46 protein-coding genes (1 of these 46 running past the window's edge) are annotated in these 57,671 nt (G+C 55.5%); 30 read left to right on the forward strand and 16 right to left on the reverse strand.

Annotated features, from left to right (window positions below; all coding sequences use genetic code 11):
- The first annotated feature begins 338 nt into the window (after window positions 1–338).
- From DQG13_RS25080 to DQG13_RS25090, 3 genes are all read left to right on the forward strand, one after another.
- The gene (locus DQG13_RS25080) at window positions 339–1,724 is read left to right on the forward strand and encodes an ABC transporter substrate-binding protein (protein WP_181592981.1); all 1,386 of its coding nucleotides are present in this window, start codon (window positions 339–341) and stop codon (window positions 1,722–1,724) included.
- A gap of 85 nt (window positions 1,725–1,809) precedes the next feature.
- A complete protein-coding gene (locus DQG13_RS25085) occupies window positions 1,810–2,691 on the forward strand; it encodes a carbohydrate ABC transporter permease (RefSeq protein ID WP_113022926.1) in 882 nt (293 codons plus the stop codon).
- Between the two features lie 13 nt (window positions 2,692–2,704).
- The gene (locus DQG13_RS25090) at window positions 2,705–3,535 is read left to right on the forward strand and encodes a carbohydrate ABC transporter permease (RefSeq protein WP_113022927.1); all 831 of its coding nucleotides are present in this window, start codon (window positions 2,705–2,707) and stop codon (window positions 3,533–3,535) included.
- Window positions 3,536–3,621: 86 nt separating this feature from the next.
- Here DQG13_RS25090 and DQG13_RS25095 read toward each other — a convergent pair whose 3' ends face one another.
- Together DQG13_RS25095 and DQG13_RS25100 are read right to left on the reverse strand one after the other, a co-directional pair.
- Entirely contained in the window at window positions 3,622–4,041 is a 420-nt protein-coding gene (locus DQG13_RS25095) for a VOC family protein (protein ID WP_113022928.1), read from the reverse strand.
- Between the two features lie 101 nt (window positions 4,042–4,142).
- Window positions 4,143–4,592, reverse strand: coding sequence for a VOC family protein (locus DQG13_RS25100; RefSeq protein WP_113022929.1), 450 nt, complete (start codon window positions 4,590–4,592; stop codon window positions 4,143–4,145).
- 199 nt (window positions 4,593–4,791) lie between these two features.
- Here DQG13_RS25100 and DQG13_RS25105 point away from each other — a divergent pair, with 199 nt between their 5' ends.
- Window positions 4,792–5,262, forward strand: a complete 471-nt coding sequence (locus DQG13_RS25105) for a pyridoxamine 5'-phosphate oxidase family protein (protein WP_113022930.1) — start codon at window positions 4,792–4,794, stop codon at window positions 5,260–5,262.
- Between the two features lie 166 nt (window positions 5,263–5,428).
- On the opposite strand, the gene DQG13_RS25110 is transcribed toward DQG13_RS25105, so the two are convergent.
- Window positions 5,429–6,439, reverse strand: coding sequence for a Gfo/Idh/MocA family protein (locus DQG13_RS25110; protein WP_113022931.1), 1,011 nt, complete (start codon window positions 6,437–6,439; stop codon window positions 5,429–5,431).
- Window positions 6,440–6,651: 212 nt separating this feature from the next.
- On the opposite strand from DQG13_RS25110, the gene DQG13_RS25115 reads away from it, so the two are divergent.
- From DQG13_RS25115 to DQG13_RS25135, 5 genes are all read left to right on the forward strand, one after another.
- Window positions 6,652–6,861 carry a YneF family protein gene (locus tag DQG13_RS25115; protein WP_113022932.1) on the forward strand — a complete coding sequence of 70 codons (210 nt, stop codon included), beginning with the start codon at window positions 6,652–6,654 and terminating at the stop codon, window positions 6,859–6,861.
- A gap of 53 nt (window positions 6,862–6,914) precedes the next feature.
- On the forward strand, window positions 6,915–7,502 hold the full coding sequence (gene folE, locus DQG13_RS25120) for a GTP cyclohydrolase I FolE (protein ID WP_113022933.1): 588 nt from the start codon (window positions 6,915–6,917) through the stop codon (window positions 7,500–7,502).
- A gap of 217 nt (window positions 7,503–7,719) precedes the next feature.
- Window positions 7,720–8,850 carry an acyltransferase gene (locus tag DQG13_RS25125; protein ID WP_181592982.1) on the forward strand — a complete coding sequence of 377 codons (1,131 nt, stop codon included), beginning with the start codon at window positions 7,720–7,722 and terminating at the stop codon, window positions 8,848–8,850.
- Between the two features lie 383 nt (window positions 8,851–9,233).
- Window positions 9,234–10,460 (forward strand): S-layer homology domain-containing protein, encoded by a 1,227-nt coding sequence (locus DQG13_RS25130; protein WP_113022935.1) that lies wholly within the window; start codon window positions 9,234–9,236, stop codon window positions 10,458–10,460.
- A gap of 67 nt (window positions 10,461–10,527) precedes the next feature.
- Complete coding sequence (locus tag DQG13_RS25135) at window positions 10,528–17,100, forward strand: PKD domain-containing protein (RefSeq protein WP_113022936.1); 6,573 nt, start codon at window positions 10,528–10,530, stop codon at window positions 17,098–17,100.
- Window positions 17,101–17,952: 852 nt separating this feature from the next.
- Here DQG13_RS25135 and DQG13_RS25140 read toward each other — a convergent pair.
- The 7 genes from DQG13_RS25140 to DQG13_RS25170 all read right to left on the reverse strand — a co-directional run bounded on the left by DQG13_RS25140 (window position 17,953) and on the right by DQG13_RS25170 (window position 23,693).
- Window positions 17,953–18,951 (reverse strand): multicopper oxidase domain-containing protein, encoded by a 999-nt coding sequence (locus DQG13_RS25140; protein ID WP_181592983.1) that lies wholly within the window; start codon window positions 18,949–18,951, stop codon window positions 17,953–17,955.
- A 143-nt stretch (window positions 18,952–19,094) separates the two neighbouring features.
- Window positions 19,095–19,793: a Crp/Fnr family transcriptional regulator gene (locus DQG13_RS25145; protein WP_113022937.1), complete on the reverse strand. Its 699-nt coding sequence runs from the start codon at window positions 19,791–19,793 to the stop codon at window positions 19,095–19,097.
- Window positions 19,794–19,809: 16 nt separating this feature from the next.
- Window positions 19,810–20,109 (reverse strand): metal-sulfur cluster assembly factor, encoded by a 300-nt coding sequence (locus tag DQG13_RS25150; protein WP_113022938.1) that lies wholly within the window; start codon window positions 20,107–20,109, stop codon window positions 19,810–19,812.
- A gap of 51 nt (window positions 20,110–20,160) precedes the next feature.
- Entirely contained in the window at window positions 20,161–21,420 is a 1,260-nt protein-coding gene (locus DQG13_RS25155; RefSeq protein ID WP_113022939.1) for a heme-copper oxidase family protein, read from the reverse strand.
- Window positions 21,421–21,447: 27 nt separating this feature from the next.
- Window positions 21,448–22,056, reverse strand: a complete 609-nt coding sequence (locus DQG13_RS25160; RefSeq protein WP_113022940.1) for a DUF2249 domain-containing protein — start codon at window positions 22,054–22,056, stop codon at window positions 21,448–21,450.
- Between the two features lie 13 nt (window positions 22,057–22,069).
- On the reverse strand, window positions 22,070–22,306 hold the full coding sequence (locus DQG13_RS25165; RefSeq protein WP_113022941.1) for a DUF2249 domain-containing protein: 237 nt from the start codon (window positions 22,304–22,306) through the stop codon (window positions 22,070–22,072).
- A gap of 199 nt (window positions 22,307–22,505) precedes the next feature.
- A complete protein-coding gene (locus tag DQG13_RS25170) occupies window positions 22,506–23,693 on the reverse strand; it encodes a superoxide dismutase (RefSeq protein WP_113022975.1) in 1,188 nt (395 codons plus the stop codon).
- Window positions 23,694–23,906: 213 nt separating this feature from the next.
- On the opposite strand from DQG13_RS25170, the gene DQG13_RS25175 reads away from it, so the two are divergent.
- On the forward strand, window positions 23,907–24,650 hold the full coding sequence (locus DQG13_RS25175) for an IclR family transcriptional regulator (RefSeq protein ID WP_113022942.1): 744 nt from the start codon (window positions 23,907–23,909) through the stop codon (window positions 24,648–24,650).
- Between the two features lie 602 nt (window positions 24,651–25,252).
- Here the strand turns inward: DQG13_RS25175 and DQG13_RS25180 are convergent.
- The 3 genes from DQG13_RS25180 to DQG13_RS25190 are packed head-to-tail and all read right to left on the reverse strand — an operon-like array spanning window position 25,253 to window position 28,228.
- Window positions 25,253–26,152, reverse strand: coding sequence for a glycine betaine ABC transporter substrate-binding protein (locus DQG13_RS25180; RefSeq protein WP_113022943.1), 900 nt, complete (start codon window positions 26,150–26,152; stop codon window positions 25,253–25,255).
- A gap of 29 nt (window positions 26,153–26,181) precedes the next feature.
- Window positions 26,182–27,030 (reverse strand): ABC transporter permease, encoded by an 849-nt coding sequence (locus DQG13_RS25185; RefSeq protein ID WP_181592984.1) that lies wholly within the window; start codon window positions 27,028–27,030, stop codon window positions 26,182–26,184.
- Window positions 27,008–28,228, reverse strand: a complete 1,221-nt coding sequence (locus DQG13_RS25190; protein WP_113022945.1) for a quaternary amine ABC transporter ATP-binding protein — start codon at window positions 28,226–28,228, stop codon at window positions 27,008–27,010. Before DQG13_RS25190 ends, DQG13_RS25185 begins: the two co-directional genes overlap by 23 nt.
- 245 nt (window positions 28,229–28,473) lie before the next feature.
- Between DQG13_RS25190 and DQG13_RS25195 the strand changes: the two genes are divergently transcribed.
- The 15 genes from DQG13_RS25195 (at window position 28,474) to DQG13_RS25265 (ending at window position 46,829) form a co-directional block, all read left to right on the forward strand.
- Window positions 28,474–29,043, forward strand: a complete 570-nt coding sequence (locus DQG13_RS25195; protein ID WP_113022946.1) for a GbsR/MarR family transcriptional regulator — start codon at window positions 28,474–28,476, stop codon at window positions 29,041–29,043.
- A 313-nt stretch (window positions 29,044–29,356) separates the two neighbouring features.
- Window positions 29,357–30,394, forward strand: a complete 1,038-nt coding sequence (locus tag DQG13_RS25200; protein ID WP_181592985.1) for a helix-turn-helix transcriptional regulator — start codon at window positions 29,357–29,359, stop codon at window positions 30,392–30,394.
- Window positions 30,337–31,674 (forward strand): ABC transporter ATP-binding protein, encoded by a 1,338-nt coding sequence (locus DQG13_RS25205; protein ID WP_258525857.1) that lies wholly within the window; start codon window positions 30,337–30,339, stop codon window positions 31,672–31,674. Before DQG13_RS25200 ends, DQG13_RS25205 begins: the two co-directional genes overlap by 58 nt.
- Window positions 31,675–31,679: 5 nt before the next feature.
- On the forward strand, window positions 31,680–32,204 hold the full coding sequence (locus DQG13_RS31630) for an ATP-binding cassette domain-containing protein (protein ID WP_258525858.1): 525 nt from the start codon (window positions 31,680–31,682) through the stop codon (window positions 32,202–32,204).
- A complete protein-coding gene (locus DQG13_RS25210; protein ID WP_113022948.1) occupies window positions 32,197–33,936 on the forward strand; it encodes an ABC transporter ATP-binding protein in 1,740 nt (579 codons plus the stop codon). The genes DQG13_RS31630 and DQG13_RS25210 overlap by 8 nt, the downstream gene beginning before the upstream one ends.
- Before the next feature lie 527 nt (window positions 33,937–34,463).
- On the forward strand, window positions 34,464–35,204 hold the full coding sequence (locus tag DQG13_RS25220; protein WP_113022950.1) for a nucleotide-binding protein: 741 nt from the start codon (window positions 34,464–34,466) through the stop codon (window positions 35,202–35,204).
- 58 nt (window positions 35,205–35,262) lie between these two features.
- The gene (locus tag DQG13_RS25225; RefSeq protein ID WP_258525859.1) at window positions 35,263–36,366 is read left to right on the forward strand and encodes a GerAB/ArcD/ProY family transporter; all 1,104 of its coding nucleotides are present in this window, start codon (window positions 35,263–35,265) and stop codon (window positions 36,364–36,366) included.
- Window positions 36,367–36,583: 217 nt separating this feature from the next.
- Entirely contained in the window at window positions 36,584–37,540 is a 957-nt protein-coding gene (locus tag DQG13_RS25230; RefSeq protein WP_113022952.1) for an ABC transporter permease, read from the forward strand.
- A 12-nt stretch (window positions 37,541–37,552) separates the two neighbouring features.
- Window positions 37,553–38,428: a carbohydrate ABC transporter permease gene (locus DQG13_RS25235; protein WP_113022953.1), complete on the forward strand. Its 876-nt coding sequence runs from the start codon at window positions 37,553–37,555 to the stop codon at window positions 38,426–38,428.
- A gap of 111 nt (window positions 38,429–38,539) precedes the next feature.
- Window positions 38,540–40,096 carry an extracellular solute-binding protein gene (locus tag DQG13_RS25240; RefSeq protein WP_113022954.1) on the forward strand — a complete coding sequence of 519 codons (1,557 nt, stop codon included), beginning with the start codon at window positions 38,540–38,542 and terminating at the stop codon, window positions 40,094–40,096.
- A 91-nt stretch (window positions 40,097–40,187) separates the two neighbouring features.
- Window positions 40,188–41,216 carry a response regulator transcription factor gene (locus DQG13_RS25245; protein ID WP_113022955.1) on the forward strand — a complete coding sequence of 343 codons (1,029 nt, stop codon included), beginning with the start codon at window positions 40,188–40,190 and terminating at the stop codon, window positions 41,214–41,216.
- Entirely contained in the window at window positions 41,216–43,006 is a 1,791-nt protein-coding gene (locus tag DQG13_RS25250; protein ID WP_113022956.1) for a cache domain-containing sensor histidine kinase, read from the forward strand. Before DQG13_RS25245 ends, DQG13_RS25250 begins: the two co-directional genes overlap by 1 nt.
- Before the next feature lie 32 nt (window positions 43,007–43,038).
- On the forward strand, window positions 43,039–44,832 hold the full coding sequence (locus DQG13_RS25255) for a hypothetical protein (RefSeq protein WP_113022957.1): 1,794 nt from the start codon (window positions 43,039–43,041) through the stop codon (window positions 44,830–44,832).
- Window positions 44,829–45,794: a glycoside hydrolase family protein gene (locus DQG13_RS25260; protein ID WP_113022958.1), complete on the forward strand. Its 966-nt coding sequence runs from the start codon at window positions 44,829–44,831 to the stop codon at window positions 45,792–45,794. The genes DQG13_RS25255 and DQG13_RS25260 overlap by 4 nt, the downstream gene beginning before the upstream one ends.
- Window positions 45,795–45,833: 39 nt before the next feature.
- Complete coding sequence (locus tag DQG13_RS25265) at window positions 45,834–46,829, forward strand: glycoside hydrolase family protein (RefSeq protein ID WP_113022959.1); 996 nt, start codon at window positions 45,834–45,836, stop codon at window positions 46,827–46,829.
- Window positions 46,830–46,832: 3 nt separating this feature from the next.
- Here DQG13_RS25265 and DQG13_RS25270 read toward each other — a convergent pair whose 3' ends face one another.
- Window positions 46,833–47,612: a helix-turn-helix transcriptional regulator gene (locus tag DQG13_RS25270; protein WP_181592987.1), complete on the reverse strand. Its 780-nt coding sequence runs from the start codon at window positions 47,610–47,612 to the stop codon at window positions 46,833–46,835.
- A 200-nt stretch (window positions 47,613–47,812) separates the two neighbouring features.
- Here DQG13_RS25270 and DQG13_RS25275 point away from each other — a divergent pair, with 200 nt between their 5' ends.
- The 4 genes from DQG13_RS25275 to DQG13_RS25290 all read left to right on the forward strand — a co-directional run bounded on the left by DQG13_RS25275 (window position 47,813) and on the right by DQG13_RS25290 (window position 54,866).
- Window positions 47,813–49,699, forward strand: coding sequence for a glycosyl hydrolase (locus tag DQG13_RS25275; RefSeq protein ID WP_113022961.1), 1,887 nt, complete (start codon window positions 47,813–47,815; stop codon window positions 49,697–49,699).
- A gap of 50 nt (window positions 49,700–49,749) precedes the next feature.
- Window positions 49,750–50,937 (forward strand): glycoside hydrolase family protein, encoded by a 1,188-nt coding sequence (locus DQG13_RS25280; RefSeq protein WP_113022962.1) that lies wholly within the window; start codon window positions 49,750–49,752, stop codon window positions 50,935–50,937.
- 19 nt (window positions 50,938–50,956) lie between these two features.
- Window positions 50,957–51,622: an RraA family protein gene (locus DQG13_RS25285; protein WP_113022963.1), complete on the forward strand. Its 666-nt coding sequence runs from the start codon at window positions 50,957–50,959 to the stop codon at window positions 51,620–51,622.
- 256 nt (window positions 51,623–51,878) lie between these two features.
- Window positions 51,879–54,866, forward strand: a complete 2,988-nt coding sequence (locus DQG13_RS25290; RefSeq protein ID WP_113022964.1) for a golvesin C-terminal-like domain-containing protein — start codon at window positions 51,879–51,881, stop codon at window positions 54,864–54,866.
- Between the two features lie 57 nt (window positions 54,867–54,923).
- Here DQG13_RS25290 and DQG13_RS25295 read toward each other — a convergent pair whose 3' ends face one another.
- Together DQG13_RS25295 and DQG13_RS25300 are read right to left on the reverse strand one after the other, a co-directional pair.
- Window positions 54,924–55,736, reverse strand: a complete 813-nt coding sequence (locus tag DQG13_RS25295; protein WP_113022965.1) for a sugar phosphate isomerase/epimerase family protein — start codon at window positions 55,734–55,736, stop codon at window positions 54,924–54,926.
- A gap of 3 nt (window positions 55,737–55,739) precedes the next feature.
- Window positions 55,740–56,786 carry a Gfo/Idh/MocA family protein gene (locus DQG13_RS25300; RefSeq protein ID WP_113022966.1) on the reverse strand — a complete coding sequence of 349 codons (1,047 nt, stop codon included), beginning with the start codon at window positions 56,784–56,786 and terminating at the stop codon, window positions 55,740–55,742.
- A 129-nt stretch (window positions 56,787–56,915) separates the two neighbouring features.
- Here DQG13_RS25300 and DQG13_RS25305 point away from each other — a divergent pair, with 129 nt between their 5' ends.
- On the forward strand, window positions 56,916–57,671 hold the 5' portion of the coding sequence (locus tag DQG13_RS25305; RefSeq protein ID WP_181592988.1) for an AraC family transcriptional regulator. Its footprint extends 132 nt past the window's final position; 756 of the gene's 888 nt are visible here — the first part of the coding sequence; it begins with the start codon at window positions 56,916–56,918; the stop codon falls past the right edge of the window.

Here is a 57,671-nt window from a genome sequence, read left to right on the forward strand (position 1 = left end):
CCCATTATTTCCAAATTAACCTACGTTGAAGCAAACTGGATGTCGGTTTCGTTCATTATAACTATTTCAGCTGCGGAATAGTTTGGCGGGAGATAGCGGAAGCTGTTTTCCGCTATTGTCGCACAGACAAACCTCAGTCGGGAAAAACCTGCCAATAACGGAAATTGCCTTCCGTTATTCTACGATTTTTCCGTTCCCGTAGGGAATAACGGAAAATACCTTCCTCTATTTTGCCGGCGCCACATCCAAATATCGTTGCATCAATCTCCAAACCCCGTATCTGCCCCGCTGCACGGACGGATGGTAAGATGAAATCAAGATGATCGAACCAAAAGGGGATGAGACAATTGAAAAAAGCAACATGGTTGGCAGGCGGTTTAAGTCTGATGATGGTGCTGGGCGTGACGGCGGGATGCGGCGGAAGCGGAAGTGGTGACAGCAACAGCGGCAATAACAGCAACGGCAACGGGAGCCAGGCGTCTCCAGCGGCAGGCGCCTCCCAAGCTCCGGCGGCGTCCACCGCCTCCGGCAAAACGATCAAGCTGAAGATGTGGGGCGGCGTGCCGGCGGAGTCCGGACCCCAAGCTGTGGTGGATGCCTGGAACAAGCAGAACCCGGACATCCAGGTGAGCTATGAGCGTTTTGTCAATGACGATGCGGGAAATCTGAAGCTGGATACAGCCCTTATGACCGGCCAGGATGCGGATTTGTTTGTCAGCTATTCCTACCCCAGATTGCAGAAGCGGAAGGATGCCGGGCTGGCGTTGGATTTAAGCGCTTACAAGGACTATAACGTGGATGAGAAAATGGGCCCCGACGCCAAGCTCTGGCAGATTGACGGCAAATATTACGGCATCCCCACCAAGAAGAACATGTCCTTCGTCTGGCTGAACAAGGACGCGCTGGATGCGGCCGGACTTCCCGTGCCGGCTCTGGACTGGACCTGGGACGACATGAAGGAGTACGCCGCCAAGCTCAAAACCGACAAACGCTGGGGTCTCCTCCAGCATGAGGCTGGCTACATGGAGCAGGTGGATTCCGGCACGGCGGCGATTGGCTTTGTGAAGCCGGACGGCACCTCCAACCTGAACAACCCGCTGGCTGCCAAGGGCTACGAGGTAGCCTACGAAATGCAAAAAGCCAAGTCCATGCCCACCTACGGCGAGCAAATGACCTCCAAGATGCCTACGGACACCATGTTCCTGAAGGGCGAAACCGCCATGCTGTATGCCGGGGAATTTATTTTCCGCAATGCCAACAACCTGAAGGATAACCCGCGCAGCTTCAAGATTGCCTTTGCCACCGTGCCGAAGCTGAGCAAAAACGCCGATGAGTTCAAATATCCCGCGGGTCTCGGGGATGTAGTGTCCATCAATGCCAAATCCGCCAACAAAGAAGCGGCCTGGAAATTCCTGAAGTGGTATGCCGACGGCGGAATGATGCCCATGGCCTCCGGCGGCCGAATTCCCTCCTCCAAGGCGGTCAATGCCGATGACGCCATCAAGCTTCTTTTAAGCGGCGTGGACAGCACCTATGATCTGGATTCGTTGAAAAAAGTCGTATTCGGCACCTTCCCCACCTACGTATCCAGCCTGGAGCAGCAGGTCATCGATCTGCGCAAGGAGGAGTACGAAAAGTATCTCTTGGGCAAGCAGGACCTGAAGACCACACTGGAGAACATGGCCAAACGGCATAACGATTTCCTCAAACAAAACAAAAAATAAACCGGTTTACGCGAAAGGGAGGGCGTTCCGAAGCGAACCCTCCCTTTCATTTACCCTAAAATTGGAAACGGAAGGAGTAATTTCCATGGGCGGAAATTGGATGAAGCGGCAGCGGATGATGGGATACCTGTTTATCCTGCCGAACATGCTGGGCATTATCGTATTTTTCCTGATTCCCGCGGTTTTTTCCCTGGGGCTGACCATGACCAATTACCAGTTTGCCAATCCCAACTACCGGTTTATCGGATTGGACAACTTTACCCGGCTGTTCCAGGATGAGAAGTTTATAATTGCCATCAAAAACACCCTGCTTTACCTGACGGCGGTGCCGGTTTCTCTCATCGGGGCTTTCCTGGTGGCGGTGGCCCTGAACCGGAGCGTCTTTCTGAAAAGCATGCTGCGCTCCATGTACTTTATGCCGTATATCACCAGCGGCGTGGCCGTGGGCTTCGTCTGGATGTTGCTGTTCCAGCCCAGCCAGGGGCCCATCAACGGGGTGCTGCGGGCTCTGGGCATGGACAATCCGCCCGGCTGGTTCGCCTCCACGGATACGGCCATGCTGGCGTTGAATATTATCGCCGTGTGGGCCAGCCTGGGCTATAACATGATCATTTATATGGCGGCGCTCCAGGAAATTTCCCAGGAGCTTTTGGAGGCGGCCCGGATGGACGGAGCCCGCACCTGGACCCTGATCAGCCGGATCATCTGGCCCTTGGTCAGCCCTACTACCTTTCTTTTGCTCATCACCGGACTGATCGGCGCCATTAAATCCTTCGGCATCATCCAGGCCATTACCGGAGGGGGGCCGGGCAGCAGCACCACCGTCATGTCCCTGTTCATTTACAAAACCGCCTTCAGCTATTACGAAATGGGCTACGCCTCCGCCATCTCCTGGATGCTGTTTGCCTTCGTGCTTCTGATTACCTTAATTCAGTGGTACGGCCAAAAAAAATGGGTCCATTATTAGGAGGTGCGAGACCATGACATTACAGGCATCCTTGACCAAAAAACTGGTGTTCACGCTGCTGTTGGGCTTACTGGGCCTGGGCATGATTCTCCCTTTTTTGTGGATGATCAGCACCTCCTTCAAAACACCCAACGAGGTTTTCGACTACAGCCGCTGGCTGCCCTCCACACTGGAACTGAAGCATCATATTAAGGTATGGACCGGTGCGAACAGCTTCGGAACGTACTATCTGAATTCCATCAAGATCGCTTCCATCAATACGGCGGGAGCCACCTTCCTGTCGGCCCTGGCCGCCTACGGCTTTTCCCGGATCGAGTTCAAAGGGCGGGACGCGCTGTTTCTGCTCTACCTGTCCATGATGATGATCCCGCCTCAGGTGCTGTTTGTGCCCAAGTTTATCATGTTCGACTGGATGGGCATCTATAATACCCACCTGGCGCTGATCCTGCCCGGTCTGTTTACCATCTTCGGGGTGTTTATGCTGCGGCAGTTCTTCATGGGGATTCCCAAGGAAATTACCGAATCGGCCTTTATCGACGGGGCGGGGCACGGCAGAATCTTCTTCCGCCTGATGCTGCCTTTGGCCAAACCAGCGCTGGCGACTCTGGCCATTCTGGATTTCTCGTGGAACTGGAACGATTTTGAGAATGCCCTGGTTTTTCTCACGGACCGCAGGCTGTACACCGTTCCCTTGGGCCTGCAAAACTTCGTGCTGGAGTACAACGTAGACTACAACGGCATGATGGCCGCGGCCTCGGCGGGCATTCTGCCCATGCTGCTGGTGTTCCTGGCCGGGCAGCAGTTCATTATCCAAGGACTGTCGGGAACAGCGGTCAAAGGGTAGGGGTAGGGGCGTTAAATATGCAGCAACGCAAAAAAATGGACACTGGCCTTTAAAGCCGGTGCCCGTTTTGCTTTTTTCGATTTGCATCAGTTTGATTGCTGGGTCACAAGAATGAAGGTTACGCCAAACTTGTCTGTTACAGTGCCAAATGCAGGACTAAAAGGAACGCTTTCCAATGGAGCAATTACCTTTCCGCCAAGCTGCAAGGCTGCAAAAATACGCTTCGTTTTTTCCACGTCCCGTATTGAGAGATTTAGGGCTACAACTGCCTTAGCGGCAGGCTCAATACCGGAATCTTCCCCTGTATTTCCGTTTGGAACAGACTGGCTTGGCGCATCGAATAACATGAGCTCGCTTTCCCCAATTCTTAGGAGTGCATTCGACACACGCTCCTTTAAACCATCCGGGCAAGGCATTGGCATCTCACCGTACGTTTGGATATGCAGGACTTGGGCTTCAAGTTCATTTTGGTAAAAATGAATGGCTTCTCTCGCTTGTCCGCGCATCCGCGTTCACCTCCAAACTGAATCAAGCATAAAAGCCCAACCGAACTGGTTAGGCTTGTCAACTATTTGCATCACGATGCGGTTAGTCGGTGCGGATGTGTTTATATGACGAGTTGTTCCGCCAAACCGATTAGAAGCCCTTCAATTCCACGAATGTAGCAGAGCCGATACGAGTCCCCGTACTGAACCACTTCGCCAACCAACTGAGCACCATGCTTAGTGAGTCTGGATACCATTTCGTCAATGTCTTCAACGGCGAACATGACGCGTAGATAACCGAGGGCATTTACAGGAGCAGTCCGGTGATCAGATATAGCAGGTGGGGTGAGAAATCGCGAAAGTTCAAGCCTGCTGTGGCCATCTGGGGTAACCATCATAGCAATCTCTACACACTGTGAACCCAGCCCGGTTACCCGGCCAGCCCATTCACCTTCGACAGTAGCTCGCCCTTCAAGCTTCAAGCCAATCTCCTCGAAGAAAGAGATTGCGTCCTCAAGGGATTCTACAACGATGCCAACATTGTCCATTCTTAATAATCTGTTTTCTTTCATAATTTTATTTATCTCCTTATGAGTACGAATTTATTGCCTGATCACCTGTTAAGCAACGGAGGAAGAGAAACGTAAGCGACAGGGCTGGATTTACGTGGTAGAGTGAGTGAAAGTGCTCTAGCTCGATAAGGCCAACGTAGATAATGTGGATTTTGTTCGGGCAAAGGGAATTATAACACAATATTTGGAGGGTAAAAAAATGAACAAGTACGACGAAGCCATGAAGCTGCTGGACGAAAAAGTGGGCAACAAAGACGGCCTGATCTCTCTGTCCACCATCGCGCTGGAACCGGGGGCCGATGGCAAAAGCCGCCCCGCCTCCCGCATTGTGGATGCTTATTATGAGGACGGTGCGTTCTACACTGTCACCTACGCAACCTCAGGCAAGATGCGGCAGATTGCCCAAAATCCCGAAGTTGCCGTTTGCATCATCGTCGAAAACTTCACGGCCGACGGTATCGGTGAAAACCTGGGCTGGGTGTGTGACGAGAAAAACGCGGAGATGATGGCAAAGCTGCGCACAATATTTGCCGCGTGGTATAACGAAGCCAATAATGACGAAGATCCCAACACATGCCTGCTGCGCATCCGCCTGACTAAGGGTCTGTGGAATGACGCCCACAAAGGGATCAAAAATGAGATTGATTTTATCAATAAGACGGCAAATTAAGTGAGCTAGGCCCCGAATCGTCAAATCGACCAACGAAAACCACTTATTCCCATTATACATAAAAAAACTCGACCCACTAAATCTCCAAGTCGAGTTATTTCCAACCGAAGCCGTATCGAACTTCTGTTCAGTATTAACTGTCGATCCCGCGGGGGGAGCAAGTGGTTTACTCGGCGATGCTCACCGATTTGCCGGAGGCTGCGGAAAGATTGGCCGCCTCCATCAATTGGGTTAATGCCCGGCCCTGGTCGATGCTGATGGTGGTGGGGGTGCCATGGATAATGTGGTCGATCCATTGATCCATAGGGCGGGGCAGCGCCTCGGGCCGTTTGACCGGAGAAATCCAGCCTTCCTGCGCGCCAAGCTCCAGCTTGGTGGAGCGGAAGCGGAATTGGAAGTCGTCCATCATCAGGCAGCCTTCCGTACCGCATACCTCCAGGGTAAAAGGACTAAGACGGCTGGCGAAACCCGCCTCCACCACGGCCAAAGCGCCGTCTGCGTACCGCAGGGTAACCACCGCGTTGTCCTCCACATCCCGGCCGGTCACATAACCGAATTGGGCGCTGACCGCCTCCGGCATACCCAAATAAAAATGAGTCAGATACATAGGATGGCAGCCCAAGTCGATCAGCGCGCCGCCGCCGCATTGCTCCTTGCTATAGAAATGAGGCGGGAGCCAGCCTTCAGACGAGTTTTTGTTGGGCAATCCGCCGTCATGAGCCAGTCTCACCCGCAGATAGGTGATTTGGCCCAGCAGCCCTGCGTCGATGATCTCTTTCACCTGCAGGTTAACAGCGTGGGTCAGCCTTGGCAACGAGATCATAAAGGACTTGCCGGACTCCCGGACTGCCTGGATGATCCGGTCCGCAGCCTCCGTAGTAATGGCCAATACCTTTTCAGTAAAAATATGCTTGCCCGCCTTCGCGGCAGCGGTGATCACTTCTTCGTGCATGGAGGACGGGGCATCCACCACAACAGCGTCAATTTGGGGGTTGGCCAGAAGCGTTTCCAAGTTGTCGTAAAAAGGTACTCCCAGCTTCTCAGCTTGGGCTTTTCCCCGTTCCGGCAGCTCATCCCACACGGCCGCAATGCGGCATTCGGGGCGGGCCTGCACCTGGCGGGCATAGTCCTCGGCATGGACATGCCAGTAGGACAGCATAGCAACTTGAATGGTCATATTTATCGACTCCACCTTCCCTAGGGACTGTCTTAAAACCCACTAAAGGGGCATCCTTCATCCTTTAGCATGTGTCGCCTTCATCTTAACATGCGGCTTGCGGGCACACTATAACAGATGAAGTCTGATTTGTATGCGATCTTGCAACATGCTATGATATAGAGCGACAAAGCCGATAAACGTCGGACATTATCTGTAGGGAGTGTATACAAATGTGGAGTTGGATCATTCCAATCCTGACATTGATTGTGGGGGCAGCCGGCGGATTTGCCGGCGGCGTCTTTTATCTCAAGCGCCAAATGGAAAAAATGCAAAGCAACCCTGAAATGCTGGCCAAAATGGCCAAGCAAATGGGCTATAACCTGAACAAGCAGCAAATGAACAAGGTTCAGAACATGATGAAGAACCAAAAATTCAGATAAATGAAATTTTGACGGCACGCAAAATGCCGCCGGCAAGACGGGAGAGTAAGCCTATGTCCACTGAATACAGAAATAAGCAGGTTGAGGAAAACCGCGAGCAGCTGGAGTATCATGTCCGGGAAATCCTGCGCCTTATCGGGGAGGATGTGGACCGGGAAGGCTTGAGGGATACCCCGGCCCGGGTGGTGCGGATGTATGAGGAGATCTTCGCCGGCTATTCCGCCGATCCTGCGGAGGTATTGGGCGTAACCTTTGACGAGCGCCATGAAGAGCTGGTTATTGTAAAAGACATTGTATTCTACAGCCAATGCGAGCATCATATGGCGCCGTTTTTCGGCAAAATTCATATCGGTTATATCCCCAGCGGCAAAATTGCCGGCTTAAGCAAGTTCGCCCGTCTGGTGGAGGCGGTAGCCCGGAAGCTGCAGGTCCAGGAGCGGATCACCTCCGAAATCGCCGATGTCCTTAACCGGGAGCTGAAGCCCCACGGCGTTATGGTGGTGGTGGAGGCCGAGCATCTGTGCATGTGCGCCAGAGGGGTCAAAAAACCGGGCAGCAAAACCGTAACCTCCGCGGTCCGCGGCTATTTCCGCAACGATGCGCCTCTTCGGGCGGAGTTTATGGCACTGATCAAGGAGTAAATAATTGCGTCAGTCTGGACAAGCCCAGGGGAGGATAGATCTTCCTTCTGGGCTTTTCCTTGTTTCTTGCGGAAATCTGGGGAGAGGGCGCGGCATTTTCATTATGGGGGATTTTCCGGCAAATTCCGCCTTCCCTCGAGAAGAACCAGCCTGTATAATTAAACAATCATTTACGGTACTCAGAAAAAGAGAAAACCTGACGAAAGGCGGGAGATTAGTGACAAAATTGTCAAATCCTGCGGCGGGCAGAAACACTAAGCTGCTGGAGTTGGACATTGTAAGAGCGTTGGCGATCCTTGCTGTGGTGCTGATTCACGGCACCTCCAGCGCCACGGTGGAGCCAACGGAAGGCAGCGCCTCGCAGATCATGTTCTATATTCTGAATGTGGGAAGCTCCTTTGCTGTTCCCCTGTTTATCATGATCAGCGGAATCGTGCTGTTTTACAGCTATGACGGCAGATGGAACGCCAGGACGGCTGTGGTTTTTTACCGCAAACGGGCGGTCAGTCTGGTGATTCCGTATTTCATATGGGCCTTTTTCTATCATGTGTTCAATCAATGGGTCAATACAAGGGAGCTTGAAATGGATTGGCCGGGATTTTTCGGCAAGCTGGGCTGGGGGGAATGGTCGTATCATTCCTACTTCATGCTGATCATCTTCCAGATGTATCTTTTGTTCCCTCTGTTTATGACCCTGGTTAACCGTACCACGTGGTTCCGCAAGTGGCTCATTCCCTGTGGGCTGCTGATCCAGGAGGGTTTCTATGTGTACCGGCGATTCAGCGAGGGAGTTCCTTATTCCGACCGGCTGGCTCCCACGTATATGGCCTATTTTCTCATTGGGGGCGCCATCGGGCTTTATTACCCGGCGGTGAAGGCATGGGTGGAAAAGCACAAGCTCCTGACGGCGGCCGCGTGGCTGGTTGCCGGAGCGTCCTACGTGAGCTTGTTCCTTCTGAGCCGCTACAAGCATATTTATGCGGAAATTACATGGTATGAGGTGCTCTGGATACTTTACGTCACCGCGGCGGCGCTGTTCTTTATGCAGGCGGGCCGGTTTCTGCAGAGCCGGTTTCCGCGTTTGTCCAGGCCGTTGGTGTCCATCGGTGTTTGCTCCTTCGGCATTTATCTGATTCATCCCGCGTTCCTTACTCTCTATACAATTATGTGGAAAAATCCTACGACCATCCTGATGTATGATCTGTATACCTTTGGGCGGTATGCCGCCATTCTGGTAGCTTCCTGGCTGGTTGTGTACCTGTATGGCAAGATCGCCGGCCTGTTCAAGAGGAAGCCGGAGCAGCAGGCAAGCAAGACCTATGCAAGCGGCAGGACAACCGGCATGTAAGCAGATTCGTGAAATATGTAGGCAGCTTCACAAAATATGAAAAAAAGTGGTTGTCAAACGCTGGTGAAGTTTAGTATAGTAAAACAAGGAAATATGCGGAAGAACCGCTCCGACGCAGCAGCAGGCTGCCCGGGGCGGTTTTTTTACGTCAAAATGCGAATTATTCAGCCATGCCCGCCGCCTTTTGGACGGATTTGGCTTCGGAGTTTATGGCGGAATATTGTAGATTGGCGGATAAAATTGGCTACTATTTCAAAACCAGGTATACTTTAGTTGAATGGCCGCGGCGGCAAGATTGCGACGCAGACAGAAAATAAAGTCCGTCCAATGCTGATTCCACAGCAGCATTAATTTCTAATCATTTTACAAGGAGCGTAATTACTATGATGAAAAAAATGATTTTACCTGTAGCACTGGCTGCTGTATTTAGCGGCGCCATCATGTTTGGCGATAGTGGCCAAGCAGCCTCTAATTTTACTGATATTAACGGACATTGGGCAGAAAGCTACTTGCAAGAAGGAGTATCAAAAGGCTATTTGAATGGTTATGAGGACGGCACCATTAGACCGGACAATACGATTACCCGCGCAGAGTATATTTCCTTGCTCACCCGAGTAACATCCAGAGAGGCATCGGAAGGCTCGGGTTACAGATTCGCAGATACAGCAGGGCACTGGTCCAGAGAAAATGCCTATAAGGGAATAAACCTGGGCTTCTTGCAGGTTGACGATTTCCCTGACGGATTCCACCCTGACCAAAATATCAATCGGTGGGAACTTATAAAGTGGGCTGTCAATGGCTTGCTGAAAACCAACGATACCTACGTAAAGGCATATAATGACTCCAAAAGTACGCTGATTCCTTCGCCCGAAGGGTTTAAGGGGGAGTTGTCCGAGGAGCAAGTTCCCTATATAGCAGTGGCGATGGGAACCGAGCTGATAGACGGTTACGAGGACGGCACCCTAAGACTCGACGGTACGGCCACTCGCGCTGAAGTCATGAAAATTCTGACTTGGTACCAGGGCCTGGAGAAGAAAAACGCCACTGACTTCTTGGGTATGAGAGAACTGATGGCTGTGGGCACAGAAGGGACAAATTTGTTTGAGTTGACTGATTTCAGGCCTTCAATTGATCCCAACACAAAAGAGAAGGATAGGTTTAGTAATATTGTTAATAGGCGATTGGAGACAAAAACAGATATTGGAGATATTAGGATTAATCGCATGATAGCCGTGGACGCTAAAAACGTTGCCGAGTATACGGGTATTTACGGTAAAGTGTTTATGCCTGCCACGTATTATGCATCAGGAATAGTGGTTTTTGCACAATATACTCTAATTCCCTCATCCGACGAGTTTCAGATTAATACCTTTTCTGGGGCATCTGAAGACGGATTTTCTACGTCATTTGTAGGAAAGTTGAATAAGGGTGATGGCATTCTGGAATACGGCATAAAAACTATTCCCCATAAATTAAACCCATTCAAGAAAGGACAGACCGAAGTTTTTTGGTCCTACAAGTCTTTAAGTAGTAATTTTGTTTACAGTATTTCGTGTGAGGGGGGAGTATGGATGACAATTGCTGTTCCTTCTAGTGTGTTGAAAGACTAAGTTAGGTAAATGAAAATCTTAATAGAGCTGGCATATAGAATATAGGCCAGGCAGTCGAGGAGGCTTTATGAAGAAATTTTGGTCTGTATTTCTCATATTTAGCATACTTTATCCTACACTTTTTGAGATTGCTTCCTATGCTGCAACTATTATAAGTCCAAGCGGTCCAGCTAATATACAAACCATAACAAAAGATGTGAAAGGGTATGAAGTTGCAAACCCGGGTGTGTATTGGTATCAATCTGGAGGTAATCCTCCAGGATACAGATATTGGGTGGCGGACCTTACGGGTGGGGGTCATGTAAACTCAGATAATGTAGTAAGAAACGGAAAGTCCTACCCTAACAATGCAAAAGTATCAGACTCCATTGATCTTTATACCTGGAGAGCGGATGTATACACTGATCCTGAGACAAATGAAAAGTATAAAGATAGCTTGGGACAGTTGGCTAGTTCCCCAGTTATTGATGGTATGCCTACTAAGGTAGAAGATTCTTACGCTTATAAATTGGAATCTATAGGGCCAGTTGAAGGATCTAAAGTTCACCTTACTACAATTACTGGGGTAGATTATCAAGAAGACTACGACCCCGTTGAATATGAGATTGGATATGATGGCTACCCAATGTATAAGATTTTGTATACTACCCACTTAAACGTCAACTGGAAAGCCACTATCCAAGAGTCCAAGGAAATCGATGTCCTATCCAACAGCACCATAAACATAGGCGGAGCCTATCAAGCAACTGCCCAGGTAAAAACCAAGAATTTTGGTTCTTCCAATTGGAGCGAATGGGTAGATGTTAGCTCCCGTACAGCTGAAATTGTTTGGTCCAGTAACAATACGTCAGTTGCTACTGTAAATAATGTAGGTAAAGTAACGGGAGTCGCTACCGGTAATGCAGTCATTGCCGCAACGTGGAAAAAGGGCTTGTACGAGCTGAGGGATACCATAACCATCACGGTGGGTTCTGCCACTCCGTCTCCCGGCACACCCACCCCAACGCCTACACCCACACCCCCAGCTGGGGGTGATTTAACTGGCGATATAAAAGTTCAAAAGGACCCGTTAACGTGGAAGGATTTCAACACCTTCGAGCTGACTGTGAACACAAACGGATGTAAGCCGACTGAATTTTTATGGCAGGTGTATCAAAATAACGGTGTACGTGAGTATTGGTCAGGCTGGAAGCCTTGGAGCTCCGATAACCAGTGGAAAATAACGTCATCCTACATGTATGACCCAAGCATTAAAGCTTACTGGGGAGGCTTAATTAGCGGTCCCACTAAAGTAAGTGCTGGGGTGAAAGATTCCTGTGGCGGTATCTCTTGGATCGGTCCCAAGGATTTTGTGATCGGTGACCCTCCAGCCAACAGACCTCCTGAGTTTGAAATTGGGTGGTTTAAGGATAACGATTATTACAGCTACATACCCATAACGGAAGCGGTTGTCGGAGATACATTAAATGTGCGGGTCATTGAACGGGACAATCCCAAAAGCCCGTATGATCCCGATGATGACCTCATGACGTTTGAGTGGAGATTCGCGGAGAGTTCAAGCGAATGGATACGAGGTTTCCCCGGACAAGGGTATCTCAAAGGCGAGTTTAGGTTAACGTGGATTAACGCGGCAGTTGCCGGAAAGCATGAGATACAAGCGCGAATGTGCGACACCAATGGTGCTTGTACGGAAAGAACGGCGACCATCACCATCCAACGGCCGGAGCCTTTGCCTTGTATAAACGTTCCGTCGAGGGTGGTTCAAAACCGACCTCTTGCCCCCAATGCGATAAACGGGGATTGCAGCAGGGCGGCTTTGGGAAGAACCATCTCCAAGTATTTCTGGACCAACAAGCTGGATGTATATCCAAATGTGGGTCCCGAAACCATCACGTTGGAGGTGGAGGACAATAAGGGGGTAAGGAACCTCCCCGAGAACAAGGCTGTAAAGCAGATTTTTGTACAGGAAGATAAACCTCCGATACCAAACACTGATCTGCCCACCGTATCACTTAGGGGGAACGTAGGATTTAATGATTTATCTGTAAGTCCAGACGGTGACATCATCATTAGAACTTCTGCCTGGTACCAGTATGACTCGGACAACGATGGGAATTTTGACGAGCACCCTTTGATAAGCATCCCCATTACGGTAGCTGGGTCCGCTCATATACCTACCGCTAAGGTCGGTAAGTACAGGCTAAAACTCGAGGTAGAAGAGGATTGGGGTTTACGAGGGGAAGGATACTTCATTGTAGATGTGAAAAATCTAGCACCCTTTGGATCTTTTTCACTATCCTCCTTGAACCCCGATCCGCCTAGATTTAATACGACTGTGGAGAACGAAATACTGATGGCATTCGGCAACAATTGGTTGGGCTCTTCTTTGGTAAATCCGAGTCTTCATAAAACAAAGGATCTGAGATTCACCTATAATACCTTCACGAAAGGATTTACGACCAATTATGCACGAAACGTTCAAAATGGTCCAAGTTCCAATTTTTCTACAGTTTTTAGCCAGGTGCAAACACCGTATGCTGTTTACAACAATGCTCCCTCCCCGCAAGCGCTGCCTACGTTGTTTAATGGGCAGTTTACGGGTGATTCGTCAAAGGTGGGTGTAAAGGGCTCAATTCCTGCAGTCATCAACGGAGTATCTCAGTTGTACTCCTGCGGAGCCACCGGTGAGATCAACGCTGCCAATCCAGGAAATTGTGTTGCTTACGATGCTAAAGGAGGGGCCTATTCCTTTACTGCCACTACATCAGGATACTCCAGTGATAGTAGTTCGTCAGAATCCCAGAGCTGGAGTATCATGAGAACTGCTCCTTCTGGGCAGGTTACCTGGCAATTGAATGGCAGTTACTATTACTATAGCTACGACTCCGACAGCGATGAATACGACGAATACATCGTAGAAGGTATAAGGTATGCAGATAGGCTTGCAAGTCTAATTCTAAATGATGATGCCACAAAGATAGGATATGTTGTGTCTTCTCAGTGGACGGGCTCCGGTTATGTCTATACCTATAAATGGTATGATGTTGAAACGGGACAGGAAGTGGACCCCAACTCTGTGAGCTTGCCTTCCAATATGAATAGCGGGGCTATTTTTGAGGACACTGAGTCTGTTGTCTGGAGATTAAGCAGCTTTAGAGGGAAGTGCGATGGGGACTGTAACCCAAGTAACTATTATACCGATTATAGTGGCTATGGTACGGAAGGCATAAGAGCATACAATAAGCTCACGGGAGAGACAAAGGATTATTATCTTTATGTGGATCAATATTTTGACAATAGGGATAAGTGGACTGAAAGCTGCGGCATTAATGATAGCGGGTCCTCTTACACCTATCGGGACTATAGAGAAGTACAGTACTCAGTAGGACCCGATGGAACGATATATGCTGTTGACAGTCACAGTAAAATCTATGTATTTGACAAGTTTGGCAATAAGAAATACGAGTACACCACGTTAAGTTCCTACCCCAAATACACGGAACGGTGTGAAAGCAGTGAAATCGAGAAGCGTACTTTTAGTATCACATCCGGCATAGGAACGGATGGCAAGTTTTATGCGTTATTGAGAGAAGATTGGAATCACTACCAAAGGTACTATCAATGGGGAAATATGGAGGTGAGATATCTTCACAATTTAACGAATTGGAGCTATTATACGATATCCGGGTCGGTTAATCCGGTTCCGTATGCCTCATTGGAAGTGGGGCAAATCCTAAAGGACAGCACAGACATAGCGGATGCGGATTATGTGTATGACTTCCTGCAAACGACACTTAATTATAATGCGAACGCCCCTTCCGGGCTAAACCTTCGAGCGCAGAATCATAACAACATGTACAGAGTGGAGCAAACCTCCAATAGGGTGGCTCTCACCAAGATCGTAAACGGGGTGAGGACCGAAATACAGGCAGCGCCACTAAACCTGGGCCCTTTGCAGTTTGCCCACATGACCGTATCAACAAGAGGGGGCAGAATAAAGGTCATGTATGGCTCTGTGCCTCTTATTGATGCGTATGATTCTACATTTGAACATGGTGCTTACGGATTCTTTATGGGCAACTACGGATCTCATTTCCGGAATGTTTATGTCAATGTTCCCATAGTGGACAACAATAAGATAAGTGACATTGGCTTAGTAAAGGAAAATCTGATTTATGCAACAGCTTATTCAGATTCCGAAGGAGACTCTAACCTAAAAGAGCTAGACTCATGGACTTACGTTCATACAAATCCGTGGAAGTTCTTGGATGCTGGGGATGGGAATACGGGTGTCTCGGCATACAACAACGTTACGGTTAGGGGAGACCCGGTAATCGCCTTGGATAAGGTCGGTCAGTATTCCATAACTTATAAGGCTGCAGACGAACCTTCACCGCCAGAGTATTACTATCCCGACGGTACGTTTGCTGCATACAGGGCTGAATCTGATCCCTATACAACGAACGTTCTCATCCACCGCAAACCCAAAGGTGTTCTGAATGTGAATCAGGATCAGTATTACCGGTTGTCCTTTGATGACCAGAGCTATGATCCTGACAGGTGGCTGCCTGGCGGGTATTGCTCGACTGAAGCTACAGGCATTGATTATTGCTCCACGCGGGGGATAACTGACAGAAGGTATAATATGACTTATCCCGATGGAACAACAGTTGACGGGTTGATCTCGAGAATTAGCCAAGAAGGGATGTATGTCTTTCGGGTGGCCGTGAGGGACGAATATGGCGCATGGAGCGATTGGGCGGAAACATACATTTGGTTGGATTCACCTCCACTGAATAACCCTCCATTTGTTTCGATGGTGTCGCCTAACAGTCAAAACGAGCAGGTTCCGGCGGGCGCTGACAATAATCCTACCTTTGTCTTCAATGCAGTGGATTATGATGAAAATAGTATCATCAAGTCGTACACCTATAAAATCCTGAATTATACGGGGGTATATGAGTACGATCCTACCGTGGGATACTACAGAACCGTATGGAAATGGAGGGATATGTACGGTCTAAGTGGAACCGTAAATGTGAATAGCCCAAGCGACGGAAACACAGTTTCATTAAGCAGGCAAGTAACTTTAACACTGTCAGCAGGGACTACGTATAAGTTTGAAGTGTACGTTACCGATGAGAAAGGAGCGGTGTCCTCTACTGCGTTTACGTATTTCAGCAAAGGGTATCCACCGTCTGTGGTACTGACTGCTCCAGCGGGAACCCAGGATAACCCCACTCCGTTGACGGGGGTACTAATGCCGAGTTGGACTCAGTCTGATCCTGACCCGAATACGTATTTCACCTCTTGGTCCTACAGGGTCTTAAATGCTGACGGGTCCCAAACTACTATACCTTATGGAACTACTGGCTATAATGATGCAATATATTATGGGTCTTTTAGGTCAGGCTGTTGGACAGACAGTGAAGGTTATACCGATTGTAGTAGTTACTCCACCCGACAGACAAGTTGGACTGCGAGTGAAGGATTAAGTATCGCTCGACTGCCTCAAGGAGTGCCGTTGCAGGTGCAGGTTAAAGTGAATTCGTGCACAGCATCTTATGGGGATTCTTGTGATAGCGGTACGTCAAAAGCATCTGATTGGTCTAATGTGGGATGGTTTACTACCAATCGGCCACCGACAGCGAGCATGTCCAGTCCAGCAGGCTCACAATGGGCTCCTACAGTTTTTGATACCACACGGCCAACATTTGTGTGGACTCAGTCTGACCCCGATCCTGGGACGCTATTTTTCTATTTCCAGATTCAGATCACTAATGAAGAAAATACCATTACACTCTTGGACTCCGGCCAGTATTGGCAGAATACGTGGGCTACAACCGGTAGCTGGCAAGCCTCCAGTGATTTACCTGCAGGGCAGAAGTTAAGAGTTCGGGTACGGGTGTTTGATGGCCATGTGTGGTCCGACTGGTCGGCGCAAACTTGGTTTTATATCAACCGGCCGCCGGTAGCTGACTTTGATTGGGCTCCGAAGCCGGTATGGGAGGGAGACAGCATCCGGCTCACCAGTCTTTCGTATGATCCTGATGGGGATAATCTCACATACCGTTGGCGGATCAGCGGGCCTGACGGCCGGGAATGGTCCGGCAGCGCAGGAGAATGGACGGGAGTGTGGCTGGAGCCGGGGATATATACGGTGATCCTGACGGTGTCCGACGGGTTGCAGGAAGCATCGGCGGAGAAGCCGGTGGAGGTGCTGCCCTTGACTATTGATGCAGATATCCATCATACGCCGGATTGGCTTCAAATTCATGTGGAGCGCGGGCATGAGACCTCACATGCGCCCAAGGATTTTTATGCCGGGGAGAAGCTGCTGCTTCATATTGCGAGTGCCCCCGCTCCTGTTGGCAGAGCGGAGGCGCGGCTGGAGGCCACCGGCATCGGGGGAGGCAGCATTCTGGTGGAAACAGTGCTGGCTGCCGAGAACACAGCTTGTCTGTTTGCAGGCGAGCTGTATGATCCTGTTATGGGCTCTCTGGACAATAGACTGCCTGATGGCCTGCACGAAGTGCGCTTCCGCCTGACATACAGCAACGGAGTGGTCAAAGAAACTGTGGTGTCCTTCCGGATTATCGGCTCTGCTCTGGGAGCGGTAGGGGTTCACCGGATACAGTAGCAACAAGGGCAGATGTAGCTCAGCAAATTACAAATTGATGCATCAAAGCGAAAAGCCGCTCTCCTTCGACGGGAAGCGGTTTTTGATCACGCAGAATGTTTAGATGGCTTTGGGGCGAGCAGCGGATGGACTGCTTTTGGAGGCGCAAGGAGAGGGGCAAGGCGGCGGGAGCGGGCGGGTTGCCACCATAGCGGAAACAGCGGATTCGTGACAGCAGCGTGTGCGTTTTGGGCGGGCTAGCCTACTGCGACTTACTTCAAAACGGAACTCAGCGACTCTTATTGCAGTAAAAAGCGGAAATTGGATTTTTAACGGAATTGAGCGTCCCTTACCGGTCTTATACGGCGAAAATGAGGGGAGGATGAGGCTTTGGCGGGTTATAGGGGCTTCTCAGTTCCGTATAAACAGGAATAAGAGGCCAAAGCTGCTTGTAAGAGTTGCTCAGTTCCCATACGCTCTGCTCCTCCGGGGAGGGCCGCGGGGAGCTTCCAGGCGCAGGGGCCGTCCGTCCGCTGTAGCGAAAGCAGGTTTCCGCTACCCTGAAATAACACTGGTCCTTGCCGCAGGCCGGATGGTGTTATGGAAGCCTCGAAACCGGCAAAGCCGGTTTGAGGGTCTCTCCGACATTTCATCGGTCTAAAGGTGCGGCGGGAATGGCTTTCGGGCAAGAGTTAGGCCACCTGCAAACGGGGAAAGGCCGCCCACAATGGTACCCCCTTCCGTTGCCCGACGCTAAAACGGTACCGCTGCCCCAATAGCGGAAAGGAACCTTCCGCTATTGGCTCCCCCCACCGGCTAACGCCCCAATAGCGGACAATCCCTGTCCGCTATAAGCCCCAACAAGGCCCATCATCAATGCCCCATAGCGGCCATGCCGTTGTCCTGGCCGTCCTTGGTGACACGCAGGATGCCGACGGCTCCCTTGGAGGCGTGGTTGAACTGGTGGGTGACGATGGGGTAGTCCCCTTCTTCGGTTACCGTAACCTCCACCACAGCTCCGCCGCTGGCGGGAAGCATCACAGTTTGCATGCCGTACTGGACGTTCCGCGGGTTGCCGTCCATGTACACGGTGTCGAACATGGTGCCTACGATGTGGAAGGAGGAGACCTCATTGGGCCCGGCATTGGAGACGTAGAAGCGGACCTTGTCTCCCACCTTGGCCAGGAACGGCTTTTCCATCAGCCCGTAGTCATTGCCGTTGAATACTACATAGGAAGGCTCTCCATCCTGCATATCCTCAAAATCATGCTCCTTGTAAAACTCGCTTTGCACCAGGGTGTAGGAGCGGTCGATCTCCTTATCGGTCGGATACCCGTCTGTCGGCTCTACAATGATGGTTCCGTACATGCCGTTGGCGATGTGGGCCAATACCGGCTTGGTGCCGCAGTGGTACATGAACACGCCGGGATTATTGGCGGGATAGGAGAAGCTGCCGGTTTCCCCGGGCATGACGTCGATGAACTTGGCGCTGGGCGCCGCGTGCACCGCGTGGAAGTCCATGGAGTGGGCCAGGGACGGGTCCAGATTCTTCAGGGTCAGGTGGAGCTGGTCCCCCTGCTTTACCCGGATCACCGGACCGGGAACCGTGCCGTTAAAGGTCCAGGCGTTGTAGGTGAGGCCCTTGGAGATTTCCACATTGGTTACCTGGGTGGTCATTTCGATATAAACATCCTTGCCGTCGCGGCGGATCACCGGCTCTACCGGAGGCTGGTTCACCTGGGCCGGCTCCACTTGCTCGGCGGAATCGGCTGTGTCCGAATCGGCCGACAATCCCAGATCTCCTACAATGGTATACAGCCCCACAGACATGAGCAGCAGCCCCGCGGCAAGAAATAGTATGACGGGTTTCATGGGTTCGCACATCCTTCCGGTTGCTGCTTGCGCATGAAGCAGCCTGATAAGAAGAATGTACGCCATCGGGGCACCCGGCTTTGTGATTTGGGTCACACGCCGGTAAATTTCACTCCAGCGGCCCAAGTCCCGGGGGCAGCTTCCTAGTCCCGCTCCGGCTTGCTCCATTGCCGCAGCGCCACCAGATCGGGTACCAGAAAGCCCTTGCGGTCCGCCTCCAGCAGCCCTTCTTTTTTCAACTGGGCCAAAAGACGGGTGACAGTTTCCCGCGTGGTGCCGATGGTGTTGGCCAGCTCCTGGTGGGTCACCGGCAGGGTGACGCGGATGCTGCCGTCCGGCTGCTCCACCCCTTGCTTCGTGGCCATACCCAGCAAAAAGGAGGTGAGCCGCACCTGAATATCCTGCCCGGTCAGCTCCTGCAGCTTGGTTTGCAGCTCCTGAATGGTTTGGCTCATTACCCGCAGCACCTTGATGGCAATAGCCGGAGTGGAGGCAATGACCTGCTCGAAGGAGGAGAGAGGCATGGCCAACACCCGGGTGTCCACCACAGCCTCCGTTGTAGCCGGATAGGTGGATAGCAAAAAGAACCCGGTATGGGGGAACAAATTGCCGGGTCCCAAAAAATTCACGATTTGCTCATGTCCCTCCGCATCCGTTTTGAAGGCTTTAACCAGCCCCTCCTGGATGATATAGATGCTTTCCCTGTCGCTGCCCTCATGGAAGATAATGGACTTCTTCTTAAAAAAACGCGGGATCAAAAGCTCATCCAACAGACGCAGCTCGGCGTCATCCAATCCCCGGAACAGCGGCACATCGGCCAGCTTGCGGCGAGACGTTTCCATTTGACATGAACACTCCCTAGAAACCGAGTTGTTGTTTTGCTTCCGGTTTCATTTTATCAGGTGTCCAGGCCGGTGACCAGACCAGATCCACCTCCACCCCCGTTACACCGGGCAAACGGGTTACCGCATTGCGCACTCCGCCCACAATCGTATCATGCAGCGGGCAGCCCTGGGTGGTCAGGGTCATCTGAATATGGACCACCCCCGCATCATCCTGGTTCAGCTCATAAATCAGGCCCAGATCCAGCACATTGACGCCAAGCTCGGGGTCATAGACGGTGCGCAGCGTTTCCTCTATGGTTTCCATCGGTACCATTTGTAAACCCTCCTTATGATTTAGATGGTCATGATTTAGGTGGTAAAAAATTTATCTGGTAAACACCCGCGCCAAAAGCAGCATATATCCCAGGGACAGCACGGACCACACCCCTGCGGCGATTTGCACGGCCAGGCTGGAGCCTGCGGCAGTACAGCCAAGCAGAGCCAAAGCGGCGGCCAGCCAAAGGGACAGCAGGACCTTCACATGGCTTTCCTTCACCATATCTGCCATCACCGGCGTTTTTTCCTTGCCGACCTTATCCCCGTATTTCAGCGTCCACCAAAGGAAAGGGACAATTTTGGACATATAGCCCAGAATCACCGGAGCAAGCCAGTTCCACAGATACAGGGAAATGACGAAGGCATAGACGGACTGCTCGGACAAAACGGCGGGATTCCACACGGCGAAACCCGCAAAAGCCAGCGCCGCGCCTGTCAGCAGGAAGGTGGACCAAACCGCTACCAGAATGCCGAAGCCGGGAGTCTTTTTATGCTTTTTGCGGATAATAAAATGAATCTGTACACAATAAGCGGCCAAGGCCATCGTCAGCAAAACAAGCGCCGTCCACTGCATCCATTTGGACAGGCCCAAAAGGGAAGAGACCGCTCCGGTCACAACTGCTGCGCTCCAAAGAGCCAGGGTAAACCGGGATGGCTTTTCATTGTGTCCGTGGGACAGGAAGAACATCGGCAGCATCTTGTAGCTGAAGCCGGTGATCAGGAGGCCGAACCAGCCCACCAGGCCGAACCAGAGATGAGCGCCCAGCCATTGGTCATGGCTCATGCCCAGGAAGGCGAAGCGGAAGTTCAAGCCCATCCCCAACCCCGTCAGTCCGGTGAAAAAGAGGAAAAATACGGCTCCCAGGGCGCTTAGGGTGATGGAGTTCCACACTTTGACGGTAAACAGTGTGGCGGCGATGTTCCAGACGAACAGAATGATGCCGCTAAAGGCAACAGTGGCAAAAACAGCGATCACGGCAACATTTCCCATAAAAAAACCGGTTGTCAATCCGGAAAGGCCGATGAGGAAAAGGGCATACTGCCATTTTCCCAGGCGTTCGCTGTAAATGCTGTGCTGGACGACAACGAATATGAGCTGGTACACCGCCCCCATGGCGATCATGGCGGCGAAACCCAACAGCATCAGGTGTGCGGCAGACCAGCCCTCCGGGTGCCGCGGGGACAGCCCCGTCCAGCCGGCTCCGGTTGCGACGGAAGCAATTTGAAACAGAAGAAACATGGCAATGCCGGTTAAGAGAAAGCGAAGGGGAAGCCGGGACGGACCTGCGGCGGATGGGGTCGGAATCACAAGTCTTGCACCTCCTGATGGCGGGGATTATTGTTTCTTGATGGTGACAATGGCGCTGCCGTCGGGCTGGGACTCCACTTCATAGGGATAACCCAGGGTTTTGATCTCCTCCAGCAAAAAGGCGGGCACCCGGTCGTTATGGATGGTGATCGTGTCTCCGGGCCGGGCTTTTTCCAAAGCGTCCATGGTGCGGATCATCGGCTTGGGCGGCTCCAGTCCCCGGTTGTCCAGATGAATGGAGCGGGGCGGGCCGTCATGGGTCTGCGGCGGTGCATCTGCCGATGCGGAACAGCCTGCATGAGCCTCTTCATGGCTCTCCGTCCCTGCTTCAGGAAGCTCATCCTGCTCGCCTTGGAGAAAAGCGGCATATTCCTTGCGCACAAACGTGGTGATCCAATGCTCATGCCCGGCCTTGGAGGTGGCGGAGACATAACCCTTCAGCTTCATGAGCCCAAGAAGGGGCACCGGCTTCAGCGTGGCATGGAGCACCAGCATATCCTGCTTGCCCAGCTCCTTGACTGTTTTCATGATGATGTTAAAAGGGTCCCGTTTGTTGCGCAGCTCCTCCCGCACATCCAGCTCAACCCGGTTCAGCTGGGGGAGCTCTGCGGCTTTTTTGGACTTCCGAAAGAACATGGCCCTCAGCTCCTTAATTCAGCTTGGTAATGGCAACCCGGTAGATTTCCGGGCCTTCCTCGATATATTCCCACCCGAAGCTGTCCGGGCGCTCTGCCTGGAATTGATAATACAGCGGCCGCGGCTCATGATCATTGACCAGAAGCATCACTTCTCCGGCGGACAAGCCGTCGAAGGCTTCAAAAATCGCTTGGTGGCGGATGCGCGGCGGATAGTCGGGGGCATTGATTATAGCTGCAAAGGAACTCATGTAAGTTCTCCTCCTGTCGGTTAGGTGATGAGGCCAGTATAAGCCGCGGCAGGGGGCGGCTTTGTGATGAGGGTCACAAAGGCTGAAAAACCCCTTCGACTGTAGAATATCCCTTTTTACGCAAAAAGACCCCTCTTCACCATACAGGCGAAGGAAGGGGTCTTCAGTTGCCCTAACCCGGGCGCAGGATTGCCGGCGCTTAATAGGGCTGCCACTTGAGCTGGCGGGCGGCTGCCAGACGTTCGTTGACATGCTTCCAGTTCACCACGTTCCACCAATCCTTGATGTAGTCGGGGCGTTTGTTTTGATGCTTCAGGTAATAGGCGTGCTCCCAGACATCCAGCGCCAGGAGGGGCACAACATCCCACTGGGAGAGATTCTGGTGCTTTTCCGCCGTCAAAATCTCGGTGCGCTGGCTGCGGGGGCTCCATACCCAGATGGCCCAGCCGCCGCCCTCCACCTTATCCGCCGCTTCGCTGAACTGCTTCTTGAAGGCGTCGAAGCTGCCGAAGTCGGCGCGGATCTGCTCCGCCGCCAGCCCGGTGGGCGGTCCTCCGGCATTGGGAGCCATGATGTTCCAAAACAAGGTATGCAAATAGTGGCCCGCCCCGTTAAACGCCAGCTCCCGCTCCCAATGCTTCACCAGACTGAAATCCCCGGAGCGGCGGGCTTCCGCCAGCTTGTTTTCGGCATTGTTCAGACCGTCCACATAGGATTGATGATGCTTGTCGTGGTGAATCCGCATGGTTTTTTCGTCAATATGCGGCTCCAGGGCATTGTAGGCGTAAGGAAGCGGAGGCAAGGTATGTTTGCCGATGGGGACAGGAGCAGTTGACGGTGCGGCTTCCGGCTGGGGATGGGCAACCGGCGCGTGAATGTGCGCGAGCTGCTGCTCTTCCTGTTGGGCTGCGGGACTGCCGGTATCATGCCGGAAGGACGTGCTGCCGGGAGCAGGCTGGCCGTTGCCGGAATATGCTGCGAAGCCCGGCGTCTGTCCCGGTTGGGAAGCCCCGCTGATGTAGCGGATCAGCTCACTGGCCGCAGGGCTGGCCTGGACCGCCGGATGATACGCCCGCATGGCTGTGAGCTGGCCGATAAACGCCTCGCTCTGCTGCCGGGCTTCCTGGGCGAGCTGGCTGATGCCCGCCTGGGCTTGGGCCGGGCTGATGCCGGCTGCTTCCGGCGAATACAGCAGCGCTCCCGCCCATTGGGTTGCGTTGTATTCCGTCTGTCCCAATACCGGCTCCCAGCTTCTCAGCAGGTTGGCATATTCCGCCTCCAGTCCCGGTGCCGACTGACGGATGATCCCGGCATATTCCCGCTCCCGTATTTTGGTGAACCGGATATTTTCCAAAAGGTGAAGCCAATTCAATCTGTCATCGCTCATTTTCCGCATGCCTCCCATGAATATGGAATCTCCTACCAGCTTATGTGGAGGCAGGGTTGGCCTATGCCGGAAGCCTTTACGATTTATTCAGGATTGGGTATACTTAAAAAAAGAAACTTGGTTTCGTGTGATGAAACTGTAACAGGGCGGCAACCTGCAGTGGGGTGGAGCATATCCTGCCGTGGGAGCCGCGTTTATATAGGAGGCAGGACTATGGAGGAGAACAAGCTTACCGTCCGCGCAGTGGAGCGGGCGTTGGATATTTTGCTGTGCTTTACGGATGCGCCGGAGCTGAGCCTGACAGAGATCGCCGCCAAAGCGGGGCTGCACAAAAGCACGGTGCACCGGCTGCTGGCCTCCCTGGAGAGCAAGGGCTTCCTGCTGCGCAATCCCTCCTCGGAGAAATACCGGCTGGGCTTCCGGCTGTGGGAGCTGTCCGCCAACCTGTCCGCCAGCGATGACCCCGAGGTGGTGCTGCTGCCGGAGCTGGAGCATCTGCGGGATGTGCTGGAGGAGACGGTGAGCCTGTATGTGCGGGACGGTCTGGAGCGGATTCGCGTGCAGGCGGTGCAGAGCAACCAGGCCATCCGCCGGGTGGCCCAGGTAGGCGCCCGGCTCCCCTTGTTCGTCGGGGCCTCCAGCAAGGTGCTGGTGGCATTTGCGGAGCCGGAGGTGCTGGACCAGGTGCTGTCGTCTCCCACCTGGCCGCCCTCCTTGGACAAAGCCGCCTTCGCCGCGCAGATGGAGGAGGTCCGCCAGCTGGGCTATGCCACCAGCGTGGAGGAGCGGGAGGCGGGGGCGGCGGCCGTATCCGTCCCCGTGTACAACCGCTCCCAGCGGCTGGTAGCCGCATTGGCCATCTCCGGCCCGGCCAACCGGCTGCCGCTGGAGAAGATGCGGGAGCAGGCGCCGGTGCTGATGGAATTTGCCGCGCGGATGGGCAAAATGCTGAAATAGCCCGCCCGTCCGCTGCAGCGGGCAACGGGGGTGGCTGTGCAGCCGAGCAGCTTCGTGACGGCAATGGCGACGAGTGGGTTTTGACGAATCGGTTTTATAGACGGGGCTTAGTTCGGCTGTTGTGCTAAATCCGGCTTCCGGCAGCGGCTGTTTCCGCAGCTGCTCCAGGGAATGGGGTGATAGCGCTCAACAAATGATTGCTATTGGAGAAAAGGACAGCTTTTATGCGGAATAAGATATATGTTTTGTATGCTATTCCTCAAAAAAGCCCCGTTTGGGAGCCAAAGTGAGGCAATAGCGTACATTTCGTGATTGCTATTTGGGAGAAATCGTGGGCTGCCGGCACATTAGCGATCGTTTGTTTGCGCTTACATGGCAGAGGAGGAGGAGTGAAGGTCTTCTCCCTCAAGAAAATCGGCGGGGCTGCTGTGCCCATGCCCCTCCTTCACGGCAGACATAGGCCGCAGCTCTCGGCCCTCCGCGCCGCACCAACCCGGCCCCCCAAAAAAACCCCTGCTCCGGCCATAAGCCGGAGCAGGGGTTTGCGCATACGGTTGGTTACCCCCGGCCATAACCCGGAGCAGGGGGTAACCAACCGAATATTACTTCAAGTCCTCGATAGAGCTGATCTCCATGTAGGCGGGAACCACCAGGCCCAGCTTGGTGCCCTTCAGGTTGACTCCCAGATCCTCCACCTTGTCCTTGTATTTGTCCATGTAGTCCTGATGAGTGGTGGGCAGCCAAGCCGCCACCATGGCGTCTGCGCTGCCGTCGGCGATGCCTGCCCACATGGGGCCGGCCTCCACTTGGAGCATCTCCGCTTTAATCCCCAGCCGCTCCTCCAGCACCTGCTGCACCACATTGGTGCTGGCAATTTCCGAGTCCCAGGCCACATAGGCCAGCTTCAGCTTTTTGCCGTCTTCCTTGGCCAGGTCCTTGGCCCACTCATCCACCTTGGCGGCATTGCTCTTGACCCAATCCGCCGCGGCCTCCTCCGGCTTCTTGCCGTCCACAATGGCGGACATCACCACTGCCATGTCATCCGCCGTCCACTCGAAGCGGTCCAGCAGAGCATAGGCGGAGGGGAGGGTATCCTTCAGCCCCTTGCGGACAATGGTGCGGATTTCCTCATCCTGCCCAAAGGTCCCCTTGGGGTCCTCCAGATACTTCAGCTCATACTTGGCGAACATCCAGTGGGGCGTCCAGCCGGTGACAATAATCGGCTTTTTGTCCTTATAGGCTTTGTCCAAAGCCGCCGCCATCGCCGCGCCGGAGCCCTCCACCAGAGTCCAATCCGACAGCTCATAGTCCTTCAGAGCCTGGGCGGCCTGCTTCATCAGCCCTGCGCCGGGATCGATTCCGATAATCTGGTGCTTCACCTGATCGCCTACACTTTTGTCTCCGGAGGCGGAGCTGTCATCCGAGCATCCTGCCAGCAGGCCGGCCCCCAATAATCCGGCCAAGCAGACGGTCATCCATTTTCGCGGGAAAAGTTTACGCATGAGATCTCTCCTTTTTCTTAAAAATATAGTTAGGCCTGCTTTTCGCGCTGCGGCCGTTTCTTGCGCTTCATCAGATATTGCGTCATCCGGTCCAGCAGAATCGCCAGCACCACAATGGCTAACCCGGCTTCAAAGCCTTGCCCGGTTTTCACCTGGGTCACCGCCCGGTACACATCTGCGCCGATGCCCTGCGCGCCGATCATGGAGGAAATCACCACCATGGACAACGCCAGCATGATGGTTTGGTTGATGCCCGCCATAATGGACGGCATCGCCATAGGCAGCTGCAGCTTGACCAGCACCTGGGAGGGGCTGGAGCCGAAGGCATGAGCGGCCTCCACCAGCTCGGGGGCAACCTGCCGGATGCCCAGCTCCGTCAGCCGGATGGTGGGGGGGACGGCGAAGATCACCGAGGCGATTACGCCGGGCACCACGCCCAGCCCGAAGAAGGTAACGGCAGGAATCAGGTAAACGAAGGCGGGCATGGTCTGCATAAAATCCAGCACCGGCGTCAGCGTGCTGCGGACCCGCTTGTTCTGGGCGCACCAGATGCCCAAGGGAATGCCGCTCAAAATGGACAGCAGGGCGGCAGTCAGCACCAGCGCCAGCGTATCCATGGTATGATCCCAATAACCCAGGTTATAAATAAGAAGCAGGCCCAGGAAAGCGAACAGGGCAAAGCCCCATTTGCCCAGATAATAGGCAAGGGCAACGGCAAGCACAATCAGGACAAGGGCAGGGGACAGATGGAGCAAATAGGAAAAACCGCCCACAATGCCTTTGATAAAGCCGGACACCACGGAAAACAGCCCTGACAGATGATCGTCCAAAAAGCTTACAATGACTTCAATCCACTCATCCAGTGGCAATTTCGGCATGGGCAACAACCTCCTTATCGGCAGCAGGCTGTCTGGCCAAGGCGCCAAGCACCGCTCCGCGTACAATCACGCCCAGAATCCGTCCCGTTTCATCCGCCACGGCAACGGGATACCTGGAGCTGCTGCAAATATCGAACAGATCGTACAGCAGCCGGTCGGGTGCTACCACCGGTACGTCCCGGATCACAATGTCCTCCAGGGTGCGTCCGTCGGCAGCCGCTTCCGAGGCATCCTCGGCGGTAATGACGCCGATCAGCTTCTTGCTCCGGTCCACCACGAACAGGTTGGAAATGCCCGCTTCCTTCATCAGCTGCAGGCCCACCCGCGGCCCTCTGTCCAAGCCGATGGTTTCCGCGCGGCGCATTACGGAGGAGGCGGTCAGCACCTTGGACAGGTTGACATCCTCCACAAACCGCTCCACATAATCATTGGCGGGACTCATGAGAATCTCCTCGGGAGTGCCGATCTGCACAATGCCGCCATCCTTCATAAGGGCGATCCGGTCGCCGATCCGCAGCGCCTCATCCAGATCATGGGTAATAAAAACAATGGTTTTGTTCATCTTGACTTGAAGCTCCAGAAGCTCATCCTGCATATCCTTGCGGATCAGCGGGTCCAAAGCGCTGAAGGCTTCATCCATCAAGAGAATATCCGGATCATTGGCCAGAGCCCGGGCCAATCCCACCCGCTGCTGCATGCCGCCGCTCAAGGCGTCCGGCATACTGTTGGACCAAGCTTCCAGTCCGACTAACTTAAGCGCTTCCAACGCCTTCTCCCGGCGGAGCTTCTTGTCCATCCCTTGGACCTCCAGACCGTACTCCGCATTCTCCGCCACCGTGCGGTGCGGAAACAGGGCAAACTTCTGGAAGACCATGGCGATCTTCTCCCGCCGGACCCGGCGCAGCTCCTCGGCGCCCATTCCCACAATATCCTTGCCGTGAATGCTGACGGTGCCGGATGTAGGCTCAATCAGCCGGTTCAAGAGCCGGACCAGGGTGGATTTTCCGCTGCCGGAGAGTCCCATGATCACGAAGATTTCCCCTTCGTTCACATCGAAGCTGACTCCGTTCACCCCAACCGTATGCCCCGTTTCCTTGTAAATCCGGTCCTTGCCCCATTGCTGGGCCAGGAGGGGAAGAGCGGATGCCGGGTTGGGGCCGAAAATCTTGGTAACGTCCCGAACCTCGATAATAGGCAAAAAGCCTCACTCCTTTCCTTCGCGCTTTCATGCACCTCTTAAGTGTAAGGAAAATAAAAGGGTGATGTCAACATAAATTTCTGTAAAAACTGTCTGTACAGAAAAAACTGTACGATGTTATCTCCCGTATCCTTGGTTATGCTCCACGATCCTCTGTTTGCTGCATCTTTACTTTATGCGGCAGGTTCCATACAATAGGTTCAGTGTACGACAATCATGAATTTGGCGGGATAGGTGACAGTGGCATGGAGCAAGCGAAGGAGCTGCCCAGGGAGCAGCAGGAGATTGTCCACAGGGCCAGAAAGCGGATTATTGAGTCTATCGGCCAAAATATGGATTTATACGGCATCAATTTATCCATCGGGCATTTGTACGGATTGTTATTCTTCCAGAATAAGCCTATGACCCTGGACGAGATGACGGAAGCCATGAGGATGAGCAAAACCAGCATGAGCACCGGTGTCAGAACGCTGGTGGATTTGAAGATGGTCAACAAGGTATGGGAAAAAGGGGCGCGCAAGGACCTCTATGAGGTGGAGATGGACTGGTTCCAGACCTTCGCCGATTTTTTCTCGCTGAAGTGGAGAAAAGCGCTGGAAATTAATATGCATGCCATGCGCAAATCCAAGGCGGAGCTTCTGGAGCTGGCCCGCGCCAATCCCGGCGTGGAGGAGCTGGAGCGGCTGGTGGAGGCGGATGTGGCCAAAATGAATGAAGCCATCCGCTACTACATGTGGCTGGACCGGTTTATCGAAACGCTGGAGACCGGCGCCATCTTCGACCTGGTGCCCAGAGACCTTCCTGAGGAATCATAATATATGCAGGCAGCGGATGAGCCGGTTTGGCGGCGACGCTGCCTTTTTTGTTGCGGTGAAGGGATCCCCCCTCCCGCGGCAAAATAATCCCGCCCGGTACGTAAAAAATCCGTTTCCGGGCAGCGGGGTTCCCTCCGGCCAAGCTACAATGGGGGCATTGCGCCGCCGGGGGCGGCTGTGAGACCATTTCTTTTCCACAAAATGATAATGATAATCATTTACACAAAAATCCTGCCGGTATATGATTAGGACAGATGAATTCCGGCAGCCGCAACCAACCTGCCGGAAGCAACGGACGGTAGGAGGACAAAAGATGGAGATCGGGCTGGAGGCGGAGCATTTCGACGCTGTGTATGAAGGGCTGAAGGGGTACTGTTCGTCCTCGGGAGAGCAGCTTCATCCGGAGGATGCGGTATTTCTCTTGCCGGACCAGGTGGGCAAAGGGTATCTGAAGCAGACTAAGCTGCGCCACGGCATGGCGCTCTCCTGGAGCAGGATGCAGCTGATCGAGCCGGTGGTGATGGATGTGGGGGTGCGTTATCCCCATATGGAGCTTTCCTTCACCCTGGAGGGCGACGGTTCCTGGAGCCGCCACGGCACAACGCGGGAGTACGGGCTCAGCGGGGGTACGGGAAATCTGATGTACATGCACAATGAGGGCTTTCATGCCGAGCAATATGCGGGCAAGCCCATTGATCATATGGAGGTGCGCATCGATTTTGCCCTGTGGCGCCATCTGCTCTCCCCGCTGCCCTGGCAGGCTGAGGAGTCCTTTTATTGCCGCCCGTGTCCCTTGACCCCGCGGGTGCGGGACATCATTGAGGAGATGCGGGGCTGCTCCTACAGCGGCGCCATCCGCCAGCTTTATCTGGAGGGCAAATCTATGGAGCTGATCGCCATATGCCTGAACGAGTCCGGCGCAGGCCATGGCGACCTGCTGCAGGATGCTGCCAAGAGCTTCCGCAAAAGCGACGCGGAGGCCCTGGTCCAGGCCCGGGACATTCTGGCCCGCACCTGGCAGGAGCCGCCCAGCCTGATGCAGCTGGCCCGGATGGTGGGCTTGAACGACTTCAAGCTCAAAAGCGGCTTCAAGGAGCTGTTCGGCACTACCGTATTCGGCTATGTGCGCCGGATGCGGATGCAGGAGGCCCGGCTTCTTCTGGAGAAGGGCCAGGCCAATGTATCCGAGGCCGCTTACCGGGTAGGGTATACCAACGTCAGCCATTTTGCCAGCCAGTTCCACAAGGCCTTCGGCAGCTCCCCCGGCGAGTTTATGTCAAGGAGGAATACGGCATGGAAAGAACCGGAGCTTCCCGTCAGGAAGAGGGGAGAGGAGGAGAACAGGAGGTAGGAGGCAAGCAGACCAGAGGCGGCATCGGGCGTCTGTTTCAGATTGCCGGCGCCAAAAAAGGTCTGGTTATCATCTCCTGCGTATTGTCCGTTATCAGCACACTGGCCTCTTTTATTCCCTACGTATCCATATATGCCATCATTGAAGAGCTGCTGAAGCATTCCGCCAATCTGCGGGAGGCGGATTCGGCTCTCTTGATCCGCTGGGGCTGGACCGCTTTTTTGTCCATGGCCGCCAGCTTCGCCTTTCTGTTCGCGTCCATTGTGTGCTCCCATATGGCAGCGTTCAAAATTCTGTACCTGCTGAAAATCGCCTTCGCCCGCCATATGGCCGCGCTGCCCCTGGGCTTCCACACCCTTCACTCCACCGGCAAGCTGCGCAAGGTAATGGACGACAATATTGAGAAAATCGAGGGGTTTATCGCCCATCAGCTGCCGGATCTGGTAGGCTCCTTGGCCGCCCCGGTGGTGATGCTGGGGATGATGCTGTTTTTTGACTGGAAAATGGGCCTGGTCTGCCTGATCCCTCTGCTGCTGTCCTATCTCATTCAGGCGGTGGCCTTTACCGGGAAAACATCGGCGGAATTTCTGCGGGTGTACCAGGATCATCTGGAGGATATGAACAACTCGGCAGTGGAGTATGTGCGGGGCATCGCCGTGGTGAAAACCTTCAACCAAACGGTGTTTTCCTTCCGCCGGTTCCACAGCTCGATTGTGGCGTATAAGGATTTCGCCCTGAAATATACGTTATCCATGAAAAATCCCTTTGTCACTTTCATCGTGCTGCTCAATTCCGTAGCGGTGTTCCTGATCCCCGCCGGGATTATCCTGGGCAGCCGGGCGGCGGACCAGCAGGCCTTTGCCCTGTCCTTCCTGTTCTACCTGATCTTCGGCTCGGCCATGTCCGGGCCGATCATGAAGCTGATGTATGTGGCCACTTCAGGAAGACAAATCGTGGAGGGCACGGAGAGGATGGACAAAATCTTCGCCGTCCCGGCCCTTCCCGTAACGGATAAGCCGGAGGCGCCCGAAGGCTACGATGTCCGTTTCGACCGGGTCAGCTTCGCTTACCGGACGGAGGAAGGGGAGACCCGGGCCCTGAACAATATCTCCTTCCTGGCCCGGCAGGGGCAGATTACGGCTCTGGTAGGCCCCTCCGGCAGCGGCAAAAGCACCATTGCCCATCTGGTCCCCCGCTTCTGGGATGTGACAGAGGGGAGTGTGCGCATCGGCGGCGTGGATGTGCGGGATATGGACCCGGTGCTGCTCATGGAAAGGTAGGCTTTGTGTTCCAGGATGTGTTCCTGTTTAAGCAGAGCATCCTGGACAATATCCGCGCGGGCAATGCCTCGGCTTCCCGGGAGGCGGTGATGGAGGCGGCCAAGGCGGCCCAATGCCATGACTTTATCATGGAGCTGCCCGACGGTTATGATACCGTCATTGGAACCAAAGGCATCCATCTGTCCGGCGGCCAGCGTCAGCGGCTGGTGATCGCCAGGGCGATATTGAAGGATTCCCCGATTATTATTCTCGATGAGGCTACAGCCTTCGCCGACCCGGAGAACGAGTACAAAATTCAGCAGGCCTTTGAGCATCTGGTTCAAAACAAGACGGTCATCGTCATTGCCCACCGGCTGTCCACCATTCAAGGCGCTAACCAAATTTTGGTGCTGGAGGAGGGACGGATTACGGAGAGCGGCACCCACAAAGAGCTGCTCTTGGCCCATGGCAAGTATAAGCAGATGTGGGATACCTATACCGGCACCCTAAGCTGGACCATTGCCGGGAAAGGAGCGGTGCGCCATGCCTGATTGGAAGAGCATTCTGTATTTGACGGACGAAGGCTACCGGGATATGAAAAAGGCGGTATGGGCCAGCTTTCTTGCCAACATAAGCTTCATGCTGCCCGTGTCGGCTATGGCGGCGGTAATTATGGAGGTGCTGAAGCCCTTTTCCGGCGGCGGGCCTACGGACTACGCCTCCTTATGGGGCTGGGCTGCCGCAGCTGTGGTGCTGACGGCGGTGATGTTCCTGGCCAACAGCTACGAGTACAACAAAACCTTTGTGGCCGCCTATTCGGTGGCCGCCGACCGCCGCATCCGCATTGCCGAGCGGCTGCGGAAGCTGCCTCTGAGCTTTTTCAACCGCAAGGACCTGACAGAGCTGACCACCAACATGATGGAGGATTGCGCCAAAATCGAGCATGCCTACTCCCATGTGGTGCCCCAGTTGGCGGGAAATGTGCTGTCCATTGCCCTGATCATGCTTATGCTGGGCTTCTATGACTGGCGGATGGCGCTGGCCATCTTCTGCACGCTGCCTGTATCCGTGGCCGTGCTGGCGGTGAGCCGCCGGTACCAGCAGAAGGTGGGGGCCAGGCATGTGGACACCAAGCTGAAGTCCGCCGAGCAGTCCCAGGAATATCTGGAGGGCATCAAGGTCATTAAGGCCTTCGGCATGAGCGGAGCCAAGTTCGACAGTCTGGACAGGGCGCTTAAGGACCTCATGCGCGAGAGCATCCGTCTGGAGGTCATCGTCGGCAGCTTCGTGGTCAGCGCCATGCTGCTGCTGCGCTTCGGCCTGTCCGTGGCCATTTTCACAGGGGCCTATCTGATCTCCAACGGCTCCTTGGATTTGGTGAAGCTGGTGGTGTTCCTCATTGTCGGAGCGCGGATCTACAATCCCCTTGGCACCATCATGACGCTGTTGGGCGAGCTGTTTTATGTGATGGTTTCCGTCAAGCGGATGAAGAACCTGGACGCGGAGCCTGTGATGGAGGGCAATCCGGAGGTTAGGCCGGAGCATTTTGGCATCGAGCTGGAGGAAGCGGGCTTCCGCTACAATGAGGAGGAGGTTATCAAGGGCATTACCGCCACTATTCCCGAAGGGAAGGTGACCGCCCTGGTAGGCCCCTCCGGCAGCGGCAAAAGCACCGTCTCCCGCCTGATCGCCCGCTTCTGGGATGTGAACCGGGGCGCGGTGAGAATCGGAGGCGTGGATGTGCGGGAGATGGAGCCGGAGACGCTGCTCTCCTATGTTTCCATCGTCTTCCAGGATGTGGTGCTCTTCGACGACACCATCCTGAACAATATCCGCATCGGCAACCGGAACGCCACCGATGAGGAGGTGCTGGAGGCGGCGCGGCAGGCCTCTTGCCATGAGTTTGTGGCGAAGCTGCCGGCGGGCTACCAGACCCGGGTAGGCGAGAACGGCTCCACCCTCTCCGGCGGCCAGCGCCAGCGCATCTCCATCGCCCGGGCGATTCTGAAGAATGCCCCGATCGTGCTGCTGGATGAAGCTACCGCATCCCTGGACCCGGAGAACGAGGCCCATATTCAGGAGGCTTTATCCCATCTGGTGAAAGGAAGGACGGTGGTGGTCATCGCCCACCGGCTGCGGACCGTTGCCGGTGCGGACAAGATTATCGTGCTGGAGGAAGGCCGCAAGGTGGAGGAAGGGCGGCATGAGGAGCTGCTGGCCCGGGACGGGCTGTATGCCCGGCTGTTCAACATCCAGCAGGCCAGCCTGGGGTGGAGGATGTAGGAGGCAGGCACGCCCTATTGCAAAACGGCCCGGAACAGGCCGCTTTCCACTTTCGCATGAAGCTGCGGGAGAGGGGGGCGGTCTTTTTTACCACATCAGAATGTTTGTTCCTTCATAGTAGACATTTTGCGAATTTTGTCTTTCATACAGTGGACATGAGCAGAGTAGTTCTCCCCTCCCCTACTTTGCTCACAAAACACAATATACGGAAGGCGAACGCTATTCAGCCACTATATATAGACATGTATCCCGGGCGACTGCTGTAGCCACGATGTCCACTTTCCAGCGGACATTCTGGAGGGTTTTGTCCTTCTGACGCATACAAAACCTGGATACGAAACCCCGGTTTCTGCGCTCCCCCTACCTTAGCCTGATGCGGTTGCCCAGCGGGAAGTGGTTCGATTTTGATAATGAAAATCATTTACAAAGAAAGGGCGAACCGATATGATGATCATGAGAAAAGGGACGCCATACTTTCCCTATTTGCTGGCACGAATAAAACATAACGAAGGAGATATTGTGCTTCCATGAAAAAAATAGCAATTTACGGCAAAGGCGGCATCGGCAAATCCACTACCGTTTCCAACGTGGCGGCGGCCATGGCGGCTATGGGGCTGACGGTGCTGCAGATCGGCTGCGATCCCAAGGCGGATTCCACCCGCAATCTTACTGGCGGCGGGAATATTCCCACGGTGCTGGATGTGCTCCGGGCCAAGGGGGACGCCCAACTGGAGGACCTGGTGTACCGCAGCTCCACAGGGGTGCTCTGCGTGGAATCCGGCGGGCCGGTTCCGGGAGTGGGCTGCGCCGGGCGGGGCATCATTACCGCCTTCGAAAAGCTGGAGGAGCTGGACGCCTATGAGGTATACCAGCCGGATGTGGTTCTCTACGACGTGCTGGGCGATGTAGTATGCGGCGGCTTTGCCATGCCCATCCGGGGCGGCTATGCAGACGAGGTGTGCATCGTCACCTCCGGGGAGATGATGTCTCTGTACGCGGCCTCCAATATCGCCGGGGCGGTGAACGGCATGGGCAAACGGGGCTACGCCTCCTTGCGGGGGCTGATCCTCAATGCCAAGAATATCGAGAATGAGCAGGAGCTGGTTGACAAAGCGGCGGCCGAAATCGGCATCCCGGTTTTATACCGCCTGCCCCGGGACCCTTCGGTGCAGCAGGCGGAGGATCAGGGGCAAACGGTGGTGGAGGCTTTTCCCGAATCCCCTATGGCCCTGGAATACCGCAGGCTGGCCAAGCTTCTTCTTGCATAACTTTGCTCCATTTGCCAATAATACGGTAGCAGTGAAACACAGGCGAATGGAGCCACCTATGGAAAAAATAAGCCCATATCAATTGGGAGTTATGATCATCATGTTTGAAATCGGCAGTTCCCCGCTGTTTCTTCTGGCCAGCGAGGCCAAGCGGGACGCATGGATTTCCGTGCTGATTGCCATGGCTTGCGGGATGCTGCTGCTTGTTCTCGTCACTCTGCCGATTCAGCGCCGGGAGCCCGACCTGAATCTGATTGATCTGTTTTTCCGCTATGGCGGCAAATGGGCAGGACATCTTTTTGCATGGCCGTATGTGATCTACTTCATGTACAAATCCGTGCGCAATGTGCGGGAATTCGGCGATTTGATGAATCTCTACTTGCTTCCTCATTCGCCGCTGGTTGTGGTCATCATCATCATTATGCTGTTGTCCGCTTATGCGGTCTATCAAGGGGTGGAGGTGTTTTGCCGGACGACGCAGGTATTGCTGCCTGTTATCACGGTGATTTACTTCCTGCTCCTTTTTCTCCTGGTGATTATCGGGGATATTCAGCCCAGCAGCTTGCTTCCCATTATGGAAGACGGCATCCGCCCGGTTGTCGCCGCCGCGCTTCCGGAGGTGGTCTCCTTTCCGTTCGGGGAAATGGTGCTGTTTCTGATGTATTGGCGGTTTGTAAACCGGCCCAAAAAGGTTCTTCCGGCTACGCTCATTGCGTACAGCCTGGCGGGATTCTTTCTGGTGTTTACCAACGCCCTTATTTTGAGCATTCTGGGGCCGGAAATGGCCTCCATTGGGGGCATTCCCCTGATGATCGTCGCCAGCCTCATCCGCATTACCCAGTTCGTGGAGCGAATGGACCCGTTTGTAGCCCTTTTGCTGTTTATCGGCGTTTGGGTCAAACAAACCGCCTATTATTTCGGGGCGGCCATGGCCTTGGCCTCGATTTTCAAAACAACCTACAAGCGCATGACCCTGCCGGCGGGGATCGTTATTTTCGCAGGCTCGCTAATGTTCAGCTCCTTTATGGAGCAGATCCGCTTCGGCTTTGAATTTAACATAAAATACCACTTCCCCATCTTTCAGATTGTGCTGCCGTCACTGCTGCTGCTATTGATGATAATCCGGAGAAAAAGAAAGACGGGAGAGCTGAATTCCGGCTGAACGGCAGCCCCCCCGCGCAGAACAGACGAAAGCCGCCCCCAAGAGGCCGCATCCTTATCCGCATCCTTCTTATGCGGATAGGGAGGCGGTTTTTTTCTGCGGCGGAACCCCGGAACCCATCGCAAGAAAAGCCAAAACCAATGAAAGTTACGCCATTGAGAGAAAAGGCCTTCCTTCCTACAATGAGGATATCCCATCACAATGAAAGGAGCTTGTCATGTCCAGCAAAATTGAAAGCGCGCAACTGGCGGCCTTCCGTCCCAAATCCGGGCGGAGGCTCATAACTTACATGTGGAAATACAGGGCGCTGTATGTTATGGCTCTGCCCGGCATTGCCTATTTTCTCATATTCAAGTATATTCCGCTGCTGGGTTCGGCGATTGCGTTCCAGGACTTCAATATGTTCAAGGGAGTCGGCGGCAGCCCTTGGGTCGGCCTGAAGCATTTTCAGAGAATGGCGGAAAATCCGGAGTTTTTGCACATCCTGAACAACACCCTGCTGATCAGCCTTTACGACATTGTATTCAAGTTTCCGGCTCCCATTATTCTGGCCATCATGCTCAACGAATTGCGTCTGGTGTTATACAAGCGGATTGTCCAAACGGTGGTGTACATGCCCCACTTTCTGTCCTGGGTCATTGTCAGCGGCATCGCGGTGGGCATCCTGTCCCCTTCCTCCGGCATGGTCAATCAGGTTATCGTCTGGCTGGGCTTCGAGCCCATCTACTTTATGGGCGACAACGCCTATATCCGCTCCATTATTGTAGGCAGCGGCATCTGGCGGGAAGCGGGCTGGGGCACGATCATTTATCTGGCGGCCCTGGCGGGGATCAACCCGGAGCTGTACGAGGCCTCCGAGATGGATGGGGCCAACCGCTGGCGGCAGACGCTTTCCATTACCTTCCCGGCCCTGCTGCCCACTATTGTCATCATGTTTCTCCTGCAAATCGGCAACTTTCTGGACTTCGGATTTGAGCGGGTCTTCGTTTTCCTCAATCCGCTCAATATTGTCAACGGCGAAATTCTGGACACGTACATCTACAAAGCCGGACTTCTCCGCCAGCAATTCAGCTTCACCACTGCAGTAGGCATGTTCAAATCGGTGGTGGGCCTGTTCCTTCTGGTCATAGCCAATGCATTAAGCAAAAAAGCGACGGGAGAAAGCTTATACTAGGGAGGTGAGAAAATGAGAAGAAGTACCGGACAAAAGATATTTAACGTGTTTAACATCCTGTTTTTCGCCGTTCTGGGCTCCATGATGATCCTTCCGTTCATCAATATCATCGCCAAATCCTTCAGCAGCTCCAAGGCGCTGGAGAATGGCGGCGTCACGTTCTGGCCGGTTGACTTTACCCTGGTCAATTATCATTATGTGCTTCAGGATACCGTCATCTGGAGATCCTTTGCCATAACGGTGTATATTACCGTAGTAGGGACCCTGATTAACCTGGTCATGACCTCGCTGTTGGCCTACCCGCTTTCAAGAGATGAATTTGTGGGAAGGAGATGGGTGCTTCTGATGGTGCTGTTCACCATGATCTTCTCGGCGCCGCTGATTCCCACGTTCCTGCTGATCCGGGATTTGCATCTGATGAATACCCTGTGGGTGCTGATGATTCCCGGCGCCATCAGCGCCTTCAACTTCTTCATTATGCGCTCCTTTTTCGGCGAAATTCCCAAGGAGATTATCGACAGCTCCCGGATTGACGGCTGCGGGGAGACCAGGCTGCTGTTCTCCATTGTGGCGCCGCTGTCCAAGCCCGTGCTGGCCACCATGAGCATCTTCTATGCGGTCGGCCACTGGAATACGTATCAGGCGGCCATCTATTACATCAACAACCGCGCCCTTTATCCGCTTCAGGTGCGCCTCCGGGAAATGATCGTCACCGACGAGTTCAAGATGGACGCCTCCGCGGATGTGGTGGATCTGGCCCTGCTGTCCTCTCCTGAAGGAATCAAGATGGTTGTCATTATCGTGGCCACCCTGCCCATTATCATCATCTATCCGTTTATGCAGAAGCATTTTGTCAAAGGGGTTATGATCGGTTCCGTAAAGGCATAGTGAGAAAAGCCAAACAGACAGCAAATAAAGCCATTTTCACAGCGGAGTCTTCCCGCCTATACTTGCAAATGTAAGCGGTTCAATGAAATCCAGCAGAAATGAGGGGTATATGTGAAAAAGAAGCTTTTGACATTAACGGCGGCAGTGTTATTGGCAACCGGCGCGCTGGCAGGCTGCAGCGGCAGCGGGGAGCCTGCCGCCGATCCGGGTCCGGGGGCGTCTGCCGCCCCGGCGGGACCGGTCAAGTTCTCCATCTCCATGAGAACGCTGGCCAACCAGCATGTGGAGGGTTCGCCGAACATCAATGAGGACAAATGGGTGAAGAAGCTGGAGGAGCTGACCAATACGGATCTGGACATCCGGCTGGTGCCCCACAAGGATTTTGAACAGAAGATGACCCAGATGTTTGCTATTAACGACGTGCCCGACGTGGTGCAATCCTACAGTCCCGTGGATAAGGCCATGGCCGGATCGGTGGAAGCGGGAATCTTCCTGCCGCTGGATGATTTGCTTAAGCAATACGGCCAAAACCTGCTGAAGAAAATTCCCAAGGCGGCCTGGGATGAGGTGACGGTAGGCGGCAAGATCATGTCCGTTCCGGAGTGGCTGGAGGTAAGCAACCGCCGGGGAACATATATCCGCATGGATCTTCTGGAGCAAACCGGGCTGCCGGTGCCGAAGTCTGTGGAGGAATATCTGAATGTCATGCGGGCCTTCAAGAAGCTCGGGGTGGAAAACCCTTATGGCGGCCGGGAAAACTTTAGCTACTCAGATGCGTTCTTCGGCGCTTATGACGTGAATCCCGCCCAGTTCGAGAAGCAGGGGGACCAGATTATTCCCAAGTACGCCAACATTGAGCGGATGACCAAGGCTCTGGAAACCTACAAGACCATGTTCGATGAAGGCTTAATCAGCAAGGAGTTTGCCACCACCAGCGGAACCACCTGGCAGAACAATATTTTTGCCGGCAAAACAGGGATATGGAGCATGAACGTGGCCAGCTTCGAAACCACTGTGGCCAAGATCAAGGAGAATGTGCCTGCGGCCAAGGTGGCCATCATTCCTTCGCCAACAGGCCTGGACGGCAAGGGAGGCAACGCCCTGTACGGTTCCATGGTCCGCTCATATTTCATCAACAAGAAAGCGGCCGACCCTGCGGCCATCATCAAATTCTTCGACTGGATGGTATCGGATGAGGCGGAGAAGTTCTTCACCTTCGGCGTCGAGAATGAAACCTACAAGGTAGAGGGCGGCGCCATCAAGTACGAGCGTCCCACGGCAGCCGCAGCCATAAACGAGGAAGCCTTCCGCTCCGATTGGCTGTGGATGGTGAAGGATACCACCTATAACAAAGGCCTGACCAGCATGACTGAGGGGGGCAAGCAATTGATCGATTACATCCAGAATGTAATCGTCAAGGAGGGCCGGGACGGCTACCGCTTCTATCCTCCGCTCCAATCCTATACCGATTATCCGGACGCAGCCTCCGGCGGCTTCCTTAATTCGGTGCTGGATAAGTATCTGTTCGGCATTATCTACGGCAAGGAGCCGCTCTCCTCCTGGCCGAAAGCCATTGAGGAATGGAAATCCAAGGGTGGAAATGCGATAATCAAAGATGCCACCGACCGGGTGAAATCCGGCGACGGCTTCAGAACGCCAAGAATGTAATTCGCTGCTTGCTCCGGTCAAGGCTCCTCGCGCCCCTTCGCGCGGGGAGCGCTTGTGTATCCTCGCAGATCCGTCAACAGGGGGGAAAGCCATGTATCGCATCATTGTAGTGGATGACGAGCCCATGCTTACAAGAAGCTTGACCAAGCTTCTGCATCAGGCGGGTATCGGGGAGGTATCCGTCCGGACGGCGCAGAATGGCCGGGAGGCTCTGGAATTGGTGCGGCAGGAAACGCCGGATATTGTCTTTACGGACATCCGCATGCCGGTGATGGACGGGCTGGAGCTATGCCGGACCCTTGCGGCGATGAATCCGGCGGTTCTCCTGGTTGTGGTGTCCGGCTTTGACGAGTTTGAGTACGCCCGCCAATGCATGTCATACGGCGTGAAGGAATACCTGCTGAAGCCCATTACCATGCGCGGACTGACAGAGGTGCTGCCCAGACTGACGGAGCAGGTCAGGGAGCTAAAGCGCAAGAGCATATCCGCCAGGCAGATTGACGAATGGATTGATGAGCTGGCGGAGGCGGTTTGGACCGGCGACGGCCAGGGAGTTCAGGGCGTCATTGACCGCCTGAAGCAATCCCTTCAGGGGAACGGCGCATCCGCCGCCCGTCTGGGCGGCTGGTTGGAGGATTGCGCCGGCCTGCTGATCAAGAAGCTGCGGAGCCGCGGCATGAACCTTCAAGCCAAGGGGGAGCCCGCAGAGGAGCCGTTTCCCGCCGGCTTTGACGATTTTCACAGGATGGCGCTGGGATGGATGGAGGAGCTGGGCCGGAAGCGCAGAGGGCAGCTCCGGGACCCCATCGAAGCGGCCAAGGAATATATCGACACCAATCTGGCCCTGGAGGTTTCCCTGGAGGAGGTGGCCCAGCTGCTGGGGTTAAGCCCCACCTACTTCAGCCACTTGTTCAAGCAGGAGACGGGACAGACCTTCGTGCAGTACCGGATTATGAGGAGGATGGAAAAGGCCAAGCGGCTCCTGGAGATTCCCCATTACCGGATCAGCGATATCGCCTATGAAATCGGTTACACCGACCCGCCCCATTTTACCAAAATGTTCAAGAAAATGACGGGACGGCTTCCCTCCGAGTACCGCAGCATGATGGGAATCGAATAATGAAAACCAAGGTAGCCGTTCAATTCTATGTCGCCTTCGTTCTGATGCTTGTGGCGACCCTTGCTCTGGTGGGGGGGCTGTCTTACCTGAAGTCCGCCAGGGAAGTGGAGAAGCAGGTGGAGAAATTCCTGTCCCAGGTGCTGCAAACCGCCCTGCATCAGACGGATCTTTATCTGAAGACCTACGAATACGCCAGCAATTCCATCATCTCCAATGTGGAGGTCAGGAGATATCTGGATGTGCCTCCCGAGGACTATTACAACTTTTGGATGTATTACAACCGGATCAAGCAATATGTTCTGCAGCCCAATCTGCAATACCATCCCCAGGTTAACCTGATCTACGTGTTGGGCAAGGACGGAAGGGTGGCTTTCAGCAACTCCAGCACCCGAACCGTTGCAGAGGCGGAGCTGTCCGGATTGTATGACGAATTATGGGAAATTGCGCCGCCGGACGGCCGGATGGCCATCTGGAATCCCTCCTCGGACAGCGGCCAATCCAGCAAATCCGTTACGGTGGTCCGCAGAATCCGCAGTATGAAAAATTGGGAGTATGCGGGGGTGCTGGGCATTGAGTTCCAGGCGGATGAGCTGTCAAGGCTGTGGGAAAGCGTCGACTTGGGAGAGCAGGGCTTTTTCTTCATTGTGGATGACGAGGGGCGTTTTATCTACCATCCCGACAAGAGCCTGATCGGCATGGAATGGGAGGACCCGCTGGCGGTTCGGCTTCTGGAGGGCGGCGGGCAGACCTTCACCGGCGAGCTGGACGGGCAAACCCGCATGTTTGTGGCCCGAACCTCCTCCCAGACCGGATGGCATATGGCCGTTTCCATGCCGCAGCAGGAGCTGCGCAATCCCATCTCCGCCATCCGCTCCACCACCCTGGCGGTAGGCCTGGCTGCGCTGATGGTTTCCGCTCTTGTGGCCTTCTGGTTCGTCCAGAGAATCACCCGGCCTATCCGGCTGCTTAAGGAGGGCATGCGCCAGACGGAGAAGGGCAACTGGCAGCTGATCCAGTCCCTCAACCGGACGGATGAGTTCGGACAGCTGATCCATAGCTACAATTTGATGGTGAACCGCTTGTCCGTATTGATCGATACGGTCTACAGGGAGCAGCTGGAGCGGCAGCAGGCCCAGTATCAGGCGCTGCAGCTGCAGATCAATCCCCATTTCCTGTACAACACCCTGGCCACCATGAACAGCTACGCCATTGAGCGGGACGTCCACGAGATTTCGGAGATGAGCGAGGCCATGTCCTTCATGCTGCGCTACGCCATCCAGACCAATCTGGAGGAGATTACCGTAGCCAATGAGCTTAATCATATCCGCAATTACCTGATTATTATGAGCCACCGCCTGCAGCGGGAATTTGAGATTGACGTGCTGATCCCTCCTTCTCTCCTGTTGGAGAAAATGGTGCCGCTGACTCTTCAGCCATTGGTGGAAAACGCGTTCCAGCATGCTTTTCCCATGGGAATACAGGAGCATCACCGCATCCGCATCGATGCCGGAACGGATGCGGGAGTGTTCCAGGTCATGGTGGAGGACAACGGCGCCGGCATACCGGAGGAGCGGCTGCAGCAGATCATGGAGCTGTTCCGGCAGAAGAAAGGCGCGGACACGCCGGGCGGCCGCAGGGGAAGCATCGGGCTGGTGAATGTGCATCGCCGCATCCAGCTGGTATTCGGAGAGGAATACGGATTGTCCCTGGAGGCTGTACCGGAAGGGGGAACGCGGATTGTGATGTCCATGCCCGCTGCCAGAGGCAGCAGAGCCTTTCCCCAATCATGAACCGCGGCTATTGACCGGAGAGGAGACCCAATATGGATTTCAGGACTTACTTGGACAGCTTGGCCAAGCCGGATTCGTTCCGGCCTACCGGATACGGCAAGGAGATGTATCTGGATGCTATGGAGCTGTCTCTTAACGGGTATACAAGACAAGAGCTGGAGGCCAAGTGCCCCAAGAACGGGGGGCTCCCGGACGATATTCAGGCATTCTCCCGGCTGGCCGCCCTGACCGGCTTCCTGCTTGCCAATGGAAGAGTGCCGGAATACAAGGAGCTGTGGCTGGACATGATGGACATCTGCAGCGGCAGCTATCGGCTGATTCGTGATAATCACCGGAATGATTTTGCCGTTAAGGAGTTTATGCTGGCCTATAAGGCGGCGGGGCATCTGGCTGAGGAAGTCCGCCGGTCAGCCTGGATGGAGCAGCTGCGGCTGGTGGACCCGTGGCTCAATTATGATTGCAGACTCCGGACCGGAACGGACAGGCGGCTGCATAACATCAACGTTTACAACATGGCCGGCGAATGGCTGCGGCAGACGGAGGGGCTGACGGATACCGCGGACTATTTCCGGGCCCACCTGCCGCTTCAGCTGTCCTGGTTTGATTCCAACGGCATGTACATGGACCCGGGGAATCCGCTGATGTACGATGCCATGACCCGGCTTCAGGCGGCCATCATGCTTCATTACGGCTATGCCGGGCCATATGCCGAAGTTTTGGACGCCAACCTGGAGAAGGGAGGGATCATCTCCCTTTTTATGCAATCCGCCGCATTCGAGGCTCCCTTCGGCGGCCGCAGCAACCAGTTCCTGTTTGCCGACGCTGTTTATGCGGCCCTGTTCGAATACGAGGCCTCCAGATACAAGCGGCGGGGAGACTTGCGGACAGCCGGCATCTTCAAACGGGCCGCCAGACTGGCCATGGCCAGCGCCGAACGGTGGCTTCAGGCCAAGCCGCCCCGGCACATGCGCAATTCCTACCCGCCCCGCTCCGGGTACGGGACGGAGGCGTACGCGTTTTATGAGAAATATATGGCGACGTTGGGGACAAATGCATATTTGGCTTTCCTGTTTGCGGACGACAGTATTGAGGAGCATCCGTGCCCTGCGGAGACAGGGGGCTACTGCATGCAGACCTCGGAGCATTTCCACATGATTATAGTCAATTGCGGCGGGTACTCTGTCCAGATCGACGCCAATGCCAACGACAAGTATGACGCCGCCGGATTGGGGCGGATTCATCGGGCGGGATTTCCCACGGAGCTGGCCCTGTCCACTCCCTTTACCTCCGAGTCCGGCTACGCCCTGCCGGACAATGTGCAACGGGCCATGGCCTCCATCAGTCCCGGATGGAATGCAGGGGACGGTACGGTCCAGTTCCTGAGCAGCTTGAAGCAACCGATTGGATATGCGCTGGAGGTGCTGGAGGAAAGCCGGGAGCGGGCCGTATTCCGGATCATTTATACCAGTCCGCAGCTGCGAGGCTGCGAGGCTGTAGCGGAGCAGTATGCCGTCAGCGCAGATGGCGTGGCTATTGAGGCGGAGCTGATTGCCCCGTCGGTTCCGGAGATGTATTATCAGCTGCCCCTGTTTGCCTGGAACGGGCAAGAGAAGGGGGAGATAACAGCCGCTTCCTGCGGGGCGCAGGTAGCCATGGGGGAGTTCGTCTACGGTGTGGAGACATCCGGGGAGCTGGAGGTGGAGAGCCGGACCATCGGGAACCGGAACGGCCTGTACCGGCTGGCCCTGGCGGCCAGCGGCCAACCCGCCATCGGGCTCAAGCTCCGGTTGAAGGAGCCGGGAAGCGGCGGTGATGATTGCCGATGATCTCCATTAAAGGAGGAGCGGCCGGCCAATGTTTGCCGCTTGCCGCCAAATTCGAGCTGAAGGACGCCAATGTGTGGGGGGCGACGATGCTCCGTACGGAGGACGGCATCTGCCATCTGATTTTCTCCACGTGGCCCAAATCCCTGGGGCATATGGCCTGGGCTACCCATTCGGAGCTGGGCTACGCCACGGCGGAGCAGCCCGGCGGTCCCTACCGGTTTCAGGGAATGGCCTTGACCCGGGATAACGGGGATCGTTGGGATTCCGGCGGCATGCACAATGAATGCCTGATCGAGGCGAAAGGCAAGTATTATCTGTACTATAACGGCCAGCGGGGAAATGGGGAATGGTGGGATCACCGCAACCACCAGCGGGTTGGCGTGGCGGTGGCGGATCATCCTTCGGGACCGTGGCGGCGCTTTGACCGCCCGCTGATTGAACCCAAGCCGGGCCATCTGCTGACGGCGACGCCCAACGTATTTTTGCGGCCCGACGGGCGTTATCAGATGGTCTACAAAACGGTGACGGCGGGGCCTCCGCCCTTCGGAGGAAGCGTCCGGCATGTGATTGCCCTGGCGGACAGTCCCCTTGGCCCTTTTGTTGACCAGCCGGAGCCGTTTATCCGCCGGCCGGCCACCCATTTTCCCATTGATGATCATGTGGAATGGGCTCAGGATGGCGCTTATTATGCCATTGTCAAGGATAACCAGGGTGAATTTACCGGGCATACAGGGGCGATGATTCTGTTCCGGTCCGCGGACGGCTTGGCCTGGGAGCTTGAGCGTGATCCCGTTGTGATGCTTCCGCAGATCACCTGGGAGGATGGCCGGACTCAAGCTTTTGACCGTCTGGAGATGCCGAAGCTGCACATGGAAAAGGGAACTCCCACCCATCTGTTTCTTGCCGGTCTGCCCCGGGGGGAGGACGACTCCTTTATGGTGGCCGTTCCGCTAATCTCCTAATGCAGCGGCGCAGACAATATTCATGAAAGGGATGAGAGCATGGATATCCAAAAAATGATTCGGCCTGTTCCCGGACATGGTTTTTTTGCCATGGAGGGTTATCAGGTCTGGTGCCCGTCTGTGGTCCGGACGGCAGACGGCGTCTTCCATATGCTGTTCTCCCGCTGGCCCCTGGCCTCCGGGCATCACGCCTGGGTTACCCAATCGGAGGTGGCGTATGCCACGGCCTCCAGCCTGATGGGGCCGTATACCTTCTCGCATGTGGTGCTCCGGGGCAGCGGCCACGGGCGCTGGGACGGGGATGTGGTGCATAATCCCACTGTGCTGGAGCATGACGGGAGGTACTACATGTATTATATGGGCAACTACGGCAACGGGGAGTATTGGGATCACCGCAATCATCAGCGCATTGGCGCGGCCTGGGCGGATCATCCCGCCGGCCCTTGGCAGCGGTTGGACCAGCCGGTGCTGGACGTGAGCCCGGGTGCCTGGGACCATCTGATGGTATCCAATCCCACCGTAGCCAGAGGCCCGGACGGAAGGTTCATCATGGTCTACAAGGGGGTGAGTGACGGGCCGCTGCCCGCGGGAGGAGCCGTTGTGTGCGGAGTCGCCGCCGCTTCCCATCCTCTGGGCCCCTTCGAGAAAATCGCCGGGCCCATTATGGTGAACCCCGAGCACGACAGATCCGTGGAGGACCCTTATATCTGGGTTCAGGACGGGCGTTTTTATGCCATAGTCAAAGACTTTCAGGGGTATTTTACCCGGACGGGAGCAAGCTCTCTCGCTTTGTTCGAATCCGCGGACGGGATCGATTGGAAACCCGCGGAGTCGCCTTTGGCCCTGCGTAAGGAGATCGCCTGGGAGGATGGGACGGTGGAGGCTGTGGCCGCTCTGGAGCGTCCCTATATCTGGTTCGACGGGGGACGCCCTGCGGCTCTTCTGTGTGCGGCGGCCTTCGATGAGGAGCGGGAGCGCACCGCCAATATCATCATTCCCTTGAGCCGGGAGGCTGGCGGCGGCCTGGAGGGCTGACGGCTACTCCCTCCCCCTGTATTCGGAGGGGGCGGCGCCCACAGTATGCTTGAACAGCCGGCTAAAATAGAACTCATCCGCAAATCCCAGCTTATGGGCCACTTCCTTGACGGTAAGGTGGGTGGACAGCAGCAGCTCCTTGGCTTCATCCATTTTGATCCGGTTAAAATAGGCAATGGGGCTCATCCCCGTCAGCTCATGGAAAACGCGGGACAGGTAGGAGGGGCTGACGCCGGTGTGGCTGCCCAACTGGTCCAGGGTCAATTTTGCCGAGGTATGGCGGTTCATGCATGAGATGGCCTGATCCACAAGCAGCAGCTTGCGGGCGGCCTTTGCCCGGGTTTGGTCCATCAGCATATCCATGATCTGCATCAGGAGAATTTTGCACTTCCACTCGTACCCCACCCCCTTGGCGCTCCATAGCCGCCACGCATCCTGAAAGCATCTTCGCATGAATGGAGTCTGCACCACGGCCGTTTGGATGCCAAACGGTCTTTCCTGTCTGCCGTTTTCTCCCGGCTCCAATGAAGGCTCCAATGAAAAATGAATGGTGAAAAACTCCGTATGCTCCCGGATGCCAATCTCCAGAGCATCGCCGGGCATAAAGGAAAAGAGCGCTCCCGCCTGCGCCGGATGGTCCGCCTGATTAAGCGTAAAGGTGGGGCCGCCCTCCACAATATAGCAGAAAGCATGGCTCCCGTAGACAAACCGGTTCAGCCTCCATGGAGGCTCGGCAACGCGGTGAATGATTCCTTTTACCTCCGGATTCCATAAATGCGCCATACAGGTTTCTCTCCTCCAGGGGTGGTGCTTCATTATCATATACTCATTCGGCGGCGGCTTGCGCATTTCCTGCCTTCCGACTGAAAATATCGGTTCGCGATAATCCATGTTTAATGAGATATTCCATGGGCTCCATAATCAGGGGACGATACAATATAAGTGCAAGAATCATAACTCACCCTTATAGGAGTGAAACGGACATGAAGCAATTTCATATTCAGGATCATCCATTTCGACAGCAGATTGAAAGCTTCCAGGAGCAGGTCCGGGCGTCTCCGCCGCCGGCGCCCTCCCGCTGGACTCCGGAACGCAAGCTCTCCTTTCTCCGGGAGATTGTGGAGGCCTTCCGCAGCAGGCAGGACTCCTCCGGGGCCATTATTGACCCCGTCACGGACGAGGAATGGCATTATTCCACCCCCTGCTACGCCCTGGCCGCCTCTGTTCTGGCCGCCTGCGGCTTTGAACGGTATGCGGAATCCGCCCGGAGGGCTCTGACCCACAGCATCGGCTGCCTGGTCCGGGGAGAAGCCCCGCAGAATCATGGGGATTTTTTTCCGGTTCCGATTATGGAGGCCTGCCGTCTCTTGGGGCCGCATGTGCCGGCGGAGCAGCTTGAGGCCTGGAGGCAGGCTTTGTCCGGGATAGATCCCGAGCAGATCTATACCTATGTGGAGGCTAAGAAAGACCCCGATGACATCATCAACTGGAATGCCATCGCGCTGTCCGGGGAATATCTGCGGTTCCGGGAGGGGCTTTCGCAGGATCAATCCTGGGTGGAGAAATATTTGACCACATATCAATTGCCGCGGTTCACCGGGCTTGGCCTGTACCAGGATGGACGGCTGTCCTCCCCCAACTGCCCCTTCGCCTATGATATCGTAACCCGCTATCACCTGGAGATTCTGAATGAAAGCGGATATGCCGGGGCGGGCGCCGGGGAGCTGGAGAAGCGCCTGCGGCTGGGGGCAACCACCGGCCTGTTCCTCCTGTCCCCTCTCGGAGAGTACCCGCCCAGAGGGAGAAGCGCCCAGCACCAGTGGAATGAAGCTGCCGCCGCCATGATTTTCTCCATCTATGCCAAGAGGGCCAGGAGCTCCGGCGAGGAGACTATGGCCAGGGCGTTCACCCGGGGAGCGGCCCTGTGCTTCGAGGCTATCTCCAGATGGCAGACGGAGGCAGGGGATCTGAGAATCGTCAGGAACTACTATCCTCCGGAGAAGCGGCACGGGCATGAAATTTATTCCCGGCACGCCACCTACAACATGTGGACTGCCGCCGCCCTCGCCTTCTCCATCCTGCATGCCGATCCCGATATTCCCGAAGGGGCGATCCCTGCGGAGACAGGGGGCTATGTGCTTGAGGCCGACGGCTCCTTCCAAACAGTGGCGGCCTCCATCCGCAATCAGCAGATCATCGTTCAGACCTCCCTGCAGGACCCTTACAACTTGCCGGGGATGGTAAGAATTCACCGGACGGGGCTGCCCTCCCTCATCGGTCCCTCGTCCGCCGGATTCGGGGAAGCGGGCTTCACTCTGTTCAGCGAAGGTGCCGTGGAGCCTGTCAGCTACGCTCCCGCCTGGCAATCCGCCGCCGGCGGAAGGTGGCATTCCCTTGTGGAGGGCTCTCCCGGCGGCGGAGATTTCAACATGATGGACGGCATCGACGGCCGGGCTTCCGGAGCCGGGGCAGTCGTCCGGACGGAGACCGAGCTTCCGGAGCTTTGCGTCTTCGCCGTTCATTGGAAGGGACTGCCGGGGGAGGTGGGGGAGATAGAAAGCCGGTATGTCCAGCGGGACGGGGAGATTGAAATGCATTATTCCTTCCCGCCTTCGGTGGAGAAGGCGGGGGCCGTCATTCCTCTGCTGGCCTATGACGGGCAGGAGGCCAGCGAGATTGAAGTGCTGCCTGCCTCCGTCACCGTCCGCTACAGGGGAGGCACGCTGTGTGTTCGCCCTCTGACGGAGGATACAGTTATTGCGGAGGAGCAGCCGGGCAAGCAGTATGCCTCCCGGAACGGCCTGCTGCGGGTTGTGCGGCTGGAGCGGCAGGGGAATGCCATCGCCTTCCGCATCACGCTGCACCCTTGACGGGGAGATACACTTTGCTGCGGCATAGGAAAATAAAGGAGAGTGAGCGTATGGGATTAAAAGCCAGAGCTTTATCGCTTCCAACGGATGAGGCCCATTGCCAACGGGTGTTCAGCCAAACACTGGCCAAGGTTATGGATAAGACGGAGGAGAATATCCGCCGCTTCGGAGAGCAGTTCCCGTACTACGGCGAAGGAAACCGGTACACGCTGACGGCCAATTCCACATGGGTATCCGGCTACTGGACGGCCTGGCTGTGGATGGCCTATTACCAGACGGGGGATTCCGTGTTCAAGAGGGCGGCCGACGGCCACTTCGAAGGGTATAACCGCCGCTTCAACCAGCCCTACATCCACTGCCATGATGTGGGAGTCATCTATGATATGACGGCGGTCCGCGGTTTTCATGTTACCGGAGAGGAGAAATGGAAGCATGTGGCCCTTCGCGCCGCAGCGCTGCTGTCCACCCGCTTTCACGAGAAGGGGGAATTCCTGCAAGCGTGGGGCTTTCCCGGCGACCGCGGGGTCAACGGCGGACGAACCATTATCGACAGCCTGTGCTGCACTCCCCTGTGGCTGTGGGCGGCCGAGACAACAGGCGATCCCTATTACAGGGAGCTGGCCGTCCGGCAGGCGCGTATGATAAGGGAGCGGCTGGTGCGTCCGGATTATTCCAGCGGCCATACCTTCCTCTTCGATCCGGAGACGGAAGAGCCCGTCGGAATCAGGACGGCCCAGGGCTGCGCGGATGATTCCACCTGGAGCCGGGGGCAGGCCTGGGGGATTCAGGGCTTCCCCGTTTCCTACGCCTTCACGGGCGACCCCGACTTCCTCCGCGTTGCCTTGGAGATGCTGGACTGGTATGTGGACCGGCTGCCGGACAGCCTGATTCCCCCCTGGGACTTTCAGGTGCCGGAGGAGGAGCGGGATACCTCCTCCCTTGCCCTGGCTGTCAACGGCATGCTGCGGCTGGCCGCTTTGCAGACTGTGCCGGAGGAGATCCGGGAAGCCTGTCTGCGCGTTTCCCGGTCCGCCATGCTGAGTCTCATCGAACGCCATGGCGCAGCGGCGGACGGGGAGGCCTGGGGATTGCTGCGGGAAGGGGTCTATCACAAGCCCCAGAACAAGGGGGTCGGCGAGTTCGTCATTTGGGGCGACTATTATTTTTTGGAGAATCTGATGATTCTGGCGGGGAAAAATCCCCTGCAGCTGGATATGGCCCACCGGCTGGGCAGATAACAAGGGAGGATGGCAGCGGATGGATCATTCGTTGGATGCGGAAGACTGGAAGGAACTGCGGAAGCTGCTTTATTCCGCCGTGCTGAGCGATGTGCTGGACGATCTGGGGTGGCGGAGGCAAACCCTTGACCCGGGACTGGTTCCTTTGGACAGCGGCCTTGTGCTCATGGGGCGGGCTTTTACGGCCATAGCCGCGGAAGTATCCGTTATTCCCGCCGAGCCTTACAAGCTGCAGATGGAGGCGGTGGATGCCATTGATCCGGAGGAGGTATTCGTGGTCCAGACCGGCGGCTCGGACAAAGCGGCCTTCTGGGGCGAGCTGCTGTCCACGGCATGCCGGGCCAGAGGCGGCACAGGCGCTGTGGTGGACGGCCTGTGCCGGGATACCCGCAGAATCAGGGAGATGGGCTTCCCGGTGTATGCAAGGGGAACCAGACCGGCGGATTCCAAAGGAAGGCTGGATGTGGTCGCCTATCAGGTGCCGGTGGAAATCGGCGGGGTTCGCATTGAACCGGGGGACATTCTGTTCGGAGACAGCGACGGCATCACCGTTGTTCCCCGGCAGGCGGAGCGGCAAGCCATTGAACTGGCGCTGGCCAAGGCCACGGGTGAGAATGGCGTCCGTGCGGCCCTTCAGAACGGCATGCTTTGCTCGGAGGCTTTCCGCACCTTCGGAATTTTGTAGAAGGCAGGAAGAAAAGCCAAGACCATGACAAGAAAAACCATTGTCCAGTTTTTGGGATGATCTTACAATTGCAGGAGGGCGGGAAGCTGCCCTCCTATGCGGATTCAGCGGGAAAGGAGCGATGCCGGTTCTGCGACGGAAAACAGCGGAGCCTATTGGCGCTGTGCAGACAGCGGTTTGTAAGCGATTTCTTTTGGGCTGTGCGCCAGGACATTTTGAGAAGGAAACGGGTGATCATTTAAGGGAGGATTGAGTTATGGCTAAGGAAAGGATCAATGGTTTGGCCGGAAGGCTGCCTTTGGCGCTGTTGGCGCTGGCAGCTATGCTGCTGATGGCTCTGCTGGCGGCCGGCAGCAAGGCTTACGGGGCGCCTCCAAGCGATGTCTACCAGCTGGAGTGGGCGGATGAGTTTGACGATGGGAGTGTGGATGCCGATGAATGGCTGTACCGTCAGGGGAATCGCGTCATATGCGCCAATTTGCCGGAAAATGTGACGGAGCGGGAAGGCTTTCTGCGGATTGCCCTGAAGCAGGAAACGGCGGGGAGCATGAACTACACCTGCGGCGGCGTCATCTCCAAAAGGCTGTTCGGGTACGGCTACTACGAGACCAAGGCGAAGCTGTGGCCGGACAAGGGCTTTCACTCTTCCTTCTGGCTGATGGGCGTGCCGTTCAACACGGCGGATTATTCGGGTCCGAACAATCAAGTGAATGAAATTGACGGGTTCGAGGTGGACGGGCATGCTCCCGGCGAGGTGTACACCAATACCCACTATTACACCCCCTCCCATGTGATTCATAAGGGGGGAGTCTACAAGAAGATCAATACTGCCGCCGATTATCATGTTTACGGCTGGGAATGGACCCCTACCCAGGTGAAATTCTATGTGGACGGCGTATTGACCAATACGGTGGATTATCCCGGCCCCCACGGAACCCAGAACGTCTGGTTGACCTCCCTGGGCTATACCGAGCCGGTTGATGCCACTAACCTGCCCGGTGAAGTAACGTATGATTATTTCCGCTTCTACAAAAAAACGGACCTGCTTCAGGCACCGTATGGAGCCATTATCCGGGACAATGCCCAGCCTGGCTACAGCGAGTCGGGGGGATGGTCAGGCACCAAGCTTGCTTATGGCTTCAACGACAAGGATACCCGCTACACGGATGCCGCAGGCTCGTGGGCCCAATGGGACGCGGCTCTGCCCTACGCCGGACAGTATGAGGTATTCGCCTGGAACCCCAGCTTCTACAGCTCCTCGGACAGCCATGCGGTGTATACCGTGTCTCATGAAGCCGGGACGGTTGCAGCCGCTGTCTATGTGGACCAGAGCACGGCCGGGCAGCAATGGGTCAGCCTGGGAACGTATTCCTTTGCCGGAAGCGGCAATGAATATGTCAGGGTGTCCAAGGACAGCGCGGCTGCAGGCTCTCTGCGGGCGGATGCGGTGATGTTCGTGCCTGCGGCGGTGATGCCGGAAACACCGGCTGACGCCGTGCCCCCTGCCGCCCCGGCCGGATTCACCGGAACGGCAAGCCTGTCTCCCGCCGACGGGGATGCCATCGCAACCTGGACCTGGACCGCCAACAGCGAGCCGGATATAGCCGGGTACAATGTATACCTGGACGGGATCAAGATGAACTGGAATCTTGTGGCGGGCACCAGCTTTTCCTTTAACCGGATGCGGGCCGGACAGGGCCATACGCTGACGATGAGCGCCGTTGATCACTCAGGCAACGAGTCAGCCCCATCGGGGCCTGCGGCGGTTCAGATTCCTGCGGACACGTATGCGCCTGCGGCTCCCGGCCCATTCTCCGTGGAAACCTCCGACGGTCTGGCGGTGCTGAACTGGATCAAAAATACGGAGCTGGACGTGCGGGGATACAATGTTTATCTGAACAATGTGAAGATCAATACTTCCCCGGTCAGCGGCGGAGAGCTGTATCCGGACGCCCAATACATGGTGAAGGATCTGGAGAACGGCAACATATATACCTTCCACATTACGGCGGTGGATTATTACGGCAACGAATCAGCCGGATCGGCTGCCGTAACCGAGGTGCTCCGGCCCATTACCGTCATTGACGGAACCGGATCGGGATATATGGAGCTTTCGGGAAGCTGGTCGGGCTCCGGCATCAAGGGCTGGGCCAATACCTCCACCCGGACCTCCAACACGGCAGGCGCTGCGGCCGTCTGGATTCCCGCCTTGGCCGCATCCGGCGACTATGAAGTCTTTGTCTGGATTCCGAAGCACAGCAATGCCACCGTCAATGCCAAATACACTGTATATTATAACGGCGGCTCCCAGGAAATTTTCAAGAATCAGACCGTCGAAGGGAACCAGTGGATTTCCCTGGGCACCTATCCGTTTCTGGCGGGGGCAGGCGGTTATGTGAAGGTGGAGAATGCCGCCGGCAGTTATCTGCGCACCGATGCCATGCGGTTTATGCCTGCCTTCGAAACGGTCCATGTGATCGACGGCGGCGATCCCGGCTACAGCGAATCCGGCAACTGGCAGGGAAGCGGACTGTCCGGCTACAACGGAAGCTTCACCCGTTATGCGGGAGCAGGCGGCTCTTATGCCCAATGGACCCCCGGCATCGGGGCCCCGGGCAATTATTCCGTATACTTCTACAAGGTGGTGGGCCCCAGTTCCCACACCAATGCCCAAGTGAGCGTTTCGTACAGGGGAGTGACGGACAGCCGGTCGATGAATCTGACGGAGGGAGCCTCGGGCTGGGTTTATCTGGGGGACTATTCCCTGACGCCGGGGGATTATGTGCGCATCGCCAAGACGGAGTCGGGCGGCTATGTGCGCTCGGATGCCGTCAAGTTTGTGCTGAACCCCTCCGAGCTTTACGTGGATACGGAAAGCGCCGGCCAATATACGGAGTCGGGCAACTGGCAGGGCAGCAGCTTGAAGGGGTATAATGGCAGCAAGACCCGGTTCAGCTCATCGTCGGGCGCCTATGCCCGGTGGACGCCGGACGTGCCTACGGCGGGCTTGTATGAGATATATATTTACAAGGTAGTCGGGCAGGGGAATGCAGTCTCGGCCCAGATTGATGTTCATTATACCGGGGGTGCGGATACGAAGCCCTTATACCCGGCGGACGGAGTCTCCGGCTGGGAATATGTCGGCGATTATTGGCTGTCTCCCGGCACTGCCGACTATATCCGCCTTACCAAAACCGTATCGGGCTATATCCGCTCCAATGCGGTCCGGCTGATTCACAAATAAGATGAAGCCCATACCCGGTTCAAGGCCGGGTATGGGCATATTGGTTAAGCGGCGCTTTCAGCCGAATCCGGGGTTGGACCAGGCCCGTTCCGTCTCCTTCAGCCACCGCAGCTCCGATTCCGCCGCGTCCCAGTAGCTGTCGCCGAACCATTCAATTGCCGCGAAGCCGCCGTATTCCAGCTGCCGGATTTGCCGAAGAAAGGGCATAAAGTCCATGTCTCCCTCCCTGAGCGGATAGCCGTAGCGCACCTTCCCTTCGGGGGAATGCCGTCCGTTTTTGAGATGGATATTCACTGTATGCGGCCACAGCGCCTGAAGGGCCTGCAGCGGATTTTCGCCCATATGAAACAGGTTGTAGATGTCCAGATTCACCTTCAGCTGCGGGGAGTCCACAAGCTCAAGGAGCCGCAGCGTGGCCGGAGTGGTATCCGTCAATTGGCCGTGATGGGTCTCCATGATGATGAATACGCCGTTTTGCTCCGCCGTCCGGCATATGGCCTTAAGCCCCTGCGCCGCCCTTATCCATTGGGCTTCCGTTGCTTCCGCCGAGCCGATCCAATCGAGAAACAGGCGCACGTGGGCTCCTCCCAGCTTCCGGGCGCATCCGCACAGCTGCTTCGCCTGGTCCAATGCCTGGGGGAGCCGCTCCTCTTCGGCAATGAATGCGGTGGACGCCGCGATGACCGAAGCCTGAAGCCCGCTGTCCCGCAGCAGCCCGCTCAGTCTCTCCACTCCGCCGTCTGCGTCCAGGCAAGCGTCCAGATGCCCCTGCCAGATCTCGATTCCGTCATAGCCGATGCGGGCGGCGCGGGGGATAATGGACTCCAAAGCTTCGTCCTTATTGCCTGTGGAACACAGGGATAAGCGCATATGCTACTCCACCTTTACAAAAGTTTGCTCCCGGGCCGAACGGTACACGGCCTGTACGATCCTCAGATCCCGCAAGCCGTGCTCCACAGGGACGGGAGGGGTCCGGCCCTCGAGCACAGCCGAAACAAAAGCGGCATGCTGATTATAGGGATTATGATCCAGCTGAACAGAGGAGGGAGTGAATTGGGGGAAAACGGCGTCATAAACCGTCTCCGCCTGCAAACAGCGGATGAAGGCTCCCTGGAAAGGGGCGCGCAGCTGGGCCTCCACCCTGTTGCTTTCGGTAATGATGATATAGCCTTCCGTGCCGAACACGGCCAGGGAAAATTGGGGGCTGCAGTAGGACGCCTCCAGTGTTCCCAGCGCCCCGCCCGCAAACCGGCAGATGGCTGCCGACGCATCGTCGCCGCCCACATGGGGAGAAAACCGGTTGTGGCAAAAAGCGGCCACACTTTCAATGGTGTCGCCGATCAGCCACTGGACCATATTCACGGGATGGAGGGCCAATTGGATAAAAGCGCCGCCGCCGGTTTTTTCCGCCGAGGCGCGCCAATTCTCGGGCTTCAGGCTTCTGCCGGTGATACCGGCTCCTCTGCACCGGACAGAGACGACGCGGCCGATCCATCCGCCGTCGACAATCATTTTTGCCTCATGATAAAGAGGGTTGTCGAAAAAGCTCATATACATGCCTGCTTGTTTCCCTGATTGGGCGGCCACCGCCACAATCCGTTCCGCCTCTTCAACGGAGGGGGTCAGAGGCTTCTGGATAAGCACATGCTTTCCCGCCTGCAGGGCAGCTACTGCCTGGGGCATATGCAGGTGGTTGGGCGTGCTGATGTCCAGCATATCCAGCTCCTCCGCCAAGGCGTCCCCGAAGCGGGAGGTATAGGGAACTCCGCCCAATTCTTCGGAAGCGGAGGCCGCCTCCGCTTCATCCGTATCCACCAGAAGCGCAAGCTCCGCCCCGGGGATGGACAGATACCGCCTGCGGATTTTCTTGGCCATTCCGCCGCAGCCGATCAGTGCGATTCGCAGCCGTTTGCCGTTCATGGCATGACTTCCTCTCTTGTACAGTTTGCTTTCTTCTTCATTAATGTAGCACAAGCTTGCTCCAGTAATCGCCGCCGGATTACACAAAAATGTCGCTGCATTATTCAAAAGCCAAAAGAGGGATGGACTATGAAGTATTTGGAGAATATTGATTTTCGGACAAAGTCGTATTTGTTTTCATACCGCAACACCATGACCGGGTCGGAATTTCGCCGCCTGCATGCCCATCAGGGATTTGAATTTCTATACATCCACGAGGGAGAAGGGACCATTATCACGGAAGGCCGCATCTGCCGGGCAGGACCGGGAATGCTCTTTATGTTCCAGCCCTATCAGCTGCACAGCATCCGGATGGAAGCGGGGAATTCCCCCTATATCCGCTCCGTATTTGCCTTCGAGCCCTCCTGGTATGACGCTTATCTGAAACCGCTGGGAGCGCTCTATGATTTTTTTCAGTATTTATGGCGGCGCGAGCTGCCTGTTCAATGTCTCGATGACAATCATGAGGACGGGAATATGATACCGGCGCTGTTTGCGCAGCTTCACAGCCAACTGCAGAATTGCCGGGAGCAGCCGCAAATTCAGGAAACGGCGGTGTTTCTGATCTGTCTGCTGCAGCAGCTCCGTTCCCGCCGTTCTCTTCAGCCTGCGGCCGTGTTTCCCGTGCAGCGGAGCCAATATCATGCGGAGAGGATTATGGACTGGGTGGAGCGGCATTACCGCGAGCCCTTTGATCTGAAGAAGGCGGCCCGGGAGCTCCATCTCAGCCCGCCGTATGTATCGCGCTTTTTCCGGCAGGCCACGGGAAGCAGCATCACCGAATACCTGACGGCTTTGCGCCTCCGCAAGGCATGCGGCCTTCTGAGGCAGGAGAGCTGGAGTGTG

This window comes from Paenibacillus sp. YN15 (assembly GCF_003285005.1).
Lineage (GTDB): Bacteria > Bacillota > Bacilli > Paenibacillales > NBRC-103111 > Paenibacillus_AR.

Excerpts from the sequence above, each read along its gene's own strand:
- DQG13_RS25080 (WP_181592981.1), top strand. The coding sequence starts at position 339 with ATGAGACAATTGAAAAAAGCAACATGGTTGGCAGGCGGTTTAAGTCTG.
- DQG13_RS25085 (WP_113022926.1), top strand. The coding sequence starts at position 1,810 with ATGGGCGGAAATTGGATGAAGCGGCAGCGGATGATGGGATACCTGTTT.
- DQG13_RS25090 (WP_113022927.1), top strand. The coding sequence starts at position 2,705 with ATGACATTACAGGCATCCTTGACCAAAAAACTGGTGTTCACGCTGCTG.
- DQG13_RS25095 (WP_113022928.1), bottom strand. The coding sequence starts at position 4,041 with ATGCGCGGACAAGCGAGAGAAGCCATTCATTTTTACCAAAATGAACTT.
- DQG13_RS25100 (WP_113022929.1), bottom strand. The coding sequence starts at position 4,592 with ATGAAAGAAAACAGATTATTAAGAATGGACAATGTTGGCATCGTTGTA.
- DQG13_RS25105 (WP_113022930.1), top strand. The coding sequence starts at position 4,792 with ATGAACAAGTACGACGAAGCCATGAAGCTGCTGGACGAAAAAGTGGGC.
- DQG13_RS25110 (WP_113022931.1), bottom strand. The coding sequence starts at position 6,439 with ATGACCATTCAAGTTGCTATGCTGTCCTACTGGCATGTCCATGCCGAG.
- DQG13_RS25115 (WP_113022932.1), top strand. The coding sequence starts at position 6,652 with ATGTGGAGTTGGATCATTCCAATCCTGACATTGATTGTGGGGGCAGCC.
- folE (WP_113022933.1), top strand. The coding sequence starts at position 6,915 with ATGTCCACTGAATACAGAAATAAGCAGGTTGAGGAAAACCGCGAGCAG.
- DQG13_RS25130 (WP_113022935.1), top strand. The coding sequence starts at position 9,234 with ATGATGAAAAAAATGATTTTACCTGTAGCACTGGCTGCTGTATTTAGC.
- DQG13_RS25135 (WP_113022936.1), top strand. The coding sequence starts at position 10,528 with ATGAAGAAATTTTGGTCTGTATTTCTCATATTTAGCATACTTTATCCT.
- DQG13_RS25140 (WP_181592983.1), bottom strand. The coding sequence starts at position 18,951 with ATGAAACCCGTCATACTATTTCTTGCCGCGGGGCTGCTGCTCATGTCT.
- DQG13_RS25145 (WP_113022937.1), bottom strand. The coding sequence starts at position 19,793 with ATGGAAACGTCTCGCCGCAAGCTGGCCGATGTGCCGCTGTTCCGGGGA.
- DQG13_RS25150 (WP_113022938.1), bottom strand. The coding sequence starts at position 20,109 with ATGGTACCGATGGAAACCATAGAGGAAACGCTGCGCACCGTCTATGAC.
- DQG13_RS25160 (WP_113022940.1), bottom strand. The coding sequence starts at position 22,056 with ATGTTCTTTCGGAAGTCCAAAAAAGCCGCAGAGCTCCCCCAGCTGAAC.
- DQG13_RS25165 (WP_113022941.1), bottom strand. The coding sequence starts at position 22,306 with ATGAGTTCCTTTGCAGCTATAATCAATGCCCCCGACTATCCGCCGCGC.
- DQG13_RS25170 (WP_113022975.1), bottom strand. The coding sequence starts at position 23,693 with ATGAGCGATGACAGATTGAATTGGCTTCACCTTTTGGAAAATATCCGG.
- DQG13_RS25175 (WP_113022942.1), top strand. The coding sequence starts at position 23,907 with ATGGAGGAGAACAAGCTTACCGTCCGCGCAGTGGAGCGGGCGTTGGAT.
- DQG13_RS25180 (WP_113022943.1), bottom strand. The coding sequence starts at position 26,152 with ATGCGTAAACTTTTCCCGCGAAAATGGATGACCGTCTGCTTGGCCGGA.
- DQG13_RS25185 (WP_181592984.1), bottom strand. The coding sequence starts at position 27,030 with ATGCCGAAATTGCCACTGGATGAGTGGATTGAAGTCATTGTAAGCTTT.
- DQG13_RS25195 (WP_113022946.1), top strand. The coding sequence starts at position 28,474 with ATGGAGCAAGCGAAGGAGCTGCCCAGGGAGCAGCAGGAGATTGTCCAC.
- DQG13_RS25200 (WP_181592985.1), top strand. The coding sequence starts at position 29,357 with ATGGAGATCGGGCTGGAGGCGGAGCATTTCGACGCTGTGTATGAAGGG.
- DQG13_RS25205 (WP_258525857.1), top strand. The coding sequence starts at position 30,337 with ATGGAAAGAACCGGAGCTTCCCGTCAGGAAGAGGGGAGAGGAGGAGAA.
- DQG13_RS25210 (WP_113022948.1), top strand. The coding sequence starts at position 32,197 with ATGCCTGATTGGAAGAGCATTCTGTATTTGACGGACGAAGGCTACCGG.
- DQG13_RS25220 (WP_113022950.1), top strand. The coding sequence starts at position 34,464 with ATGAAAAAAATAGCAATTTACGGCAAAGGCGGCATCGGCAAATCCACT.
- DQG13_RS25225 (WP_258525859.1), top strand. The coding sequence starts at position 35,263 with ATGGAAAAAATAAGCCCATATCAATTGGGAGTTATGATCATCATGTTT.
- DQG13_RS25230 (WP_113022952.1), top strand. The coding sequence starts at position 36,584 with ATGTCCAGCAAAATTGAAAGCGCGCAACTGGCGGCCTTCCGTCCCAAA.
- DQG13_RS25235 (WP_113022953.1), top strand. The coding sequence starts at position 37,553 with ATGAGAAGAAGTACCGGACAAAAGATATTTAACGTGTTTAACATCCTG.
- DQG13_RS25245 (WP_113022955.1), top strand. The coding sequence starts at position 40,188 with ATGTATCGCATCATTGTAGTGGATGACGAGCCCATGCTTACAAGAAGC.
- DQG13_RS25250 (WP_113022956.1), top strand. The coding sequence starts at position 41,216 with ATGAAAACCAAGGTAGCCGTTCAATTCTATGTCGCCTTCGTTCTGATG.
- DQG13_RS25255 (WP_113022957.1), top strand. The coding sequence starts at position 43,039 with ATGGATTTCAGGACTTACTTGGACAGCTTGGCCAAGCCGGATTCGTTC.
- DQG13_RS25260 (WP_113022958.1), top strand. The coding sequence starts at position 44,829 with ATGATCTCCATTAAAGGAGGAGCGGCCGGCCAATGTTTGCCGCTTGCC.
- DQG13_RS25265 (WP_113022959.1), top strand. The coding sequence starts at position 45,834 with ATGGATATCCAAAAAATGATTCGGCCTGTTCCCGGACATGGTTTTTTT.
- DQG13_RS25270 (WP_181592987.1), bottom strand. The coding sequence starts at position 47,612 with ATGGCGCATTTATGGAATCCGGAGGTAAAAGGAATCATTCACCGCGTT.
- DQG13_RS25275 (WP_113022961.1), top strand. The coding sequence starts at position 47,813 with ATGAAGCAATTTCATATTCAGGATCATCCATTTCGACAGCAGATTGAA.
- DQG13_RS25280 (WP_113022962.1), top strand. The coding sequence starts at position 49,750 with ATGGGATTAAAAGCCAGAGCTTTATCGCTTCCAACGGATGAGGCCCAT.
- DQG13_RS25285 (WP_113022963.1), top strand. The coding sequence starts at position 50,957 with ATGGATCATTCGTTGGATGCGGAAGACTGGAAGGAACTGCGGAAGCTG.
- DQG13_RS25290 (WP_113022964.1), top strand. The coding sequence starts at position 51,879 with ATGGCTAAGGAAAGGATCAATGGTTTGGCCGGAAGGCTGCCTTTGGCG.
- DQG13_RS25295 (WP_113022965.1), bottom strand. The coding sequence starts at position 55,736 with ATGCGCTTATCCCTGTGTTCCACAGGCAATAAGGACGAAGCTTTGGAG.
- DQG13_RS25300 (WP_113022966.1), bottom strand. The coding sequence starts at position 56,786 with ATGAACGGCAAACGGCTGCGAATCGCACTGATCGGCTGCGGCGGAATG.